Genomic DNA, 55,676 nt, shown 5'->3' on the forward strand with positions numbered 1-55,676 from the left:
GTCGTCGGTGTGCACGAGACGGCGCAGCGACGACAGCCAGTGGCCGGGGGTGAGCGGCATCCGATCGCTCCAGGGGGGAGGGGGTGGAACCCGTCGATCCTATCCGCGGGCGGCTGGGCGCTCGCATGACAGTACGTGCATGACGGGGGCGGTATGCGCGCGCCTTTAGGATGATCCTCGGGCGCGACACCAGCGCCGGCGTCGTGGCATCCCGACGCACGACCCCTCCGGGAGTTCTCCTCATGGCTCTGATCGTCCAGAAGTACGGCGGCTCGTCCGTCGCCGACGCCGAGAGCATCAAGCGGGTCGCCAAGCGCATCGTCGACACGCGTCGCGCCGGCCACGAGGTCGTCGTCGCCGTCAGCGCCATGGGCGACACCACCGACGAGCTCCTCGACCTCGCCGGTCAGGTCGCGCCGATCCCCGCGCCGCGCGAGCTCGACATGCTGCTGTCCAGCGGAGAGCGCATCTCGATGGCGCTGCTGGCCATGGCCATCCACTCGATGGGCTTCGAGGCGCGTTCGTTCACCGGCAGCCAGGCGGGCATGATCACGGATGCCACGCACGGCGCGGCCCGCATCGTCGACGTCACGCCCATCCGACTCCGCGAGGCGCTCGACGAGGGCGCGATCGTCATCGTCGCCGGCTTCCAGGGATTCAACCGCGACACCCGCGACATCACCACGCTCGGTCGCGGCGGATCCGACACGACCGCCGTCGCGCTCGCCGCGGCGCTGAAGGCCGACGTCTGCGAGATCTACAGCGACGTCGACGGCATCTTCACCGCCGACCCGCGCGTCGTGCCTCTCGCGCGCAAGCTCGACCGCGTCGGCAGCGAAGAGATGCTCGAGCTCGCCGCCAACGGCGCGAAGGTCCTCTACATCCGCGCGGTCGAGTACGCGCGGCGCCACGGCGTGCTGATCCACGCCCGGTCCACGTTCAGCCCGAACGAGGGCACCTGGGTGCTCGACCCGTCGAAGAAGTACCCGCTCGTCCCCGAGGGAGCCACCATGGAAGAGCCCATCGTCGCCGGCGTCGCCACCGACCTCAGCCAGGCCAAGATCACCGTCATCGGCGTGCCCGACGTGCCCGGCAAGGCCGCCGACATCTTCAAGATCGTCGCCAAGTCCGGTGCCAACGTCGACATGATCGTGCAGAACGTCTCGGCGGCGGCGACCGGTCGCACCGACATCTCGTTCACGCTGCCCAAGACCGACGCCTCCGTCGCGCTCAAGGCCCTCGCGGGCGAGCAGTCCGAGGTCGGGTTCCAGAGCCTCGTGCACGACGATCAGATCGGCAAGCTCTCGGTCGTCGGCGCGGGCATGCGCACGCACTCGGGCGTCTCGGCGACGCTGTTCGAGGCGCTGAGCCTGGCGGGCGTCAACATCGAGATGATCTCGACCTCCGAGATCCGCATCTCGGTCGTGGTGCGCGGCGTCGACCTCGCCGAGGCCGCCCGCCTCGTGCACACCGCGTACGGTCTCGACGGCGACGCCGAGGCCACGGTCCACGCCGGCACCGGTCGCTGATCCGCCCGGCTCATCCGCGGCGGTCGACGCTCACGACGAGCGGATGCCGCTGGGTCGCGCCGAGATGAACATCGACGCGCGCAGCTCGAGCACGTGCTCGCGCGCGAGAGCCGCCGCGCGCTCGGCATCGCCGGCTTCGACGGCGGCGAGGATCGCAAGGTGCTCGTCGTTACTGCCGCGGAGGTACTCGATCGGGTACGGCACGAAGTAGCCGTAGAGCGCGTCGGCGGTCGTGCGGTGCGTCTCGAGGGCCCAGTCCTGGAGCGCCGCCGCGGCCATCGCGCGGTGGAACCGCACGTCTGCCTCGTGGAACTGCGACCAGTCGTCCGCGGCGGACGCGTCGGCGCTCGCCTGCCGAGCCGCATTCAGGTGGGCGATCGCGGTCGGGTCGTCGCGGTGCCAGGCCGCCTCGGCGGCGAGGGACGACTCGATCAGCGCGCGCTGGGCGATGAGGACCCGCACCGTCGGGGTCTCGCCGCGCAGTCGGACCACGGCCGGGTCGTTCGCCCAGCGCGAGATGTCGGCGTGGGCCGAGACGAACGTGCCGCCGTTGCGGCCGCGGCGCCGCTCGAGCAGTCCCTCCTCGGTCAGGGTCTCGAACACCCGGCGCACGGTCGCCGTGCTGACTCCGAACGCGTCCGCCGCGCGGTGATCCGAGGGCAGGTGGGCACCGGGCGGCAGCAGGCCCAGTTCGATCGCGAGGCACAGTCGGGCGCGGACGGCGTCGGATGCCGAGAGCGGGACGATCGACGAGAGTGCCGGGGCCGCGGCGGCATCGGCACTCTCCGTCGTCATCCGTCGATCATGTCATCCTGCGCGCGGGCGACGGCGATCGCGGCGGTGGGCGTGGCATCCGGTACCTGGATCTCCCCGATACGGCGTCGCCCGCCCCACGCCGCACCGACCACACCCGCGGCCACCGGGAGCAGAGCGAGCACGATCGACAGGGCGACGCTTCCTCCGGTCACCAGCGTGAAGTTCGACAGCACCAGCCAGAGGGAGAGCGCCAGGCCGATCACCGCGGCGATCGGGGCGACCACCGCGCGGCCGATGAGGGCGCGGCGCACCTGCGCATTGCGCGAGAAGAAGACCAGCACGGCCACCGAGGTGAGCAGCATGAGCAGCACCATGCCGACCGTGGCGACCCCGGCCATCGAGCCGAAGACGCCGACCAGGGGTTCGACGTCGAACAGCGCGAACGCACCCACGATGACCGCGGCGGTGATCGTCTGCACCATCGACGAGAACGCGGGCGATTCGTGGCGCCCGTGCACGACGCCGAGGCGCCGGGGGAGTGCGCCGCGACCGGCGAGGGTGAACTGGTAGCGCGCGATGATGTTGTGGAACGACAGCACGCAGGCGAACAGGCTCGTCACTAAAAGCACCTGCGTGATGTCCTGGAAGATCGGGCCGAGGTAGCGACCGGTGAGGTCCATCAGCATGTTCGCGTCGCCCGCCAGCGTCGCCTTCGCGAGAGCGACCGCGCCGTCGGCGCCCGCGCCCGTGATCAGCGCCCAGCACGACACGGCGTAGAAGACGCCGATGATGATGACGGCCAGGTAGGTGGCGCGGGGGATCGTGCGGGCGGGGTCGCGCGCCTCGTCGCGGAAGACGGCCGTCGCCTCGAACCCGATGAACCCGGTGAGCGCGAACAGCACCGAGATGGCGAGGCCGGGGCTGAAGACGTTCTCGGCCGAGAACGTCGACCACGCGATCCCCTCGGCGCCACCGGTCGAGAAGATGACGGCGTCGAGCACGACGACCACGGTGATCTCGGCGACCAGGGCGATCCCCAGCACGCGCGATGACAGTTCGATGTGTCGGTAGCCGAGCACGGCGACGAGGATCAGCGCGACGAAGGCGTAGACGCCCCAGTGCAGGGTCGGCCCCCCGAAGAACGTCACGAGATCTCCGAGCGCCCACCCGAGGAAGCCGTACACGCCGACCTGGATGGCGGTGTAGGCCACGAGGGCGACGAAGGCGGCGGCCAGTCCCGCGCGCGGGCCGAGCCCCGCCGAGGCGTACGAGAAGAACGCTCCGGCATCGCGGACGTAGGGCGTCATCGTGACGAAGCCGACGGCGAAGACGAGCAGCACGAGCGCGGCCAGCAGGAAGCCGACCGGGGCGCCGGCGCCGTTGCCCGAGCCGACCGCGATCGGCACGTTGCCGCCGATGACGGTGAGGGGAGCGGCGGCGGCGATCACCATGAAGACGATCGAGCCGGTGCCGAGTCGACCCGAGAGTCGCTTCACGCCGGGGGGTGTCGGGGGAGTGGGGGTCATGCGGGCGGCCTTTCGTTGCGGGTGACGGGGTCGGGCTGCCGGGGGGCGGTCTGCGGGGAGGGAGCGGAGGCGAGGTCGGGACGCCGGTCGCGCAGGTAGGGGTTCGCGGCGCGGGAGCGCTCGATCGCGGCGGGGTCGACCGTCGCGAGCAGCAGTTCGTCGCGGTCGGGGCCCGCGGCGGCCAGAACGACGCCGTCGGCACCCACGACGCTGCTGCGCCCGACGTAGCTCAGATCGCCCTCCGACCCGACGCGGTTGGCGTAGGCGATCGCGACCTGGCTCTCCCACGCGCGCACGCGGATGAGGTGCTCCGCGATGAAGGCGTAGGGCTCCATCTGCGCCGTCGGCACGAGGATCAGATCGGCGCCGGCCACGGCGAGGGCTCGGACGTTCTCGGGGAACTCCACGTCGTAGCAGATGAGCAGACCGAGGCGAAGGCCCCGCCAGGTGAGGAGGGGACCGAGCGTCTCGCCCGCGACGAAGAGCGAACGGTCGAGGTCGCCGAAGAGATGCGTCTTGTCGTACCGCGCGAGCACCGTGCCCTCGGCGTCGATCACGAGCACGGCGTTCGCGATGCCGTCGGGGCGGCGCAGGCCGGTGCCCACGACGAGGGCGATGCCGGCCCGGACGGCGACCTCGCGCAGGCGGTCGACGAGGTCATCGGTCACGACCTCGCCGAGTCGCGGACCGATGTTGTAGCCGGTCGCGAACATCTCGGGGGTGACCAGGATCTCGGCTCCGCCCTTCCGCGCCTCGCGTGCGGCCCGGGCGATGCGCTCGAGGTTGCGGGGCACGTCGCCGGGCTCTCCGCGGGCCTGCAGAACGGCGATCCGCACGGGGGAGGATCCGTCATAAGTGTTCATCGTGAACACAATATAGAGCGCGCTGTTTCCGCGGTGTAACGGGTTCGCAAAGAGCCGTCTGCGCCTGCCGGTAAGATCATCGAAATCCCGAACGCAAGGACACTCGCATGACCCGCATCTCCGATTCCGGAATCTCCCTCGCCGTCGTCGGCGCCACCGGCCAGGTCGGCACCGTCATGCTCGAGATCCTCGCCGAGCGCTCGTTCCCCATCCGCGAGCTGCGGCTGTTCGCCACCGCTCGCTCCGCCGGCACCTCGATCGACTTCGGCGGTCACTCCGTCGTCGTCGAAGACGTCGCCACGGCCGATCCCGCGGGGGTCGAGGTCGCCCTCTTCTCCGCCGGCGCCACCGGTTCGCGCGCCCACGCGCCGCGCTTCGCCGAGGCGGGCGCGCTCGTCATCGACAACTCCAGCGCCTGGCGCATGGACCCCGAGGTGCCGCTGGTCGTCAGCGAGGTCAACCCGCACGCGATCGACGAGGCCGTCAAGGGCATCGTCGCCAACCCCAACTGCACGACCATGGCCGCCATGCCGGTGCTGAAGGTGCTCGACACCGAGGCGGGCCTCGAGCGCCTCATCGTCAGCACCTACCAGGCCGTCTCGGGGTCCGGCCTCGCCGGTGCCCAGGAGCTCCTGGGCCAGGTCGAGGGAGTGCTCGCGCAGGGCGGTGTCGAGCGTCTCGTGCGCGACGGTTCGGCCCTCGACTTCCCCGCACCCGAGAAGTACGTCGCCCCGATCGCGTTCGACGTCATCCCCTTCGCGGGCAACCTGGTCGACGACGGCCTCAACGAGACCGACGAAGAGAAGAAGCTGCGCAACGAGAGCCGCAAGATCCTCGAGCTGCCCGAGCTGCGCGTCGCCGGCACCTGCGTGCGCGTCCCCGTCTTCACGGGTCACTCGCTCAGCATCAACGCCGAGTTCGCGCGCGACCTCTCGCCCGAGCGCGCCCGCGAGCTGCTCTCCGACGCCCCCGGCGTGCGCCTCGAAGAGGTGCCCACTCCGCTGCAGGCCGCCGGCACCGACCCCAGCTACGTCGGCCGCATCCGCGCCGACCAGTCCGCCCCCGAGGGCAAGGGCCTCGTACTGTTCATCAGCAACGACAACCTGCGCAAGGGCGCGGCGCTGAACGCGGTGCAGATCGCCGAGCTCGTCGCCCAGAAGCGTCTCGCGACCGCCTGAGGACACGGCATCCGGATGCCGGGTGTCAGGTGTCTCGACATCGAACCGACCGATCTCTCGATGTCGAGACACCTCACGGCCCGCACCTAGAATCGACGGGTGACTGAAAACGTCGATGTTCTCCTCATCGGTGGCGGCATCATGTCCGCCACTCTCGGCACGCTGCTCAAAGACCTCCAGCCCGATCTGAAGATCGCGGTGCTGGAGCGCCTCAGCGACGTCGCGCAGGAGAGCTCCAACGCCTGGAACAACGCCGGCACGGGCCACGCGGCGCTGTGCGAGCTCAACTACATGCCCGACAGCAAAGACGGAGCGCTCGACCCGTCGAAGGCCGTCGCGATCAACGAGCAGTTTCAGCAGAGCCGCCAGCTCTGGTCGACGCTCGTGGCCGAGGGCGTGCTCGACGAGCCGTCGACGTTCATCAACGCGACCCCGCACATGACCTTCGTGCGCGGCGAGAAAGACGTGGCGTACCTGCGTCGCCGCTACGAGGTGCTCAAGCAGCAGCCGCTGTTCGCCGGCATCGAGTACAGCGAGGACTCCCGCGTCATCAACCAGTGGGCTCCGCTGCTGATGCAGAAGCGTCGCAAGGGCGAGCCCTTCGCCGCCACCCGCGTGCCCGCCGGCACCGACGTCGACTTCGGCTCGCTCACGCGCCAGCTCTTCGCGAACCTGAGCGAGAAGGGCGTCGAGGTCGCCACCAACCACGACGTCAAGAAGCTCAAAAAGAAGAAGGACGGCACCTGGGAGGTCTCGTACCGCCACGTCATCGGCGGCACCCCGGGCTCCATCAACGCGAAGTTCGTCTTCGTGGGTGCAGGCGGATGGGCGCTGAAGCTGCTCCAGCGCTCGGGTATCCCCGAGATCAAGGGCTACGGCGTCTTCCCGATCGGCGGGCAGTGGTTGAAGACCTCGAACCCCGACATCGTCTCGAAGCACCGCGCCAAGGTCTACTCGCAGGCTTCGGTGGGCGCGCCTCCCATGTCGGTGCCGCACCTCGACACGCGTGTCGTCGACGGGGAGTCGGCTCTGCTGTTCGGACCGTTCGCGACCTTCAGCCCGAAGTTCCTCAAGAACGGCTCGATGCTCGACATCGTCACGCAGGTTCGTCCGCACAACATCGGACCCATGCTCAAGGTCGCCGTCGACAACCCGGGCCTCATCAAGTACCTCGTGAGCGAGCTGCTCAAGACGCACGCGAAGAAGGTCGACAGCCTCCGCGAGTTCATGCCCACCGCGAAGGACGACGACTGGGAGCTGCTCGACGCCGGTCAGCGCGCCCAGGTGATGAAGCGCGATAAGGACAAGGGCGGCGTCCTGCAGTTCGGCACCGAGGTCGTCACCTCGGCCGACCACTCCATCGCCGGTCTCCTCGGCGCCTCGCCGGGCGCCTCGACGGCCGTGTCGATCATGCTCGGCCTGATCAAGACGTGCTTCCCCGAGCGCATGGCCGCGTGGGAGCCGCGTCTGCGCGAGCTCATCCCCAGCTACGGGGAGTCGCTGAACACGCGACCCGACGTCGCCCGTCGAGAGCTGGACGCCACGGCGCAGGCCCTCTCGATCAACCCCTGAGGCGCTCGTGGCGAAGCTGTACTTCCGCTACGGGGCGATGAACTCCGGCAAGTCGACGGCCCTGCTCCAAGCGGCGTACAACTACGAGGAGCGCGGTCAGCGCGTGCTGCTGGCCAAGCCCGAGATCGACACCAAGGGCGCCGACCAGATCGACAGCCGACTCGGTGTGAAGCGTTCGGTCGACTTCCTCGTGGCGCCCGCCGACGACCTGCGCGAGGTGTTCCATGCTGCGGCGGGGCACGCGCCCGTCGCGTGCCTGCTCGTCGATGAGGCGCAGTTCTTCACCCCGGCGCAGGTCGACGACCTGCTGCGCATCGCGGTGCTCGACGGCATCCCCGTGCTCGCGTACGGCATCCGCACCGATTTCCGCACCGAGGCCTTCCCGGGATCGGCCCGTTTGATGGAGATCGCCCACAGCCTCGAAGAGCTCAAGACCATCTGCCGCTGCGGCCGCAAGGCGATCTTCAACGCGCGTCTCGTCGGCGGAAGGTTCGTCTTCGATGGCGACCAGGTCGCGATCGACGAGGGGCAGATCGCGGGCGAAGTCACCTACGAGTCGATGTGCGCGGCCTGCTACCTGCGCGAGTCGGGCGGGCGGCTCGACGGCCGCTGAGGGCCGCCGCGAGCGTGAGCGTGACGATCGGCGTCGGCGTCGACCGATAGCCTGGAGGCATGCGCGTACTCCTGGCCGGCGGTGCCGGTTACATCGGAACCCACACGGCCGTCGCCCTGCTCGAAGCCGGTCATGACGTCGTCCTGCTCGACGACCTGTCGGGGACGCACGCCGTCGCCGCCGAGCGGGTCGAGAAGATCACCGGCAAGCCCGCGCCGCTGATCATCGGCGACGCCGCCGACGAAGCCGTCGTCGCCTCCGCCTTCGACGACCACGGACCGATCGACGCGATCATCCACCTCGCCGCGTTCAAGGCCGTGGGCGAGTCGACGCAGAAGCCCCTCGAGTACTACTCCAACAACCTCGACACCACGTTCGCTCTGCTGCGGGTCGGTATCGCCCGCGGCATCCGGAGCTTCGTCTTCTCGAGCACCGGCACGGTGTACTCCGACCCGGCCGACCTGCCCTTCACCGAGGAGTCGACCACGAGCGTCGACCTCTCGAACGCCTACAGCAAGTCCAAGCGCATGAACGAAGTCGTGCTCGCCGACGTCGCGCGGGTGAACCCCGATCTCAACGTGACGGTGCTGCGCTATTTCAACCCGGTCGGCGCGCACCCGTCGGGTCTCATCGGCGAAGACCCCGCCGGCATCCCCAACAACCTCATGCCGTACGTCTCGCGCGTGGCGATCGGCTCGCTCGACGAGATCGGCGTCTTCGGCTCCGACTACGACACCCCCGACGGCACGGGTCTGCGCGACTACATCCACGTCGTCGACCTCGCCGAGGGTCACGTCGCCGCTCTCGAGCAGGCGCAGCCGGGTCACGCGGTGTTCAACCTCGGCACCGGTCGTCCGGTCAGCGTGCTCGAGCTCATCGCCTCGTTCGAGAAGGCCGTGGGGCACGAACTGCCCAAGAAGATCCTCGACCGCCGCCCGGGGGATGTCGCCGCGACCTACTGCGACCCCACCAAGGCCGGCGAGGTGCTCGGCTGGCGCACGCGACTCGAGATCGACGACGCGTGCCGCGACTACTGGAACTGGCAGACGACGAACCCCGAGGGGTACCGCACGGCCGCCGACGCCTGAACCCCCTGTCGCCGCGCGGACACGCGCGTAGGGTGATGTGGTCGGGCCACACCGTGAGGTCCGCGCAGACGGAGGATGCCATGCCGAACAGCGCTCCACGCGCCTGGCAGGTGGTGCTCGAGCGGATCGAGGGCGACCTCCGCGAGGGCCGGCTCGCCCCCGGCGATCGATTGACGCCCGAACGCGAGCTCGCGACCCAGCTGGGCGTCGGGCGATCGAGCGTGCGCGAAGCGGTACGCGTGCTCGAGGTGCTCGGCGTGGTGCGCACCGCGACGGGATCCGGTCCGACGGCGGGCGCGATGATCGTCACGACCCCGCGCGGGGGCCTCGCCGCCTTCCTGCGCCTGCAGGTCGCCGCCAACGGCTTCCCGCTGGGCGACGTGGTGCGCACGCGCATCGTGCTCGAGTGCGACGTCGCCGAACGCCTCGCCGGCGCGGAGGCCGACCTCACCGACACCGTGGAGGTGCTCGACGCGATGGATGCCGACGCCCTGGCATCCGATGAGTTCCTCGCTCTCGACGCGCGGTTCCATCAGGCCCTCGCCGAGGCGTCGGGCAACGCCGTCGTCTCGGCCATGATGGCCGGACTCCGCAGCTCGATCGAGGCCTACACGCGAGCCGGGGCCTTGCGGCTCGACGACTGGGCGAGCACCGCGCAGCGGCTGCGGCGCGAGCATCGGCGGATCGTCGACGCCGTCGAACGCGGAGACGCCGCCGAGGCGCGGGACTGCATCCGCCGGCACATCGCCGACTACTACACCGAGGTGGCGCAGGCTCTGAGCCCGTCCGACCCCGCCGACGCCGCCGTCGCCGACGCGGCGCGTGTCGCCGTGACCGCCGACAGGTCGTCTACGCCCGTCTGAGCCGTCGACGGGCGTCGCACCCGTCTTGATAAGGAGAACCGTGTCCGATCGCCCCGCGCGCCCGCCGCGTCCGCAGCACGTGCTGTCCGTCGTCTCCCGTGAGCGGCTGAGCCCGCACCTCGTGCGCATCCGTGCGCGCGGTACCGACCTCACCGCGTTCCGCGAGAGCCCGCACACGGACGCCTACGTCAAGATCACCTTCGCCAAGCCCGAGTTGGGTCTCGAGCCGCCGTACGACCTGGCGGCGCTGCGCGAGACGCTGGCCCCCGATGACCTCCCCGTCACGCGCACGTACACGGTGCGGGCGGTCGACGGCGACGAGCTCACGATCGACTTCGTCGTGCACGGCGACGAGGGACTCGCCGGCCCCTGGGCCGCCCGCGCCGAGCCGGGGGAGCGCCTGGTCGTCTCGTCGCCCGGCGGGGGATACGCCCCCGACTCGACAGCGGACTGGCACCTCCTGGCCGGCGACGAGTCGGCCCTGCCGGCGATCGGGGCGGCGCTGGAGGCTCTGGCTCCGGATGCCGTGGGGGCGGCGTTCCTCGAGGTGCAGAGCCCCGACGAGCAGGTGACCCTGCGGGCGCCCGAGGGCATCGCCCTCACCTGGGTGCACCGGGGAGACGCCCCCGCCGGCGCGACGCCGGTGCTCGCGGAGGCCGTTTCGCAGTGGCATCCGCTCCCCGGACGCGGGCAGGTGTTCGCCCACGGGGAGCGCGAGGCGATGAAGGCCCTGCGCGACATCGTGTTCGGGCAGTGGCAGCTCGAGCGGTCGCAGGTGTCGTTGTCGGGGTACTGGGCCTACGGGCGCACCGAAGACCGGTTCCAGGCCGAGAAGCGCGAGCCCATCGGTCAGATCCTCTGACGGGCGAACGCCGCCCGCGCTCGAGCGCGGGTCGGCGTCAGCGCGCGCGGATGGCCCGGCCCTCGGGGCTCAGCTCTCGGCGCGCTCGGGCAGCGTGGGGACGAGCTCGTCGAGGAACGCTGCGGTGTCCTCCCAGCCGTGCACGGCCTGGCACTCGACGCCCATGGCGAGCACGGGGTAGTCGTTGCCGTCGGGGTCGAGGCGGTCGCCGACGAACAGCATGTCGTCGAGAGAGATGCCGGTCGCCTCCGCGAGCTTGCCCATGCCGTAGGCCTTGTCGATCCCGCGGTGGGTGATGTCGACCGAGGTCGACCCGCCCGAGCGCACCTCGAGGTCGGGAATGCGGGCGGCGACGGCCTCGCGCAGGCTGTTCTTCTTCTCGCCCGTGGGGTCCCACGCCATCTTCGCCTCGAGCGGCGCCGACTGGCCGAGAGCCGAGAACGTGATCTGCGAGCCGCGGTCCTCGAGGATGTCGCCCCAGGGCTCGGCCTCCCACAGACCCAGGCGCTCGGCCTCTTCGCGCACTGCGGAGAGGGCGCGCTGCTTCTCGTCGTCGGTGAGCGAGTGGGCGTACACCGTCTCGATGCCCTCGGCGTTCAGGCGGTAGTACTGCGTGCCGCAGGTCGGCATGAGGTGGAAGTGCGACAGGAGCGCGGCGTCGGCCTGCGGCAGACGCTCGACCACCTGGGTGCGGAACTGCTGCAACTGGCCTCCGGAGATGATCGCCACCTCGACGCGGGCCGCGAGGGCGAGCAGGAGCTCGCCGATGCGGGGGTCGATCTGCGACTTCGACGGGGCGAGGGTGTCGTCGAGATCGAACGCGACGAGGCGGGGCGTGGTGTCGGGCACGGGTGCTCCTGGCATCAGGTGGTCGTTGCGCGCACGCCTACAGATGCGGCGCGGGGTCGTGTCGATTCTAGGCGGGAGGCCGCGGATCTCCCGACGGCCCCTCAGGCGAGGCTGCGGGTGACGAGGCGGCGTCCCCCACGGGAAGGCGTTCCGCCGCGGGTGGTTCGATCCCGAAGTGCTCCACGGCGTCGGCTGCAGACAGGAGACGCAGCCGAACGATCCCGGGGAAGCATGAGAGTCCTCTCATGAATGACGGAAAGCGAAAAGAACTTCATAACGAACGTTCAGGTTGTCGTAGGGTAGGCGCGACGCTGAGAGGTGGGTGGGGGCCCGATCGCGGTTCCCGTCCTGCTCGCCGTGCGTCTTCCGACGAGACACGTGAGAGAGACGATGACACGAAACATGAAGCGCTTGGGGTGGGCCGGTGCGTCCGCCGCTCTGGCGCTCACCGCCTCCGGACTCCTGGCCCCGGCTGTCGCCTTCGCCGGTGAGGCGGAGTCCACCGCCCCGACCTCGGGACCCCAGTTCGATTCCACGGCGAAGAAGCTGATGACCGAGAACGACCAGGTCGAGGGCGTCGCGAAAGACGGCTCCGGCAACGTCGTGATCTTCACCTCGACCGACGAGGCCGAGCTCGAGGGCACCGCCAAGGCCTTCGTCGACTCCACCTCGAACGTCGTGGTCAAGAACATCGGCAAGATCTCGGCCCTGGCCGCCACCGACGTCGTCGGCGGTGCGGGCTACGTCTCGCCCATCGACGACACCTCGGGCGCCCTGTGCTCGGTCGGCTTCAGCGGGTGGACCCCCGAGGGCGACCCCGCCGTCATCACCGCCGGCCACTGCAACGCCGACGGCACGCTCACGCAGAGCTTCCTCACCGTCCCCTCCCGCGACGAGGCCGCCGGCGGCACCCAGCCCGCGATCGGTGCTCCGCTCGGAACCCTCGGCTTCTCGCAGTTCGGCGGCCCGGGCAACAGCGAGGGCGCGAACGGAAACGCCTCGTCGGTCGACATCGCGACCATCGACGTGACCAACGTCACGCTCGATCTGCTCCCCGAGATCACCGACTGGTCGACGCCGAGCGATCTGTCGAAGTCGACCACCGACGTGCGCGCGGTGGGCAAGGCCCAGCTCGACAAGCCGGCGTCCAAGTCGGGTCGCACGACGGGGCTCACCAGCGGCACCGTCACGGCCGAGGGCTGGGTGCAGGTGGAAGAAGAGGCGGGCGATGCCCGTTGGGTCTACGGATTCGCGGTCGAGGGTGCCCCCGGCACCGTCCTCAGCGGTGACTCCGGCGGCTCGGTGTTCCAGGGCTCGACCGCCGTGGGCGTCGTCTCGGGTGGAGACCCCACGGGTGCCTTCCTCTGGGCCGCCGACCTCCAGGCCGGACTCGAGCGCACCGGTGGTTACACCGTGGCGCTGAAGATCGACGCTCCCGTTCTCACGACCCCCGCCGACGGCGGATCGGTCGCCGTGGGCGGCACGATCTCGGGCACCGCGCCCGCCGGTTCGACCGTGAAGGTCACCCCCGCCGCGGGCGACGCCTTCGAGGCGACCACCGACGGTTCCGGCAACTGGAGCTTCCCCGCCCCCGACAAGCTGGGCGACTACGACTTCTCGCTGCAGGCCGTCAACGGCTACAACACCTCGGCCAAGGTCGACGCCTCGGTCGTCGTCAAGGCCGAGGCCCCGGTCATCGTCTCGCCCGTCGACGGCTCGATCGTCGAGAACGAGCTCACCGCCATCTCGGGCACCGGCCTCGCCGGCGCCACGGTGACGCTGAGCGGCGACGCCACCGGCACCGCGAAGGTTTCGGCCAGCGGACAGTGGTCGGTCAAGACCGACCTCGGCATCGGCACCTACTCCGTCACCGCCGTTCAGGCGCGTGACGGGCAGACCTCCGCCGAGGCCACCTCGTCGTTCACGGTCGCTCCGTCGGCTCCGACCATCTCGGGCATCCAGGACGGCGCCACCTACAGCGGCGCGGCTGTTCCCACCTCGGTCTCGGGCACCGGTGTCGCCGGTGCGAAGGTCGTCGTGACGATCAACGACGCCAAGGTCGGCGAGACCACTGTCGACGAAGACGGCACCTGGTCGATCGTGCTGCCCGCCGCCCTCGGTGAGGGCTCTTACGCGGTCGTCGCGACCCAGACCGTCGAGGGTGTCTCCAGCACCGCGACGGTCAGCTTCGCCGTCGCAGCCGTTCCGGCGCCGTCGCCCTCCCCGAGCGGCACCCCCGCTCCGGGCGGCAACGGCAACGGTGGATCCGGCAACGGTGGCGCGGGCAACGGCGGTAACGGTGGCGGCCTCGCCGTGACCGGTATGGGCGACGTGGCTCCCTTCGCATGGGGTGCTGCGGCACTCCTGCTCGCGGGCTTCGGTGCCCTCGGCTTCCGCAAGGTGCGCCGCTCGGCCCGCTGAGGTTGATGAGCCAGCGCCCCCGGCGCCTTCCCGTTTCGGAAGGCGTCGGGGGCGCTTTCGTTGTCGCGACCGCGGGTCGGTGCGCGCGACGCGGGGGACGGCGCCGACTCGTCGCGCGATTACGATGAGCTGACGTGCCCGACGGAGCCCGCGAAGGATGCAACGGATGAGAACCCGACGCGCAGCGTGGGCGACCACGATCGTTCTCGTCGTGGCGGCCGTGGTCGTCGCCGCCTTCGTCCTCACGTTCGCAGTGCAGCGGGTGAGTTCGTCGTCGCATCTCGTCCTCGAGAACCCGACGCTCATCTTCTCCGACCCGGGGGCGGTGTCGTTCGCCGTGTCGGGGGCGAGCGCGAGCGTGACGTGGAGCGTGGCCGACGAGGGTGGTCACGAGGTGGTCTCCGGCACCGCCGAGCCCGACGACGGATCCCTCACCATCGACGTCGCGCAGCGGGTGCCGACCGGCTACTACACGGTGACCCTCTCCTCGCCGTCCGATGGAGACGTCACCGCCGCGTTCGGGGTCACCGGCCCCGCCCCCGCGGACGATCGCTACTACAGCGTGCAGACCCTGAGCGCGCACCCGAACAGCGTCTACAGCGTCAACATGGACCGTCTGATCCCGATGCTGAAGGGACTGGGCTTCTCGTCGCGACGCGACTCGGTGTACTGGAGCCAGTTCGAGCTGTCGGCCGGCGAATACTCGACCCCGCCGTCGATCCAGCGCACGCTCGACGAGGATGATCAGAACGACATGTCGCTCGTCTGGACGGCCGGCAGCGGCAATCCCCTGTACGACGGGGGCCGCCTCCCGTCGTCGCCCGAGGCGATCCGCGCGTACGCGAAGTACATCGACGCATTCCTCACCGCGCACCCCCACGTCACCACCGTCGAGATGCTCAACGAGTTCAACGGCACGAACAACAGCGCCTGCGGCGCGACGGCGGCGTGCTATCTCGACATCGCGAAGGTCGTCTATCCGTTCGTGAAGTCGCGGCATCCGGATGTCGTCATCGTCGCGGGGGGACTCGCGGGTGTCAGCCTCGATTGGTGGCGCGACTTCTTCTCGGCGGGGGGAGTCGCCTACGGCGACGCCTTCTCGTACCACCCCTACGGGCTCACGCCGCAGCGCCTGGGCGAGGTCGCCGACGAGATCACGCGGTTGATCAAGAAGAACAATCGAGGTGTCGGCAAGCCGCTGTACATGACGGAAGTCGGGTGGTCGATCTCCACCGAGCAGAAGGGCAACCCCGCGAAGGTCGGGACCGAGGAACAGCAGGCCGACCGGCTCGTCTACAGTTTCATCGCGCCGCAGGCGAGCCCGCAGATCGCTCTCGTCAACTGGTACCAGGCGCTCGATTACGGCCCGACCGAGACGGAGTACAACTTCGGCCTGTTCCGTCAGGCGACGGACAACGTCAAGGGGTTCCAGCCGAAGAAGGCCGCGGTCGCGTTCTACGTCCTGCGGTCACAACTCGACGGCTTCCACTACGTGCGCACGGACACGCTCGCCGGCGACGTGCAGTCGTACGTGTTCTCGAACGACAAGGGGGTCACCACGCGGGTGATGTGGCGCACGACCCGGTCGTCGGCGGACACCTCGACGACGTCGGTGACGCTCCCGGCGACGGGCAAGGCGTACCTGACGGTCACGAGCGTCGACGGGGCGCGCCTGGCCGCGGTCACCGGTACCGCGGCGTCTTCGACGCAGGAGGTCTCGACGTCGCCGATCTTCGTGACCACGAGCGATTCGCCGCCTCCGGCCCGGTGACCCGCGAGCCGACGGAGCGGCGCATCCATCCGCCGGACAGGAAGAAGGCCCCCCGCGATCCCGCGGAGGGCCTTCTGTGTTGTGGTCGGGGTGACAGGATTTGAACCTGCGGCCTCGTCGTCCCGAACGACGCGCGCTACCAAGCTGCGCCACACCCCGTTGCAACTTGAAAAGTCTACCCTGTCGAAGCGGATGCTCCGAACCACGGCAGGACCCGGGCGCGTCATGATCGAGGCCGTTCGTGCGCGATCAGGTGCGCGGAGTGCCTCTTCTCCGCGCGATGCCCCACGCGGCGATCCCCATCGCCAGGACGACGGCCGCGATCCCGCCGGTTCCTCCGATCGCCGCCGCCGACATCCCGGTCGCGGCGAGGGCGGCCGAAGTCGACGCGGGCGGACTCGACGTCACGGGCGGCGGTGTGCTCGCCGCGGGGGTCGGGTCGACCCGCACCGGGGGAGGATCCCCCCACTGCGTCGTCTGCGAGGGGGAGGCGAACCTCTCGACGAAGACGAAGCCGGGAGAGAGGTGCTCCATGGTCTCGGCATCCTGGGCGCCGCGATCGATGCGCCAGACGGCGGTGTACACGCCGGGGCCGGGAAGGGTGTCGCTCTGCACCCGGTAGACGCCGCCTCCCGTGGCCGGATCGGTGCGGAGCTCGAGGTGCGCGACGGGGTCCAGCCCCGCGGGGATCTCGTCGGATTCGGCCAGGAACGAGCTGGTCGCGAACACGTCGGCCGTGGCCGAGATGACGACGAACGAGCCGTCCTCGAGACGCGGCCACGGCTCGTCGCTCTCGACGGCGACCTCGTCGACGAATCGTCCGTCCTGCAGGTGCGCCGAGGTGGAGATGTGCGGCGCGAAGCGCACGGGGCGCGTGGTGGCGTCTTCGGCGGTCAGCTCGAAGGTCGTGGGGCGTGCGGGCCCGGCTGATTGCTGCTGATCGGGGGTGGTGTACGAACGGATCGCGGCGGTCTCGACGGTGAACGTCCCCGTCGCGCGGACCGCATAGGGTCGTCCGTCGTTCGCGGCGGGAACCGGGGCGGAGATCGGGTAGACGATGCCTCCCACGACCCCCGATCGCTCCGCGGCGCCCGTGTCGGCGAACACGGCGTTCTCGAGCCGCAGCGTGCCCGACGCCGTGGGGTCGACGTCGGCGGTCACCGTGCCGCGCGTGGGGTCGTCTGCCTGCGTGGTGAGGGTCAGCGTTCCGCCGACGCGCGGGACCGCCAACGCCTCGGCCTCAGCGAGGTAGGTCAGAGCGAGGTTCTGGACCGAGACGTTGTTCTCGGGGCTGGCCCGCCGCATGATGTGGTCGATGGCGCCGCGCAGATCGTCGCCGGTGTAGCCCCACGAATGCAGGGTGGTGTCGCGGTCGACGATCGCCTTGACCGCCCAGCCGACACTCGCCGCCTGCACCGGGTCGTCGGTCTGACCGTAGGTGCCGACGAGGTGGTTGATCGAGACCAGCTGCTGGGGGCTGAGGCCGTTCACGTCGGAGGATTCGCCGTGGTCGGTCGTGTCACCGGTCGCCACCGGAAGCCCCGGGTGGATGCAGTACGTGTGCACGTCGCCGACGCGCATCGATCCGTGCCAACCCGTGGACGACAACGGCGCCCAGGTGCCGAAACCGGTGCCCTGGTCGGCGGCGTGCGCGGCGGGCGCGAAGCCGACGGCGCCGAGAAGTACGGCGACGGCGGCGGCGAACGCCGCCCGACGGCGCCGTGACGGAGGTGGTGAGTGCTGCATGCGAGTCCCTTCGATTGGAAGAGACTCGATCTTGCGTGAGGGGCGATCGCCGCCGATGCGAGAACGGACCGATCCGTGGAGGGATCGGTCCGTTCTGGTGCTGTGCAGAAGCGGTCAGCGAGGCAGCAGCGTCAGCAGCGTGGCTTCCGGCCGGCACGCGAAGCGCACGGGGGCGTAGATGGAGTGTCCGAGACCCGCGCTGACGTTCAACGGCACCGTTCGCCCGTCGTGCGTCCACTCGCTCAGACCGCGCGCCTGGTCGAGGGGCAGGTCGCAGTTCGACACCAGCGCCTTGCTGCTGAAGGGGATGCGCACCTGTCCGCCGTGGGTGTGCCCGGCCAGAAGCACGTCGGCGCCGAACGAGGTGAAGGCGTCGAGGGTGCGCCGGTAGGGGGCGTGCATCACACCGAGGGTGAGGTCGCCGGCATCCAGTCTCGAGACGACCGGGGGGATGAGCTCGGGCCGATCCCAGTTGCGGTGCGCGTCGTTCACGCCGAAGGCCGTGATCCGCGTGCCCTTCACCTCGAGCGAGACGGCCGTGTCGTCGAGGACCTTCCACCCGAGGTCGGCGGTGAAGAACCGATCGAGGGCATCGATGTCGAGGTGCTTGTGAGCCGGAACGTGCCCGGACGGTCCGAGGAAGTAGCGCAGCGGATTGCGCGGCGCGGGTTCCTGGTAGTCGTTCGAGCCGTGCACGACGAGTCCGGGGACGCCGCGCAGGGAGGCGAAGGCGGTCCGGATGCCGGTGAGCCCATCGCGATGACCGAGATTGTCTCCCGTGTTCACGACGAGGTCGGGCGAAAGGTCGGCCAGGCGCGCCATCCACTCCTGCTTGCGGTGCTGCCAGGGCGCCATGTGCGCGTCGGAAACGTGCAGGACGCGGATCCGTTCCGCGCCCTTCGGAAGCACGCGCAGGGCGTGGTAGCGCACCGTGAACAGGTAGCGCTCGACGCCCATGCCCCAGACGGCCGCCCCGACAGCGGCCGCCCCCGCGACCCCGAGGGGCGCGAGGGCGGCGACGCGGGAGGCGCGGCTCACGGGCAGTCCTTCGCGCTGACGTTCAGCACGACCGGGGTGTCCTTGTTGGCCGCGGTGCCGCCGGCGGGGTTGCTGGCGGTGACTTGGCCGCCATCGGGGGCCTTGTCGCTCTTCTTGCAGTCGCCGATCGAGAAGTTGGTGAAACCGGCGTTCTTGAGATCGTTCTGCGCGGCGTTGATGCTGCGGCCGACCACGTCGGGCACGGTGCCACCCTTGCCGTTGCCGGGGCTCAGGGTGATCTGCGAACCGGCGGGGGCGGAGCCGCCACCGGGGTTCTGCGCGGCCACGCGGTCGCCGCCGAGCTCGGAATCGATCGGGTCTCCGACCGTCACGCGGAAGCCGGCGTTCTGCAACGTCGAGGTCGCGCTGTCGATGCTCTGGCCGACCACGTTCGGGAGGTCGCGCTGCTGCGTGCGCAGCAGGTTGCTCGCGGGGTCGGGGAAGCGGTCGCCGCCGTAGACGTCGTCGGCCGCGCGCTGCACGTCACGTGCCAGTCGGTAGCGCATGTCGCTGAGCTGCAGGCCGTTGGCGAACTTCTGGAAGAGGCTGACGGTGCCGCCGTCCCAGTTGCCGACCCAGACCGCGGTCGTGACGTTGGTCGACGACTCGATCATCCAGGTCTCGTGGGCCTCGTGCGTACCGGTCTTACCGAGCACGGGGGTGCCGTCGCCGGGGTTGGCCTGCGAACCCGTTCCGCCACCCTGCATGACGCCCTGGAGGGCGTACGCGGCGGTCGCCGCGATCTCGGGTGTCAGTGCGGTCTCGCACTGCTGGTCGGGGATGGGGCGCTCGGAGCCGTCGGCCGCGGTCACCTTGTCGATGACCTTCGCGGGGCAGCGCGTGCCGCCGTTGGCGACCGTCGAGAAGGCGCCGGCCATGGCGATCGGCGAGATGTTGTCGCTACCGATGACCTCGTTGGCGTTCGCCATCAAGATCTCCTTGCCGTCGCCCGTCTTCACGCCCATCTTCTTCACGACGTTGGCGATGTCGCAGAGGTCGAGCTCGGCGGCCATGGCGAGGTAGCCCGTGTTCAGCGAGTCGCGCGTGAACATCATCGGCGTTCCCACGTAGCCGCGGCTCTCGTTGAAGTTGTTGATCGTGTACTTCGTGGTGTTGACCCACGGACCCTGGCACGAGTTCTTCATGTTGGGGACGGGCTGCAGGCGACCGTTCAGCGTCTCGTTGAGCGAGTGCCCCTTCTCGAGCCAGTCGATGAGGGTGAACAGCTTGAACGTCGATCCGGCGCTGAAACCGATCGATCCGCCGTTGTCGGAATCGCCGGCGAAGACGATCGAGCTGTACGAGGGGTCGGAGTCGGCGAGGGTCGGGTCCTGCGTGAACTTCGTGTTCTGCGCGAGGGCGAGCAGGCGACCGGTCTTGGCCTCGAGGCTGACGGCGGTGGCACCGAACTTCAGGTTGTCGTAGCGGGCCGGGTCGAGGTTGGTCGGCGCGTTCTCGCTCATGGTCTCTTGAGCGGCGTTCTGCACGTTCCAGTCGAGGGTCGTCTGGATCGTCAGACCGTCCTGACGCAGCGCGTTGACGCGGTCGTCGGTTCCCTCGCCGAACGCGGGGGAGTTCAGGATCGTCGAGACCACGTACTGGCAGAAGTACGGGGCGGCCGAGGCGGCGCAGCCCTGGGTCGTCGGGGTGATCGCCGGGGTGATCGGCTCGATCGCGAACGACACGTACTGCTCGTGGGTGATCTTGCCGTCGGCCTCCATGCGGCTCAGCACGTAGAGCTGGCGGCCCTTGGTCTCGCTGTAGCCGTCGGCGGCGGCGACCAGCTGGTCCTGCGTGATCTCGCCGTTGTCGCGCAGCGTGTACAGCGCCTGGATTGTGCCCTGGTCGACATCGTCGATCGAGCCGTCGGGAGCCTTGTTGTAGGCGGTCTCGCCGTCGCTGATGCTGCCGGTGGGCAGATCGATGCGGAAGCGGTTGGGGTTCTGCACCATGCCGGCGAGGATCGCGGACTGTCCGACGGTCAGGTTCGCGGCGGGGGTGTTGAAGTAGTACCGCGCGGCGGCGTCGATGCCGTACGTGGTTCCGCCGAAGTTGGCGATGTTGAGGTACCCGAGGAGGATCTGATCCTTCGTGTACTCCTTCTCGAGCTGCACCGCGTAGCGCATCTCCTGCAGCTTGCGCTGGTAGCCCGCGGCACCGTCCGACTGGATGGCCTCGAGCGCGCACGCCTGCAGAACTTCGTCGCGGCTCTTGGCTTCGACCGCCGGGGTGCTGTCCGTCGCCTCCACGGCGGGGATCGCACGGGCGTCGCGCTCGCAACGCTGCACGAGCACGTTCTTGACGTACTGCTGGCTGATCGAGGATCCACCCTGCGTCTCGCCGCCCGAGGCGTTGCTGAGCAGTGCACGGGTCGTACCGATGAGGTCGACACCACCGTGCTGGTAGTAGCGGGGGTCCTCGGAGGAGAGGATCGCGTCGTACATGACCGGGTTGACTTGGTCGAAGGTGACCGGGGAGCGGTTCTGGTCGTAGAACTTGGCCAGGACCTGGTCGCCGGCCATCAGCGTCGTCGGCTGCATCAGCTCGTCGGGCTGCAGGTAGCTCGGCATGTTGTCGAAGATCGTGATGGCGCTGGAGGCCGCCGCGCCGGAAACGGCGATGGCGGGCGTCACGGCAGCGGTGACGAGGAGTCCGGCGACCGCGCTCAGGCCGACGAGGCCGACGATGCCGCCGAGGGCACCGCTAGCCGTTCGTTTGTTCTCGGGCATAGGCTTGAGGATAAGCGACGTTGCTGGGCGATGCCTCGAAGGTGAGCCCTGCGCGCGTACGCGTCCGCCCCCGCGCGCAGATGCTGCGCGCTCCGAGCAACCTCCGGGAGCCCGAGATGATCACGTGGGAGTACCTCACCACGCCGCTGCTGATCCACAACACCGCCGCGATCCTCAACAACTGGGGCAAGCAGGGCTGGGAGCTCGTGCAGGTGGTGACCGGCCCCGAGGGTGGACTCGTCGCCTACCTCAAGCGCCCGACGGGCGGAGGCGCAGCGAACGCGGGTCTCGGTGCCGCCGAGACCGCCGCCAAGCAGTTCGAGGGGCAGCAGTGACCGTCTCGGAGCGTCTGGCCGCTCTGGGCGTCGAGGTGCCCGCGGTCGTGCCGCCCGTGGCGTCGTACATCCCGGCGAAGCGCCACGGCGACCTCGTCTACACCTCGGGCCAGCTTCCGATGGTGCAGGGTGCACTCCCCGCCACCGGCAAGGTCGGCGAGACCGACGGGCTCGTCAGCCCCGCGGATGCCAAGACCTACGCCCGTCAGTGCGCGCTGAACGCCATCGCGGCGGCCGCCGCGCTCGTGGGAGGCGTCGACAACCTCACCGGTGTGCTGAAGTTGACCGGCTTCGTGGCATCCGTCCCCGAATTCACCGGGCAGCCCGGCGTCATCAACGGTGCGAGCGAGTTCCTCGGCGAAGTCTTCGGCGAGGCCGGGGCGCACGCGCGCTCCGCGGTGGGAGTGCCGGTGCTCCCGCTCGACAGCCCCGTCGAGGTCGAGGTGGTCTTCTCGGTCGCGTGAGCGGAATTCCGGATGCCGACTCCTCGGCATCCGGATCGAAGGGGGCGTCCCGCGTGTCGGGGCGCCCCCTTCGTCGTGCCGCCGGTCGCCGGTCACGGCGGATTCTGAAGTGGCGGGGAGGATCATTCGTGCTCATGACCACCTCCGTCGTGCCGGGCGCGTCGTCCGCCGCCGCCTCGAACCCCTTCCTGGCCCCCGCCGCCCACCCGCGTCGGCTGGTGCTCACCGCCGTGGCGACCGTGCTCGTGCTCGTCGCTGTCGGCTTCCTCCTGCGGCTCGTGCCGCTCGACGTCGGGCTCTCCCGTGTCGTGCACCGCTCGCACCTCGGTGCCCTCGGTGCGATCGCGGAGGGGTTCTATCGTGCGGTCAAACCGGTCTCGGCGGCGGGGATCATGGTCGTGGCGACGGCGGTCGTCGGCTTCGCCACGCGTCGGTGGCAGGCGGCCCTCGCGTTCGTCGGGACGATCGCGCTCACCTGGGGCTCGGCCGAAGCGATCAAGCTCGTCGTCGAGCGGCCTCGCCCCGGCCTGTCGGAGCAGGTGGTGAACGCCGTCGGGACGACGGCCGACCCGTCGTTCCCGAGCGGCCACGTCGCGTTCGTCGCCGCTTTCGCCGCGGCGCTGATCTGCGTGTCGTGGGCGACCCGCTGGCGCGCCCTGGCGATCGGAGTGGGCGTCGTGCTGGTCGCGGCGATGATGCTGTCGGTGGTGTACATCGGCGTGCACTACGTCGGCGACGCGGTGGCATCCGTCATCTGGGTGGCGGGCATCTTCCCGGCCGTGCGCGCCCTCCTGGCGTTCGTCGTCGCACGGGCGCAGGAAGTGGTCGACGCCCGACGCCGGTGAGCCGGACCCTCCCCGTGCGCGGCATGAGGTTCGATAGCATCGGGCCGAGCCAATAACCGGGGGGAGGGCTCGAATGAACGACGCCGCGCAGATGCTGATCGCGATCGCCGGTCAGTTGGAAAAAGCCAAGGAGCTATCCGACGTCGCGGAGAACCTGTCGGGGGAGCTCGCCGCTCTCACCGGGGTGGGAAGCAGCGAAGATGACGAGGCGACGGTGACGGTCGATCACCAGGGCATCGTGACGGGGGTGACTCTGTCCGCCGGGGTCTCTCGCTCGGATGGTCGCTCGATCGCGGAGGCGATCCTCACTGCGACGGAGCGTGCGATCGACGACGTCAAGCGTCAGGCCGAGCCTTTGCAGGCGGCCATCCTGCAGCCTTACCTCCCCCAGCAGACCGTTGACTTCTCGGCGCAGTTGGACGAGCTTTTCCGTCGTGTTCAAGCGGTCGACGGGATCACAGACGAGGAGAATCGCTGATGACAGATCTCGATGTCCAGGCCGACGCGTTGCACGCGCACGCGTCCGCTCTTCACGGTTCGGCGGAGAGGTTCGACGCGGCGGCGGTTGCGGCGCTGCAAGCGGTCTCTCTCTCGCCCGAGGCTTTCGGGCTGCTGTGCTCTTTCCTCGTACCCGTCGTCGGCACGCAGCAAGCGACCACGGTTGCGGGGCTGGGCGCACTCAAGCTCGCTTTGTCCGCAGAGGCGACCGCCGTCTCAGCAGCGGGGAGCGCCTACGCCCTCCTCGACGACGTGCTCGCCTCCGAGATCGCGAAGGTCATCTGATGTCCCTGCTCGTCGCGCCCACCTATGAGAGCGGAGCGAGCGGGGAAGCCATCCTCGGGGCGATTCCCATCGCGGGAGGAATCGCCGACAGTGTTCGCGACTTCGGTAACGGCAATATCACCTCGGGCGTGATCGACGTCGCCGGATCGGCTCTCGACGTCGTCGGCGTCATCGCGAACCCCATTGCCACGCTCGTATCGTCGTGCGCGGCGTTCCTCCTCGACTACATGAGCCCGCTGCATGAAGAACTCGAACTCCTCACCGGGAGTCCGGAGATGGTGCGTGCGCTCGGCGGGACCTGGGACAACGTGGGGGAGGCGCTCACCGCGATCGCCGACGATCGCGACCGCGCGCTCGCCGGGTTGCGCGAGTCGTGGGAGGGCGCGGCGGCCACCGGCTACGAGACCGTCGCCAACGGCTTGACGACCCTCATGCGCTCGTTGGCCGACGCCGCCCACAGCAACGCCAACGGACTGCGTCTCGCGGCTTCCGTCGTGCAAGTCGTGTACGAGATCGTGAAGGGCATCATCGCTGATCTGGTCGGTCAGCTCATCCAGGCGGTCGTCATCGCCATGGCGACCGTGGGCGTCGGCCTGCCGGCCGTCGTCGCCCAGTGCAGCGCGAAGATCGCCCAACGCGTACCCCAGGTCGCGCGATGGGTGGAGAAGATCCAGGAGGTCATGCGCCGAATACAGGACATCGTCGAGACGTTCACGCAGTTCGGACGCAAGTTCGAGATCAACGCGGGCACCATCAAAGGCACCCTCGACAGAAAGGTCGACGTGTTGGTCAGCGTCCAGTCCGTCGATCTCGTCAACGCCGTGAAGGGCATCAACAGCGGCATCACGAAGTCCACCGAAGCGGGGGCCGAGTCGTGAGCGGCCCCGGCGACTCCTCAGGGGTACCGCAGCCCACGCGGGAGCGCCTCGCCCTGCGTGAGGCGCAGTACGCCGCTGCGCGCGCACGCGGAGAAGAGATCCTGGCCGCTCAGCGGGCGATGGACGCGGCGCGGGGCACAGCCTCGTCCTACCTCGGCGAAGTCACGGCGACGGTGTCGGCCCGGGGCCTTCTGACCGATCTGCAGATCACGCCGCGAGGAGCCGCGCTGGGCCCACAGGTCCTGGGACGGCTCGTCTCGACGACGATCCGCGAGGCGCTGCTCGATCTGGAGGGCAATTTGATCGCTGCGGTCGACGAGACCGGCCACTCCGAGGCTTCTGCTGCACTCGTGGCAGAGGTCACGGGTGGATTGCGGGGCCCTCTGGCAGCCCTGGATGATACGGAAGCTGCGCGCCAGCAGTGACATCGCGCGGTGGCGCGCCGTCGTCTACCGCTCGCCGCCCATCGTGGACGCGACCGTCGGAAGGTGCGAGCCTCCCGACCGCGTGCCCACATACACACCAGTCGGCGTGCCGGGTGGAACGTCCCAGACGTCGATGGCTTGTTGGCGCGACATCGTGACGTGCTTCTGAGCGTCGGGCGCCTCCTGCCATGGCACCTTGCCCTCGAGGCCGTACCCCTTCCAGTCCGGGCGGATGAGGCGCTGGCCGAGGGAGAGTCCGGCACCACCCTCGAGACGACGCGGGAAGACCCCCGTGCCCGCGACCAGGGGATCGGCGCGACCCCATGCGCGTTCGGGGACGGATTCGATCACGCCCGCAAGCGTCGTCGCGACGCTGCGGATGTGGCCTGCGTCGTAGGGCTCGAAGCCGTAGGCGAGCACGACGCCGGCGCGAATGACCACGGCGCTCACGGAAACCATCTCTGCGAGCACATCGAGGGTCTGCGGTGTCAGAAGGTCCTCGGCGAAGGAAGGCACGAATCCCTCGACGGTCCAACGGCCGTCAGCCGTGCGCCCGGGACCCAGCGGCGGAAGTGGGAGCCCGTAGTCCTTCTGCGTCGATGCAGCGTCGACCAGTCTGATTTCGGGGAGAGGCGCAGGCAGATCGATCCACACCGCGTTCGTCTCCCGCCGATCTCCGTGCGGAATGCCGCTGTTCGTCGTGCCGTATTCGTACCCGATCAGGCGGCCCGCGCGACAGCGGTGCCCGGCGACGGACCCCTCGGCGACGTCGATCACCGCAACCGTCCAGATGTCGTTGCGGCGGATGCCGCGCAGAGCTGCCTCGCGCAGCTCGTACGGAGGTGCGGGCTGGCTGGCGAACCAGGCCCACCCGCTGCCCTCCATCTCCGCTCGGAGCTGGGCCCGTTCGCGCAGAGCCTCCTCGCGCTTACGCTTGCCGAAAATCACGGTCGCAGTCTACGTGCGCAACCCATCGCCGCGACCGATTGCGGGTGCAGCCACTCGCGGGAGGAGGGGGAAGGCGGTCAGAATGAACGTGCGAGCGCCGACTCGGCGTCGGCGATCGCCGTCCCGGTCCGTAGGAGCACTTCGGCGCAGCCGTCGAGCAGAGCCTGCATGGCGCGCATCTGCTCTTCCCACCGCGTCCGCGCGAGGGAGTACGCCTCACGCGCCTCGCCCTGCCAACCACTCTCCATGGCAGCGAGCTGTGCGTCCAGCTGATCGAGTTCTGCGCCCATGCGTGACGACGCGCTGCGAAGCGTCTCGACGGTCTGGCTGACGCGGCCAAAATCGATCCGGATGCGATCCGCCATCCTCGTCCCCCTCGAATGTCGATTCCCGACACCACAGTACCTAGCTCGACGGCCGCTCCCCGTGCTTTTCGAACGTTGAAGATCCCGGATGCCATGGATCACGGCATCCGGGATCTTCCTCACTTCACCTGGGCGCTGATGACGCTCATGACGGCGGTGTCGGCGAGGGTCGTGGTGTCGCCGACCTCGCGGCCTTCGGCGACGTCGCGGAGGAGGCGGCGCATGATCTTGCCCGAGCGCGTCTTGGGCAGTTCTCCCACGATGTAGACGTCGCGCGGGCGGGCGATCGGGCCGATCTGCTGGCCGACCCACTTGCGCAGCTCGTCGCCGAGCCCCTCGACGGGGTTCTGCTTGAGGTAGCGGCTCTTGATGATGACGAAGGCGACGACCGCCTGACCCGTGGTCTCGTCGCTCGCGCCGACCACGGCCGCCTCGGCGACGCCCTCGTGACCGACCAGGGCCGACTCGATCTCGGCGGTCGAGAGGCGGTGCCCCGAGACGTTCATGACGTCGTCGACGCGGCCGAGCAGCCACACGTCGCCGTCGTCGTCGAGGCGGGCGCCGTCGCCGGCGAAGTAGTAGCCCTTGTCGGCGAACTTCTCCCAGTACGTCTCGCGGTAGCGGTCGGGGTCGCCCCAGATGCCGCGCAGCATGCTCGGCCAGGGTTCGGTGACCACGAGGAGTCCTCCGCTGCCGTTGCCGACCGGTTCGCCCGCGTCGTCGACGACGGCGATCGAGATGCCGGGCACGGGCACCTGCGCCGAGCCCGGCTTCGTCTCGGTGACGCCCGGCAGCGCGGAGATCATGATGGCGCCGGTCTCGGTCTGCCACCAGGTGTCGACGATCGGCGTCTCGTCGGCGCCGATGATCTCTCGGTACCAGACCCACGCCTCGGGGTTGATGGGCTCACCGACCGAGCCGAGCAGGCGCAGCGACGACAGATCGAACTTCTGCGGCACGTCGCGACCGATCTTCATGAAGGAACGGATCGCCGTCGGCGCGGTGTAGAAGATCGACACCTTGTGCTTCTCGATGAGCTCCCACCAGCGACCCGGGTGCGGGGTGTCGGGGGTGCCTTCGTAGAGGAGCTGTGTGGCGCCGTTGGCGAGGGGACCGTAGGTGACGTAGGTGTGCCCGGTGATCCAGCCGATGTCGGCGGTGCACCAGTACACGTCGGTCTCGGGGTGGACGTCGTGCACCACCCGGTTCGTGAACGCCGCCTGCGTCAGGTATCCGCCCGAGGTGTGCAGGATGCCCTTGGGCTTTCCCGTCGTGCCGGAGGTGTAGAGGATGAACAGCGGGGTCTCGGACGGGAAGGCCTCGGCCTCGTGCTCGCCGGATGCCTGGGGCACGACGTCATGCCACCACAGGTCGCGCTCATCGGTCCACTCGACCTCGTTGCCGCCGCGCTTGACCACGACGACGTGCTCGACCGTCTCTTGGACGCCCGACCCGTTGCGATCGGCCAGGGCCTGGTCGACCGCGGGCTTGAGCGGTGACACCTTTCCCTTGCGCCAGCCGCCGTCGGCCGTGATGACGACCTTCGCCCCCGCGTCGTCGATGCGCGCGCGCAGGCTGTCGGCCGAGAATCCGCCGAAGACGACGGAGTGCACCGCGCCGATGCGGGCGACCGCGAGCATCGACGAGATCGCCTCGGGGATCATCGGCAGGTACAGCGCGACGCGGTCGCCCTTCTCGACGCCGAGATCGGTGAGCACGTTCGCCAGACGCTTCACCTCGTCGGTGAGTTCGGCGTACGTCACGTTGCGGGTGTCTCCCGGCTCGCCCTCCCAACGCAAGGCGATCCGGTCGCCGTTGCCGGCGTCGACGTGGCGGTCGAGGCAGTTGTAGGCGACGTTGAGCTCGCCGTCGGCGAACCACTCGGCGAAGGGCGGATTCGACCAGTCGAGCACCTTCGTGAAGGGCGTGTGCCAATGCAGCTCCCGCGCCTGGTCGGCCCAGAAGCCCTCGCGGTCGGCGGCGGCGCGCTCGTAGAGCGCCCGGTCGCCGATCGCGGCGTCGGCGAATGCGGCCGACGGGGCGAAACGGCGGGTCTCGTTGAGGAGGTGGTCGATCTGGCTGCTCATCGCGGCGCTCCTTCGCGTTCACGGACGCCGGCGCCCATGCGCAGCGTCGTCACGTCGGTCACGCTAGCGACACCCTCCGACACGGGCCACCTCCGATAGTTGGCATCGCGGTGATCGGTCGGCGCAGCAGGGAAACAACTGATATATCGCGTTGCATACGTCTGGAAAGTTGGTGGCGCCCTCCGGCGCGCGTACGCTGTCTACCGCCCGAACATCGCTTCCGGCACCGCGTCGGGGGAGCCCCCCAATTTTCCCCGGCGCGTGGCGGCATCCCTCGCCCCCCACTGTAGGGATGCCGCCCCCTTCATTTTCGGACGGTCCTCCCGCGCGACGAGGCGCGGGGTTCCTCCCCAGATGACTCATCGCTCCGTCTCTCCACCGATCGACCGATCCGGTCAGCGGGCGCGGTCGACCGGTCCCTACGGTCGTCGTCATGTCGATTCCCTCCCTCCCCGCTCCGTCCGTCGTCGACGCGACGGACGCGGATCGCGACGACGCGGCGCTGGCGTTCCTCCGCCCGTTCCTCGACGACCCCACTGTCACCGATCTCTTCGTCAACGGCGAACGGGGCCTCTTCGTCGACCGCGGAGACGGCATCGTCCGCGTGCCGTCGTGGCGGGCCAGCGAGGCGGAGGTGCGACGACTCGCCGTCCGCCTCATCGCGCGCGGAGGGCGGCACCTCGACGACGCCTCTCCCTGCGTCGATGTGAGGTGGGCGCGAGGGGTGCGCGTGCACGCGGTGCTCGCGCCCGTCGCCGCGACCGGGACGTGCATCTCGGTGCGCGTGCCGGTGTGGTCCGCACCCGACATGGCGAGGCTCGAAGGTGCCGGCATGTTCGACGCCGCGCAGAGGGGCCGGCTCGAGGGACTCGTCGCTCGGCGCGACAACCTGCTGATCGTCGGCGCGACGGGGGCCGGGAAGACCACTCTCCTCGCCGCTCTCCTGGGCTGCGTCGCCGACACCGAACGGATCGTGACGATCGAGGAGGTCGCCGAGCTGCGACCAGCGCACCCCCATCACGTCGCTCTCGAAGCGCGCCAGGCCAACATCGAAGGCGTCGGAGGCATCCCCGTGTCGCGTCTCGTGCGCGAGGCGCTGCGCATGAGGCCCGACCGGCTCGTGATCGGCGAGGTGCGCGGCGAAGAGGTGCGCGAGCTGCTGCTCGCGTTGAACACCGGCCACGACGGGGGAGCCGGGACGCTCCATGCCAACAGCCTCGTCGACGTCGCGCCCCGGCTCGAGGCCCTGGGCGCTCTCGCGGGGATGGATGCCGGGGCGGTGGCACGGCAGACGGCGGGGGCGATTGCGGCGATCGTGCACGTGGAGCGTGTCGCCGGGCGCCGCCGTGTCGCGGCATGGGGGCGACCCGCGATTCGCGACGGTCGACTGCTGATCGAGGCGCGGGAGTGGGAGTGACACGGCCCTCCGCCCGTCCGGCCGCGGGCGACGACGACGCGATCGAGACCGTCGCGCGGTTGGCGACGCTCATGGCCGGGGGCGCTGCACCGGCGGCGGCGTGGTCGCACCTCGCAGCCGGAGGCGGTGCCGTCGTGAACGCCGCAGCGGATGCCGCGCGACGCGGCGTCGACGTCGGACCCGTGCTGGTCGCCGCGGGCGGCTCGTGGATCGGGGTCGGGGCGATCTGGAGCGTCGCGGTCGAGACCGGAGCTCCCCTTGCCGAGACGCTGCGCGGGGCCGTCGTGGCGCTGCGCGATGTTTCGGAGGTGTCGGCCGATGTGGCCGTCGCGCTGGCCGAGCCCACCTCGACCGCCCGGCTGCTCGGCTGGTTGCCGGTGCTCGGGGTGCCGATGGGGTACGCGATGGGGTTCGACCCCGTGAGCATCCTCGTCACCGATCCCCTCGGACCGCCGTGCCTGGTCATCGGGGGCCTCCTCATGGTCGGGGCGCGACTCTGGACGAGAGCGCTCGCGCGCCGAGCTCGCCCGGCCGCACGCATTCCGGGTCTGGAGCCCGAGCTGTGGGCCGTCGCGCTGTCGGCGGGAGTGTCGGTCGACCGCGCGAGCGCGCTTATGGGCGGCCTCGCCGACGTCGGGGAGGACGATCAGGCGACAGCGGCCGTGCAGCGGACGCTCGATCTGGCGACCCGGGCGGGTGTCCCCGCCGTCGAGCTGCTCCGCGGCGACGCGTGGCTCGCCCGCCACCGCGCGCGCACCGAGGGGCGAACGGCCGCAGCGCGGCTGTCGACGCGGCTGCTGCTTCCGCTCGCCGTCTGCACCCTCCCCGCGTTCCTCCTCCTCGCCGTCGTTCCGCTGGTGCTCGGCATCGTCCGATCGAACGCCTTCCCCTGACCCGCGATCCCGCGCGACCGCGCCCTCCGCTCGCCGTCGGCCCGCGGAGTCATCCCCTCCCCACCTCTACCCCTGGAGAACGACATGCCTCTCTTCCCTCATCGCGACTCGGGTTCTTCCTTGCTCCCGTTTCCCTCCCTCACGTCGGCGCGGGCGGGTGCGCTCTTCCTCGACGAACGGGGGGCGGCGACGGCCGAGTACGCGGTCGCCACGATGGCGGCAATTGTCGCATTAGGGCATGCTTAGGTCATGACCCCGAAGTCGCAGACCCGCGCCGCGATCTACGCCCGTCAGTCGGTCGCCGCTGACGAGCTCCTCGCCGATCAGATCGCGCGATGCCGCGACCTGGCATCGGCCAAGGGCTTCGACGTCGTCGAGGTCTACAGCGACAACAACGTGAGCGGCTACAAAGCGCGCGAGGCGGGCACCGCCTTCTCCCGGATGCTGGAGGATGCGCGCGCCGGTCGCTTCGACGTGCTCATCGTGCGCAAGCTCGACCGCCTCGGGCGATCCCTCGCGGCCCTCGAGGCATTCGCGGCCGCTCGAGTCGCTGTGGTGACGATCGACGAGAACATCGACCTCACGACGGTCAACGGGCGACTCATGGCGAACCTTCTCACCTCCGTCGCCCGCGCCGAGGTCGAGATCAAGGCCGAGCGACGGGTGAACGCGAACAACGCGCGACGTGCCCGCGAGAGCGGCGGCATCCCGACCTCGGGTCGCGTGCCCTACGGCTACCGATGGGTCCCGACGAAGGACCGCGGCGACGGCGACGCCTACGTCATCGACGGCCCAAAGGGCGAGCCGGGAACGCCGGCCGAACGCGACAATGACCGCGCCGCCGACGTGCGAGAGATCTACAGCGCGTTTCTCGCGGGGGTCGCCCTCGGCTCGATCGCACGCGACCTCAACGCACGAGGGCGACGGACCGTCCCCACCAAGAGTCACCCCGAGGGCGTGCCGTTCACCCCGACAACGCTGCGCCGGATGCTCATGTCTCCCTACTACTGCGCTCGAATGCCGCTCGAGGCCGCGGAGAAGTACGACCAGCGCGCCCTCACCCGCGGCACGACAACGCCGGGGCGCTGGGAGCCAATCGTCAGCGTCGAAGAGTGGGAGGCCGCGAAGGCGCGACTCGAGCACCCCGAGCGCAAGACGTCCCCCGGCCCCTCCCGTCGCTGGCTCCTGTCAGGCATCGCAGTGTGCGGCGTGTGCCGCATGCCGATCCGCGCCGGCGGCGGCGAGAAGGGCGTGCACAGCTACCGGTGCGGCTCAATGGCTCACTTCATGCGACGAGGCGACCCTCTCGACCGCTTCGTCGAACGCGTCATCGTCGCCCGCCTCGCCCGCCCCGACGCCGTCGACCTCCTCGACGATCGCGAGCGCGGCGACGCCGACGCCCTCCGCGCCGAGCGCGAGCGCCTCGCGACCGCGATCCGTCAGGCGGGCGACGACGAAATGGACGGGCTGATTGACCGCGCCGAGCGCGTGCGACTCACGAAGCGCGCGAACGCCCGCGTCGCCGAGATCGACGAAAAGCTGCGCTCGGGCGCCGACGTCGACGCGCTCGCGGGCATCGTGGGCGCGAGCGACGTACGGGCAACATGGGACACGCTGAGCCTCGGGCGCAAGCGTGCGATCCTCGAGGCGCTCGCGACCGTCATCGTCCACTCAGTCGGGCAGGGCAACCGCCGGAATATGAGCGACGAGGCAATGGCGAAGACCGTCGACTTTGAGTGGCACGACTAGCGGAGCCCTCTAGAGATCCCGGTTATTCAACCCCTTGTCCGGGTCATCAATGCCGATGCGCGCAAATTCGTTCGTGTTCCGCTCAAGGCTGTCCTCATTGACGCTGTTCTCGCCTTCCACGAGGCGGAGTTCTTCGCGCGCATTCAGACGGTTCCCGGCCATGATTCGATCGGTTCGCGTTCGCTCCTCGTACTTCCGAGCCTCGACCAGCCTGGGCAGGATCTCCGCCTTCGTGCGAAGAAGCGCGCGACGCTCGACCTTGAGCTGCTCGATGTCCACCTTCGTGCTGCGCTCGATAAATCTGTTCTGACGCCGCTGTCCTGGGGCCGCGAGCAGAACCAGAACCAGGCCGACCGCGGTCACGGCGAACCCGGCGACGGTCATGGCGTCCCCGATTGCTCGGTTCTCCACGAATGCAGGAATGCCGGCTAGCGCCGCGACGGCCAGCCCTAGTCCAAGTACCGACAGGGCGACAGTCATTCGGGTCGTCATGTCGCGATCGTATCGACGTCGCCGGTGCGCGAGTCGCCGCTAGCCTCGGCTGATGATCTCTCGCTTCGCGTCTCCTGGCGACGACTACCTGCGACGGATCGGTGAGCTCGCCTACGCGGTGTCCTCGCTCGAGTGGACCGTCCTCGGCGACCTTTACCGGCTTCGCGCCTGTGTACCGGACAGTCTCACCGCGGGCCACCTCGCAGGGCAGACCACCGGAACGATTGCATCGCGACTGCTCGACGCGTCGAAGCGGATCAGTGAGGCAGAGGTCGCCGCCTTCATCCGTGCCGGCGGCGAGGCCTTGTCCGAGGCGGCGACGCTCCGGAACGCCGTTCTGCACGCCCGCCCCGCGACGATCGACGATGAGCAGCGCCTCTACCGCTGGCGCCTGGGTAGTAAGCCCGAGGCCTTCGCGATCAGCGACGAATGGCTCGATAACACGCTGCTTACCATCGCCAAGCTGTCGCATTCGGTGGACGCCGCTCGTCTTAGCTTCGACGACTATCCGCATCCCGGATAAGACGCTCCCGGCACGCAACTACTCAGTCGGGTACGCCCGGATAGCGACAGCGGGCGCCGTTGCTTACTCGGCGTATCCGAGCGACGTTATGCACGTTCTCAACTACTCAGCCTTGCGCGGCGACGTTGTGGCGCTGCGCCCTCTGCCGCTGGCGACGGAAGTGACCGGCGACCCCTAACTCTGATCGCGTGCGAGACATAGGCGACGGGCCGACTCCGACTCCTCACTCTGTCCAGATTTGCGACTTGGACAGACTTCGCGGCCGACCGGCTGTCCAGGTTGTCCAGGTCGACAGGCGACGGCATTGATCCGCGTCATTCCGCGGGTATTCCGTAGTTCGTCCAAGTTGTCCAGATCGTCCAAGCTGTCCGTCCAGGACAGGCCCCCCTATAGGGGCCTGGGATCTGGACAAGCCGCTGGACACGGCAGGGTGCAGAGAAGAGTGATGACCATTCGCCAAGAACTCAGATACTCAGTGAAACTCCCGGTCAGAGGACTATTTCGTTTGACATATGTCGGACCGGGCCCTACAGTCATAACTGTCAGCTACAACGAAACGCCGCAGGGGAACGTCCCCGGCGGATGACGCTCCCTTCTCGGAAGGACGAGCATGGTAGTTGACACGAAAGCGGAGAGCGCCACCCCGGAGGGGGACGTTGCCTCCCGCATCGCCAGCGCCGCGCCGCCTCTCAGCGATTCGTCGCGTGCTCGCCTCGCTCTTCTCCTTCGCCCCTCGGCGGCGCTGCGATGAGCGGGCAGATCGATCCGCGACAGAGCGCCGCCGGTCGCCGCGGAATGGAGAGCCGATGGGCTGCGCACCGCGAGGCGCGTCTCGCCGCAGGACTTCCCGCCACAGTGCGGGAAGAGCAGGGGCGCAAGCCGGACCGCTTCTCCGACCCTGACGTCGAGGCGGTCTGGCTCGAGCGCGCCGACGCCGCCGACGTCATCCCCGAGGGATCTACCTCCACGCAGCGCCGACGCATCGCCTTTCGCTACGCGCAGGCCGTCACCGCTCAGACCTCGCAGCGCGCGGCCCAGAAGCTCACCACGCCGCCCACGTCGACCGAGGAGCGCCTCGCGTACTACGAGGCTGAGATCGTCCGTCTCACGGCCGCTGAGCGCGTCGCACGCCGCCACGCCGACGAGCACCAGCGTCAGCGCGAGCAGGCCGAGGCGATCGTCGCCGACATCGTCTTTCGCGAGGGTCGCGCATGAGTCTTGTCCCGCGGTCGCGATCTGACGTCGAGGCGGACTTCTCCGTCATCCTCGACGGCATCCGGCGCACGGAAGACCCTGCGCGTATCGAGGCCGCGGCCCACGCGGCGGCGATGCGTGTCCCAAGCGAGTACATCGTCGAGCGTGAGGTCTGCCGACGCATCGTCGATGCGGCGCCCGAGATGGAGGGCGACGAGCTTCGCGCGGCGAAGAAGGCCGCGAAGCGCGGGTATCGACACGGCGCCCTCTCCCGCGCGATCCGCCCCCTCGAGACTCCGAGCAAGTTGCTCGAGGCGCTCGAATACCAGGGGCGGAAGAACCGTGAGCGCGAGCGTCGTCAGATCGCCCGCGAGCTCAATGACGAGGGCAACGATCGACCGCCGGTCGCGAGCGCCATGCTCGACTACGCCGCACTCATGGATCGCCCGCCGCTTCATCCCCTCGTGCCGGACGTGCTCAATCTCGACACCGTCGCGATGCTCTACGCACCGCCCGCCACCTTCAAGACGTTCCTTGCCCTGTGGCTCGCCGCGTGCGTCGCCCTCGGCCACTCATGGGCGGGGCGCCCCGTCGATCAGGGACCGGTCCTCTACATCGCCGCCGAAGGTGTCGCGGGCATCCAGAAGCGCGTCGCGGCTCTGGCCTGGCAACTCAACGGCGGCAAGCCGATCCCCGACTTCTTCATCTACCCCGAGCCGGTCAACCTCACGAGCGATGCCGACGTGGCCGAACTCACCGAGCTCGTCCGCGAGCGTGGCTTCCGCTTCGTCATCCTCGACACGCTCGTCAAGGTCGCAGGCGGCGCCGAGGAGAACGACAACACGGCCATGACTCGGGTGACGAATGCCGCCGAGCAGATCAAGCGCGCCGGCGAGGGCAAGACGAGCGTCCTCCTCGTCCACCACTCCGGCAAGTCCGGCGACTACCGAGGCGCCAGTGCACTCGAGGGCAACGTCGACACCGTCCTCAAGCTGGCCGGCGAGGCGGGGATGCTGACGCTCACGGCCGTCAAGCAGAAGGACGGCACCGACGGCGAGATCGCGCAGCTCCGCGCCGAGCGCATCGAGGAGCACGACACCCTCGTCCTCAAGGCAGTCGCCCCCGGCGAGGGCAGCCCTTCCGGCAAGCAGGCCGCTCGCCTCGAGGAGACCTTGGCGCACTTCACTCGCGCCTACGGATCGACGGGCATCACCCGCTCCGAGTTCGTTCAGAACCTCGTCGAGTGGGAGGTCGGCAGTCGAAGCGCCGCGCAGACCTACGTCGGCGACCTCATCAACGCGGGACGACTCAAGTCCACGCGCAAGGGCCAGGGCACCTGGCTGACCCTCCCCACCGTCAAGACGTTCCCCCTCAACAAAGGAGATGAAGCATGACCACCACCAGCATGAGCATTGAGTCCGTCGGCTACAGCGCCGCCTCGGGCGCCGGATTCACGACGACGCTCGTCGTCCGCGGCACCGGAGTACCTGCGATCGAGAAGGCGCTTGCCGCCTTCGACAAGGCCCTCGACGCCGACGCCGAGATCAAGCGCAAGCTCGCATCGGCCCGCACGATGCTCGAGCGTTTCGACGAGCTCGCCAACGCCGAGGCGATCATCGCGGGCGCCACCGGCGGCAAGGTCGACCCGGCGGAGGTGCGCTCGCGGAAGGTCGCGGCGACTCAGGCCGTCGAGGATCTCGAACTCGAAGCGGCCTCGACGGGCAGCTACCTCACGACCGCTCGCAGTGAGTACATGGCGGCGGTGCGTGAGAACCTCGAGGCGCTGCGCAAGGCCGCACGAGACGAAGCCGCCGATTGCTCGCTGCGCCTGTCGACCGCGCTCGAGATGACCCGCAATGCGTCGGCTCGCCTCGACGCCGTCGTCTCCCTGTTCGCCGGCTCCGCCGAGATCGCAAACGGCATGGCCATTCCGGCGCACGTCGCCCCGAAGACGGCGGCCGACGATCTCAACGACGGCGGCTATCCGAACGTGATCGCGAGCCTCGCCGCTGACGAGCTCGAGCACTCTCTCGGCTGGCTGTCGCGTTGGATCACCCGCGCGGATGAGCAGGCCGCCGAGCGCAAGGCCGCGGCGAAGGAGAAGGCCGCTTGAGCACGTCGGTCGATCGAGACTTCGGCGCACCGGATGACCGGACGTGGACGCTCGCCGAGCTCTTCGACGAGATCACCCGGTGCGCGGTCGACGCGATCGAGCACCGAGACGGGGATACCGTCGCAGTCCTCGGCGTAATGCTCGAGGTCGCCCGCATCCGCTCGACCATGACCGAAGCGGCCGAGGGCACATCGTGAGCGTCGCCTCGACCACGCTCGCGCCGTTCGCTTGCGTCGCGTGTGACCGCGAGATCGCCGCGAAGGCGTTCCATGTCATCCTCACGCCGCACTCTGCGCTTCGCCGTCCGGCGGTGTCGGCGCCCGAGCGAGAGGGCGAAGCGTGCGTGATGGTGTGCGGCAAGTGCCGCGAGCTCCTCGACACTCACGGGCGCATCTTCCCCGAGTGCGAGGCATCCGCCCACTGCGACGTGTACGACCACGCGCAGACCCTCGCCGCTGACCGCAGGGCGGCCGTCGCCTGGCTCACGCTGCACGACCGCATGCTCCCCGCCGCATCACCCGTCATCGAAGGAGAACAGTCATGATCGACCGCAGCACACGACAGCTCAAGGCCCGCGAGGCCGCTCTTCTCGCCGAGCTCCGCTCCCGTCGCAGCAATGACGAGAAGCAGGCCGCGCTCATCGCGGGCGACGACCTCGAGCTCAACGAGGACGTCAGCGAGGCGTCGAGCGACTCCCTGTCCACCTCGGAGCGACAGGCCGCAATGGCGATCGCCCGCACGACCGACTACAGCGGCACCAACTCGGAGCGGCAGGCGCGAGCCGCCCTCGGCGTTGACCCCGGCGTCGAGACAGACCTCGAACGGAAGCGGCGCCGCATCCGCGAAGCGTTCAACCGCTCCTCGGATTGAGCCGTGGGTTGCCGAGTCGATAAGTCGCCCGAGACGGGGGATCTCGTCGTGTGCGACTGCGGCTACGCAGCGGGACCGTTCACTAACTCCGACGAAGCCCGCGACTCCGCGCGCCGCCACCGCAGGGCGCACACGGTCCGTCTGATCCCGAGATGGACCACCTAGAGCCCCGAGCACACCACAACCGAAAGAAGGCAAGCATGCCCGTCACGACCAACGTACAGACCGTCAATCAGCCGCAGCATGCCGTCGACTTCGACGCCGTGAAGCTCGCCGCGGCGAAGGCCGTCAACGCCGGCGCCACGAACTCGAGCGGTGTCTCGATCGAGTCGATCGCTGGGGCTTACACGCAGGCGACCGGCCACACCACGACCGTCCACCTCCTCGTCCGCACCTAGGACGAGCAAACCCTCGGCTTGAGTCGGCCGAGTAGGGCCGCATGCGGCCAGAAGCCCCCGTGGACTAACCCACCGCGGGGGCTTCGCCCCTTCCACGGGAACGCGAAAGGAACACCGATGGTCGACCGGGATGAGCTTGTCGCCCGCGTGCTCATCGAGGAGCGGTGGGCGCACCTCTACGCCCGCGGGAACCGCGTCGAAGCGAGCGACCGATCGGCCCTTCCTATCGCCGAGGGTGGACTCGGTCGCCGGATACACCCGGCCACGCTCAAGGCGCGCGTTCGCTCCTACGACGAGAAGAAAGCGCAGCGCCTCGCGCAGCTCGTCGAGGACGAGCGCGAGCGTCGCCGGGACTTCGCCGAGGCGGCCGTCGCACGCGCAGACGACCGCGTCGCCGCGCTCGCGGGTAGCAGCGACCCCGACGCCTATTCGGCTGCGCTGCGCGCCTACTGGCGAGCCGAGGAGAAAGCCGACCGACAGGCGACAGCGCACGTCCCGCTCGCCCGATGGATGCGTGATGCTGACGAGCAGAGCGTCGCGCTCATTATCGCCGGGGCCCTGATAAGGCTGCCCGGACTCGATCAAAGTGACTCGCAGGCCCTGCGGCTCTCACTCGGCGGTAAAACCCTTGACCCGAGTTAGGCCGCGGACAACATGAGTCTCACGCTCGCGTAGGTCTTGTTTCGCGTGCTCCACGATGCGTCGCATGTCGTCGCTCGGGTCAAGCTTCTGAAGAGTGCGGAAGTACCGCTCCTCCTCCTTCGAGAGTTCGTGCACAGTGTTGCCCCTCTCAATCTGTCTTCGCTTGTGGTTTGAGGATAATACCGATGGCCGCAGACGCGGCGAAGACCAGGCGTTTCTTGGGTGATGCATCGAGCGTTTTGGTATAGGCGACGTCGGGATCAAAGAGGCGGTCGACAGAAACGACGCCGATGAGCTTTGCATCGTTCTGCGGGTCGTACACGGGCACTGCAAGCAACTCGGAGTACTTGCTTGCGATCACGTTGAACTGATCGAGCGAGAATCCATTCCGAGTGGCTTTGGAAACCCGCGCGAACTCCGTCGCTGTCAGTGGCTCCTTGTACCTCGAGGCCACGGCGTGCCAGTCCTTATATACCGGCCTTCGTAGGGACCAGCATTCGCCCACCGCGCCCGTCCGTGCTGTCCAGGAGATCCCCGAGGGCGGAGACGATGCGGACGGCCGGAAGCGGTGCACTCGCTTCAGCCGCTGAACTTTTTCGCCGGAGGAATCACGGACGAACCGAGGGAGCCACGCAGGCTTGTACACCGATCCGCCCAGGTCGTCGAAACGAAGCGAGCCGTCCGCGCAGAGCTCGATGATCATGGACATCATCGCGCTGTCCAGCTTGCCCCTCTTCACGGCGAACCGATCGCGAACGGCATCCCCGATGAGGTTCCCAAGGCTGCCGACGCCTAGCAGAAGGACGGACACAAGCCAGATGGTCGGCTGCAGATTCGGACTCGGCTCGTAGACCTTATAGAAGGTGAGTACCTCGTTAAGCCCTACGAGCGCGACCCATACGATTGCGGCAACACGAGCCCAGAACACCACCCGTTTCCACCACATAGGGCACGATCCTATGGGTTCGACTGGGCCGGGTGAGGCTTCTACGCCTCAATGGGTCAATAGTGGCCGCCGTCGCCTTCGCGGGATTGCTCGTCGTCATCATGCGCAGCGACGAGGTGCGCGGCATCCTCACCGACTTGGTGCGCCGCGCCCTGACGGTGCAATGACGATGCCCTGGTCGCGCAGCGGGTGTACTCGCATCGCGGTAGCGGGCGCGTCGAGAGGTGAGCCCGGCCGACGGCTCGGTGAACGGGGGTCGGTCACGGCCGAGTTCGCCGTCGCCCTGCCCGCCGTACTGGTCGTGCTCGCCCTGGCGGTCGGTGCGCTGAGCACGGCGGCGGCGACCATCCGCGTGCAGCACGCCGCCACCGAGGCGGCACGGCTCCTCGGCCGCGGCGACGAGAGCGGGCTCGCGCGGGTCGCCGAGATCGGGGCCACGGCCACGGTGCAGCGTTCGGACGACCTGGTATGCGTCGAGGCTTCAGCCCCCGTGCCGCTGCACCTTCCTCTCCCTCCCGTCGCCGCCCGGGCGTGCGCCCTGGACGGCGGGCACTGATGGCCGGCGCGACGGCGACGGTGGGGGTGGTCGCCGTCGTGGCGGCGCTGGCCGTCGGCCTCGGCTGCGTCGGCGGGGCCGCGATCGCCGCGTCGCGCCTCGCGGGGACGGCCGATGCGGCCGCGCTCGCCGCGGCGGACGCGGCGAGCGGGGCGGTGACGGGCACCCCGTGCGACGAAGCGGGACGCATCGCCGCGGCCGGCGGAGCGACCCTGCGAGAGTGCGATGTCGCAGGCCTCGTCGCCACCGTCACCGTCGGCGGGGCGTACGGTGGAATCTCCCTCGATGCGCGCTCGCGAGCCGGACCCCCAAGCCGGTGAGCCCGTGAGACCTCCCGGAACCCGAACAGGGAGGCGTGTGTATGGTGTGCATCGAAGAAAGGACCCCAGTGGCAAACGGAAAGAAGCTCGTCATCGTCGAGTCCCCGACGAAGATGAAGTCGATCCAGGGATACCTCGGCGACGACTACGAGGTGCTCAGCTCGGTCGGTCACATCCGCGACCTCGCGTCGAAGAAGGAGATCCCGGTTGACAAGAAGGCGGCGTACGGCAAATACTCCATCGACGTCGAGAACGACTTCGACCCCTTCTACGTGGTCAACGATCGCAAGACGAAGACCGTCGCCGAGCTGAAGCGCGCGCTCAAGACGGCCGACGAAGTCCTGCTCGCCACTGATGGTGACCGCGAAGGCGAAGCCATCGCGTGGCACCTGCTCGAGGTCCTCAAGCCCAAGGTTCCCGTGCGTCGCATGATCTTCCACGAGATCACCAAGGACGCCATCAAAGAAGCGGCCGAACACACGCGTGAGCTCGACGTCTCGCTCGTCGACGCGCAGGAGACCCGCCGCGTCCTCGACCGCCTCTACGGCTGGGACGTCTCGCCGGTCCTGTGGCGAAAGGTAGGCTCGGGTCGCGAGGGCACCGCCCTCAGCGCCGGCCGCGTGCAGTCCGCCGCCACCCGCATGGTCGTCGAGCGCGAGCGCGAGCGCATGGCGTTCGTGTCAGCGTCGTACTGGGACGTCGAAGCGCTCGCCTCGCAGGCGGGGTCGTCGTTCCGCACGCGCCTGAATCGTCTCGACGGCGCTCCCATCGCCCGCGGTGGCGACTACGACGACAACGGACAGCTGAAGAAGGCCGTCGTCGTGCTCGGTGAAGAGCAGGCCCGGTCCCTGGCCGAGGCGATCACCGCCGCCGGTCGCGCGACGGTCGCCAAGGTCGAGGCGAAGCCCGGCACCCGCAGCCCGCGCGCCCCGTTCACCACCTCCACGATGCAGCAGGAGGCCGGTCGCAAGCTCTCGATGAGCGCCAAGCACGCCATGGGCGTCGCGCAGCGGCTCTACGAGAAGGGCTTCATCACCTATATGCGTACCGACTCGGTCGCGCTGTCGGGCCAGGCCATCTCGGCCGCCCGTGCGCAGGCCGTGGCGCTCTACGGTGACAAGGCCGTTCCCGCCAACCCCCGCATGTACAAGAGCAAGTCGAAGAACGCGCAGGAGGCGCACGAGGCGATCCGTCCCTCGGGTGAGACCTTCCGCACGCCGGCGTCGCTCGCTTCGTCGCTCGACCGCGACGAGCAGAAGCTCTACGACCTCATCTGGAAGCGCACCGTCGCCAGCCAGATGGCGGATGCCAAGTACGAGACGACGACCGTCACGCTCACGGTGCAGGCGGGCGCGCAGACGGCCGAGTTCACGGCATCCGGCACCGTCTACACCTTCAAGGGCTTCCTCGAGGCCTACGAGGAAGGCGCCGACGAGAAGCGCAACGACGACGACGCCGACCAGTCGCTGCCCGCGGTGGCCGTCGGCGACGAGCTCGTCGTCAGCGACGTGGAGCCCAAGGGGCACAGCACCTCGCCGAAGCCGCGCTACACCGAGGCGAGCCTGGTGAAGGCCCTCGAAGAGAAGGGGATCGGTCGCCCGTCGACCTTCGCCAGCATCATCGGCGTCATCCTCGACCGCGGATACGTCACCAAGCGGGGTCAGGCGCTCGTGCCGAGCTGGCTCGCGTTCAGCGTCGTGCGACTGCTCGAAGAACACTTCGCCGACCTCGTCGACTACGACTTCACCGCCGCCCTCGAAGACGACCTCGACGCCATCGCCCGCGGCGAGCAGCGCCGCACCGAGTGGCTGAAGTCGTTCTACTTCGGCTCCGACAAGCAGGTGGGCCTGCGTCACATCGTCGACAACCTCGGCGAGATCGACGCGCGCGAGCTCAACTCCACGCGCATCACCGACACCGCGACCCTGCGCTTCGGCAAGTACGGTCCTTACCTCGAGGTCACCGACCCGACGGCCGACGCCGACGCCAAGCCGCGCATCGTCAACATCCCCGAAGACCTCGCTCCCGACGAGCTCACGCCCCAGAAGGCGCAGGAGCTCATCGACGCTCCGGTCGCGGGCGACCGCGTGCTGGGCGAGAACCCCGAGAACGGCAAGCTCGTCGTCGTCAAGGACGGCCGCTTCGGTCCCTACGTGCAAGAGGTCGACGCCGAGGAGCCCGAGGAGGTCGACCAGGCCACGGGTGAGGTCGTCGAGCAGCCGAAGAAGCGCGCGACGAAGAAGGACGCGGCCCCCAAGCCCCGCACTGCCTCGCTGTTCCGCTCGATGTCGGTCGACACGATCGAGCTGGACACCGCCCTGCAGTTGCTCTCGCTGCCGCGCGTCGTGGGCGCCGACCCGACGTCGGGCGAGGAGATCACCGCCCAGAACGGTCGGTTCGGTCCGTATCTGAAGAAGGGCACCGATTCTCGGTCGCTCGACGACGAGAAGCAGATCTTCGACATCACCCTCGAGGAGGCGCTGGCCAAGTACGCCGAGCCCAAGTACGGCGCTCGCCGCGCCTCGAGCGCCTTGAAGGAGTTCGACGCCGACCCGGTCAGCGGCAAGCCGCTCAAGCTGAAGGACGGTCGCTTCGGTCCGTACGTCACCGACGGCGAGACCAACGCCACGGTGCCGCGTGGCGAGAACGCGATGGAGATCACCTTCGAGCGCGCCGTCGAGCTGATCGCTGACAAGCGCGCGAAGGGACCGGCGCCGAAGCGGGCGACTGCGGCACGCAAGGCGCCGGCCGCCAAGACCGCCGCGGCCAAGACCACGGCCGCGAAGACCACGGCCGCGAAGACGACCGCCGCGAAGAAGACCACGGCGACCAAGACGACGGCGGCGAAGACCACCGCGGCGAAGACCACGGCGGCGAAGACCACCGCGGCCAAGACGACGGCGGCGAAGACGACCGCCGCCACGGCGACGACCACGCGCAAGGCGCCGGCGAAGAAGTCGTGACCGGCGACACCACCCGGCCGCTGCAGGTCCCTCGGGCCGCGGCGGCCGGGGGGCCCGGCCTGTTCGTGACGTTCGAGGGCGGCGACGGCGCGGGCAAGACCACGCAGGCGTCGCTGCTCGAGGAGTGGCTCACCGACCAGGGCCGACAGGTCGTGCGCACGCGCGAGCCCGGGGGGACCGAGGTGGGCGTCCGCATCCGCGACATCGTGCTGCATCACCGCGGTCACGTCGCTTCCCGCGCCGAAGCCCTGCTCTACGCCGCCGACCGCGCGCACCACGTCGAGACCCTCGTGCGGCCCGCGATCGCGAGGGGCGGCGTGGTCATCCAAGACCGCTACCTCGACTCCTCCGTCGCCTACCAGGGCGCGGGGCGGGTGCTCGACGCCGACGACGTCCGCGCGCTGTCGCTGTGGGCGGCCGAAGGGCTGCTACCCGACCTCACCGTGCTGCTCGACCTCGATCCCGCGGCGGCGCGAGCGCGCCTCGACGCCGACGACAAGCCGTTCGACCGCCTCGAGGCCGAGAAGAGCGAGTTCCACGCCCGCGTGCGAGAGGGGTTCCTCGCGCTCGCCGCAGACGAGCCGGAGCGCTTCCTGGTGCTCGACGCCGCTCGCCCGGCCGACGAGCTGGCGGCGCGCGTACGCGAGGCCGTCGGCCGGCGACTGGGCTGATCACGGGTCACCAGGGGATGCACAGCCGCGCACCGACGGCGGTGTCCGACCCCCCGGATAGGCTGGGCCCATGTCCGTCGTGATCGAGCCGTCGTCCCGGACCGCCGGTCCGGCGCCCTTCCCGTGGGACGCCGTGTGGGGGCAAGACGAAGCGGTCGCGAGCTTGCGCACCGCGGCATCCGACCCCTCCGCCCTCGCCCACGCGTGGCTCATCACCGGTCCGCCCGGGTCGGGTCGCTCGACCCTCGCCTACGCCTTCGCCGCCGCGCTGATCGCCGACCCCGGCGACGAGCAGGCCCAGCGGCAGGTGCTCGCGCGCACCCATCCCGACCTCACCGCGCTGCGCACCGAGCAGGTCGTGATCCGCATCGACGAGGCCCGCCGTCTCGTCGAGCGCGCCTCGTTCGCCCCCTCGCTCGGGCGACACCGCGTGATCGTCGTCGAAGACGCCGACCGCATGTCGGAGCGCACCTCGAACGTGCTGTTGAAGGCGCTCGAAGAGCCGCCCGAGAAGACCGTCTGGGTGCTGTGCGCACCCAGCGACGCCGACCTGCTGCCGACCATCCGCTCGCGCGTCCGCGTACTGCGACTGGCCGAGCCCAGCGTCGCCGACGTCGCGGCGCTCATCGTCGAACGCACCGGAGTGACCCCCGAGGTCGCAGAGGAGTCCGCCCGGCACGCGCAACGCCACATCGGCATGGCGCAGCGCCTGGCCACCGACGACGACGCCCGCGCCCGGCGGGCCGAGACGCTCGCTGCGGTGCTCGCGGTGCGGGGCATCGGCGACGCCGTCGACGTGGCGAGCCGCATCGTGCGACTGGCGACCGACGACGCCAACGCGCTCACCGCGACCCGCGACGAAGAAGAGCGTCGCTCTCTGCTGCGCATGCTCGGAGTGGCCGAGGGGGTCGCCGTGCCGCCCTCGGTGCGCGGGCAGGTCAACGCGCTCGAAGACGACCAGAAGCGTCGCGCCACGCGCAGCCTGCGCGACGGGATCGACCGCGTGCTCACCGACCTGCAGTCGTTGTTCCGCGACGTGGTGATGATCCAGTACGGCCGCGAGGGCGACCTCGTCAACAGCGAGCGCATCGACGCGCTCCGCGCCCTCGCGAGCGAGTGGTCGCCCGCCCGCACCCTCGGCGTGCTCGACCGCATCTCGGTCACTCGCCGCAACCTCGAGCAGAACGCCGCCCCGGTGCTGGCGTTGGAGAGTCTGATGATCACCGTCGCCAACGGATCGACCCCGTGAGCCTGCGCAGGCGCATCACCGCTGCCGCGGCGGGTCTCGCCGGCCTCGCCCTCGTTCTGAGCGGGTGCCTCTACGCGCAGATCCCGCCCACGGCCCCCGTCGACGGTCCGTCGCTCACGCCTCAGACCGAGGGCATCGACTCCTCGCTGCTGCCGTACTACGGTCAGACGCTCGATTGGCAGCCCTGCGGATCCGCCGGCTTCGACTGCACGAGCGTCACGGCGCCGCGCGACTACGCCGACCCCTCGGCGGGCGAGCTGCAGCTGGCCGTCATCCGCCACCGCGCGACGTCGGGTCAACCTCTCGGGTCGCTCTTGACGAACCCGGGTGGCCCGGGCGTGAGCGGCGTCGACACCGTGCGCGACTCCCTCTCGCTCGTGGCAGACGAGACGCTGACGCGCGACTACGACGTCATTGGGTTCGACCCGCGCGGAGTCGGGCAGTCCGCGCCCGTCACCTGCTACGACGCGGCCGGCATGGACGCCTTCCTGTACGACATCCCGCCCGGTGAGCGGGGGAGCGACGAGCGCAACGCCGCGCTCGAGAAGCGTCAGGCCGACTTCGCCCAGGCGTGCGCCGACAACAGCGACGGCATCCTGCCGTACGTCTCGACTGCGAACGCCGCGCGCGACATGGACCTGCTGCGCGCGGTGCTCGGCGACGAGAAGCTCAACTACCTCGGGTTCTCGTACGGCTCGTTCCTCGGTACCACGTACGCGGGCCTGTTCCCCGAGCGGGTCGGACGCATGGTGCTCGACGGCGGGATCGACCCGAGCCTTCCGTCCAGCGCGAGCGGAATCGCCCAGGCGGTCGGGTTCGAGAACGCCCTCCGCGCCTTCATGGCCGATTGCCTCACCTCGTCGGAGTGCCCGTTCACCGGCTCGGTCGACGACGCGATGAACGACCTGTCGTCCCTGCTGTCCCGCGTCGATGCGCGCCCGCTCACCGCCGGCGACGGGCGACAGCTCGGGGCCGACACGCTCGTAACTTCGATCGTGGCGGCGCTGTACAGCGATCAGAACTGGCCCTACCTGCGGCAGGCGCTCGCCGACGTGCAGAACGGCGACGCCACGGTGGCCTTCCAGCTCGCCGACTTCTACAACGGACGCGTCGACGGCACGTACCAGGACAACACGATGCAGGCGCTGCGCGCCTACAACTGCGTCGACTATCCCGACGAAGGCGACGGAGACGACCCGCAGCTGCTGGCCGAGCTCGAACAGAAGGCTCCCGTCGTCGCTCCGTACTGGATCGGGCCCGACGCGTGCGCCGCCTGGCCCGCGCCGCCGACCGGCGTCCGCGAGAAGATCACGGCGCCGGGCTCCCCGCCCATCGTGGTGCTGGGTACCACCGGTGACCCGGCCACGCCCTACACCGAGGCGCAGGCGCTCGCGGAGCAGCTCTCGCAGGGCGTTCTCGTCACCTACGTGGGCGAGGGACACCTCGCCTACAACAAGGGCAACGACTGCGTGAACTCGGCCGTCGACGATTACCTCGTCGACGGCACCGTCCCCGCGGTGGGACTCCGCTGCGAGTAGCGGCACAGCGTCGCGACCCCCACCCGCCTAGGCTTGTCATGTCACATCTCGAGGAGACCCCTATGACCGCGCCCATCGCCGACCTGGCGAGCTACATCGACCACACGCTGCTCAAGCCCGAGGCCACCCGCGCCGACGTCGAGCGCCTCATCGCCGAGGGCGCCGAGCTCGGAACCTACAGCGTGTGCATCTCGCCGTCGTTCCTGCCCGTCGACCTGCCCGCAGGGCTCAAGCTCGCCGTCGTCTGCGGCTTCCCGAGCGGCAAGCACCACGCCGAAGTCAAGGCCGCCGAGGCCGCCCTCTCGGTCGCGCAGGGCGCTGACGAGATCGACATGGTCATCGACGTGGGTGCGGCCATCGCGGGCTCGTACGACGTGGTCGAGGCCGAGATCCGCGCCGTGCGCACGGCTGCTCCCGCGCCCACCGTGCTGAAGGTCATCATCGAGTCCGCAGCGCTCAGCGACGAGGCCATCGTCGCCGTGTGCGAGGCGGCGGTCGCCGCCGGTGCCGACTTCGTCAAGACCTCCACCGGCTTCCACCCGGCCGGCGGCGCCAGCGTCCACGCGGTCGAGCTCATGAAGCGCACCGTCGGCGATCGCGCCGAGGTCAAGGCCTCCGGCGGCGTGCGCACCCGCGCCGCCGCCGAAGAGATGATCGCGGCGGGGGCCACGCGCCTCGGTCTGTCGTCGAGCCGCGACATCCTCGCTGACCGCTCGGCGACCGGGGACTACTGACCCGCGTACCGCGAGGCCCGCTGGAGCATGTAAGATCGATGATCGTGCACGCGACAGCGCGCACGTGCCGCCTTAGCTCAGACGGCAGAGCGATTCACTCGTAATGAATAGGTCAAGGGTTCGATTCCCTTAGGCGGCTCCGAAGGCCCTCACCCGCTTCCACCGGGTGGGGGCCTTTTTGTATCCCGCGCGACGAGCCGGGGGCCGGTGACGGCGCCCGATAGGCTGAGGGGCGCCTCGTTCCGCGCTCGCGCGACGGCGTCTTTCCGCCCGCTACCCCGCAGGAGCCCCCGTGTCGAATGCCCTCGATGCCGTCATCGAGATCTTCACGTGGGTGGGCCTCGGCGGTGGTCTGCTCCTCGCCTTCGCGGCGGTGTTCCTCTTCCTCGCCGACGGCACGTGGATGCCCGCACGCGCCGTGGTGGAGCACGTCGAGGGTGGGCGCGTCGTGCGGTGGTTCGACGACGACGGCGGGGTCAACGAGGCGCCGCTGTCCGCGCACGACGACGCGAAGGTCGGCGCCGCGGACATGACCGACATCTTCTATCGCCGGGGGAGTGCGCACCGCATGCGTCTGACGAAGTCGTCGCCGCTCGTACGGTTCGTCTCGTTGCTGGCCGCCGGGGTGCTCTCGCTCGGGACCATCGCGTTCGTGATCTCGATCGTGCTGTTGTTCGCGCGCGGGTGATCCATGCCCGGCTCCCGCGCGGCCCGCGAAGGTCGGACTTGACGAACGGACCATATCGCTAGATAAGCTAGCAATATGCCCGACGCTCCCGCGCCCGCCCGCCGCCGTTCACGCCGCCTCGACGATCGATCGACGGCGTCGCGCTGGTTGCGCATCGGCATCCCGAGCCTTCTCGTGCTCCTCTGGGTCGTGGGCGGCTCGATCGGTGGACCGTTCTTCGGCAAGGTCGACCAGGTCGCCACCAACGACCAGTCGTCGTTCCTGCCTCAGTCGGCGGATGCCACCCGGGTCAGCGAGCGCCTGACCGATTTCGTGGGCAGTGACACGATTCCGGCCATCGTCGTTGCCTCGTCCGCCGACGGCAGTGCCCTGACCGATGAGCAGGTGACCGACCTGCAGACGCTCGCCACCGACATCGCGGGTCTCGACGGCGTCAGCGGGGAGGCGTCGCCACCCGTGGTCTCGGACGACGGGCAGGCCGCGCAGATCTTCGTGCCCATCGACAGCTCGGGCGAGGTGCGCGACGTCGTCGAGCAGGTGCGCGAGAAGGTGTCCGCCGAGGTGCCCGCGGGCATCGACGCGTGGGTCACGGGTCCCGCCGGCTTCACCGCCGATCTCGCCAAGGGCTTCCTCGGGATCGACGGGCTGCTGCTCGGTGTCGCGTTGATCGCGGTCTTCGTCATCCTCGTGATCGTCTACCGCTCGCCGCTGCTGCCGGTGCTTGTGCTGCTGACCTCGGTGTTCGCGCTGTGCGTGGCGCTGTTGACCGTCTGGTGGCTCGCCTACGCGGGCATCGTGGTGCTCAACGGCCAGGTGCAGGGCATCCTGTTCATCCTCGTGATCGGTGCCGCGACCGACTACGCGCTGTTATACACGGCGCGCTTCCGCGAGGCGATCGGCGAGGGTCGCAAGAGGTGGGATGCCACGACCCGTGCCTGGCGCGGTGCGTTCGAGCCCATCCTGGCCTCGGGTGGCACGGTCATCGCGGGCCTGCTCTGCCTGCTCCTGTCGGATCTCGCGACGAACCGGGCCCTCGGTCCGATCGCCTCGATCGGCATCGCCTTCGCGGTGCTGTCGGCGCTGACCTTCCTTCCGGCCCTGCTCGCCCTGGTGGGTCGTGCGGCGTTCTGGCCCTTCCTGCCCAAGCCGGGCAGCACCGCCCTGCCCGACGACTTCACGCAGCCCGCCAAGGGCCTGTGGCCGCGGCAGGCGCGTTTCGTCGCGCGTCGGGCCCGCCCCGTCTGGATCGTGTGCACGCTCGTGCTCCTGGCCGCGTGCGTCGGGGTGACGCAGCTGCGCGCCGACGGCGTGCCCGCGAGCGACCTGGTGCTGGGGGCGTCCGAGGCGCGCGACGGTCAGGCCGCGCTCGCCGAGCACTTCCCGGGCGGCTCGGGAAGCCCCGCGTACGTGCTGGTCCCCGAAGCGCAGGCGGCTCAGGCCGTCGAGGTGCTCGATGGAGCGACAGGCGTCGACGCCGTAGCCGTGCTCAGCGGCGACGCGCCCGGCGGCCAGTCGCCGGTGAGCGTCGTGGACGGCGCCCTGCAGACCACGGCGTTCGGGCCTCCCGGCACGCCCGCCCCCGCGCCCACCGTCTCGAACGGCGACGTACTGCTCGCGGCGACGCTCTCGGACACCGCGGATTCGCCCGCCGCCGACGAGGCGGTGCGGCAGCTGCGCGTCGATCTCACCGACCGGCTGGGTGAGGGCACCGCCCTGGTCGGCGGCGTCACGGCCACCGACATCGACTCCATCGACACGTCCATCCGCGACCGTTCGCTGATCATCCCGATCGTCCTCGTGGTGATCCTGCTCATCCTGATGGCGCTGCTGCGCTCGATTGTGGCTCCGCTGCTGCTGATGGGAACCGTGGTGGTGTCGTTCGGCGCCGCCCTCGGCGTCAGTGCGCTGGTCTTCGATGGCCTCTTCGGCTTCCCGGGCGCCGACCCCGCCGTCCCCCTGTACGGCTTCGTCTTCCTCGTCGCGCTCGGGGTGGATTACAACATCTTCCTGATGTCGCGCGTGCGGGAGGAGTCGCTCGCGCACGGCACCCGCGCGGGCATCCTGCGCGGCCTGGTCGCCACCGGCGGCGTCATCACCTCGGCGGGACTCGTGCTGGCCGCCACGTTCGCGGCGCTCGGCGTCATCCCGATCCTCTTCCTCGCGCAGATCGCCTTCATCGTCGCCTTCGGTGTGCTGCTCGACACCTTCGTGGTGCGCTCGTTGCTCGTGCCCGCCCTCGCGTACGACCTCGGTCGACGCATCTGGTGGCCCTCGAAGCTCGGCCGGCAGGAGCGGGCGGATGCCGACGCGCCTAGGCTCGAGGCATGACCCGGGCCCTGTTCATCGTCGACGTCCAGAACGACTTCACCGAGCACGGCGCTTTGGGCGTCGAGGGAGGGGATGCGGTCGCCGAGCGCATCTCGCGCTTCCTCGAGCGTCACGCGGGGGAGTACGCCGTGATCGTCGCCTCGCGCGACTGGCATCATGGCGATGACGACAACGGCGGGCATTTCTCGTCGACCCCCGACTTTGTCGACTCGTGGCCCGTGCACTGCGTCGGTGGCACCCCTGGCGCCGACTACGACGAGTTCTTCGACACCTCGCGGGTCACGCACCACCTCAAGAAGGGGCAGGGCAAGCCCGCCTACTCGCTTTTCGAGGGAGTGTCCGACGAGGGTGAGACCGCCGCGCAGATCCTCGAGGCCCACGGCATCCGCGACATCGATCTGGTGGGGATCGCGACGGACTACTGCGTGCGGGCCTCGACCCTCGACGCGCTGGCGGCCGGTCGGGGGGTGCGGGTGTTCACCGACCTGATCGCGGGGGTGCACCCCGACTCCAGCGCCACCGCTCTCGCCGAGCTCGAGGCAGCCGGTGCGCGGCTGACCCACTCGGCGGAGTGAGCTCGGCTACACGCACCCGGTCGGGTCGTCGTCGTCGGTGCGGGGGATCGAGAGGGTCACCGTGGTGCCCTCGCCGGGTGCGCTGACGAGGCGCAGTCGACCGCCGTGGGCATTGGCCACGCGTTGTACGCTGGCGAGCCCGATACCCTGACCGCCGTCGCCCTTCGCGGCGTAGCGGCCGCGTTCGCCGTCGTTCGTGATCACCGAGAGATCGTCGGGGTGGATGCCGCGGCCGGTGTCGCGCACGCGCACGGCGGCACCCTCGTCGGTCTCGAACACCGAGATCTCGATCTCGTCGTCGGAGTACTTGGCCGCATTCTCGAGCACGTTCGCGATGGCGCGGCGCAGACCCAGGACGTCTCCGCAGACCGGAACGGGGTCCATCTGCGCATAGACGACGCGCTCGGACGCGGCGCCCGGGAGAACGAGTGCGACGGCGCCCCGGGCGACGAGATCCATGGTGGCGCGGTGGCGACCGCGCGTCGACTCCGGGTTGACGTTGGCCATGAGCGCCTCGGCCATCGCGACCATGTGGTCGCTCGCCTCGCCGGCCCGCTGCAGCAGGCGATTGTCGTCGCCGATCTCCTCGCCGATCAGGTCGAGGTAGCCGCGCAGCGCCGTCACGGGGGAGAGCAGGTCGTGGGCGAAGGTGCGCTGCAGGGCGACCCGCTCGTCGGCGGCCTGCTTCTCGCCGGTCAGGTCGCGCACGATCTTGACGAACCCGAGCACCTGGCCCTGGTCGTTGCGGATCGCCGAGATCGTGACGCGGGCCCAGAACTCCGAGCCGTCGCTGCGCAGGCGCCAGCCGGTGTCTTCGACGTGACCGTCGCGCTGCGCGGCGGCCAGCAGTGAGTCGGGCACCCCGCGTCGGCGGTCTTCTTCACGGTAGAAGCGCGAGAAGTGCGATCCGAGGATCTCGTCTTCGCTGTAGCCCTTGATGCGCTCCGCGCCGAGGTTCCAGCCGCGGACGAACCCGCCGCTGTCGAGCTTGACGATCGCGAAGAGGTCGACCTGCTCGTCCCAGTCCTGAGGGATCGAGCGCCGGATGCTCGTCAACGGGTGCGCCGGGTCGACCCCGGGCGCGACGGGCGGAGTCGGGGGTTCTTCGGGCACGCTGCTCATCGGACGGCACGGGCGCGGGTCGGGATACTCGCTGAAGCCATGCATCGATCATGGCCCCCCGGTGGGGCGGACCGACAGCGATTGACATTCGCCGAACCGGTCCGCTCCCGTGTCACGAGACGGTGACGAGGGTGCGCTGCCAGCCGCTCGAGCCGTCGGGGGCGATGGGCGCCTGGTCCTGGATCTGCACGTTGCCTTGCGCGTCGGTGGCCCGGACCGCGATGTAGTGCGTGCCGGCCTCGGCGGTCCAGTCGAACTTCCACTGCACCCATGACTGGGCGTTGATGGGCGTCGAGAGCTGCGTCTGCTGCCACTCGCCGTTGTCGATGCTGACCTCGACCTTTTCGACGCCGATCGGCTGGGCCCAGGCCATTCCGGCCACGACCACGGGTCCGGCGGCGATCGGCGTGCCGATCTTGGGGGTGTCCACGCGCGACGACATCTTGATCGGCGCCTGCGCGGCGTACCCGCGAGGGGTCCAGTACGCCTCGTCCTTGTCGAAGCGGGTCACGGTGAGCTTGGTGACCCACTTCGTCGCCGAGACGTAGCCGTACAGACCCGGAACGACCATGCGCACGGGGAACCCGTGCTCGAAGGGCAGCGGTTCGCCGTTCATGGCCACCGCGAAGATCGCGTCGAGGTTGTCGTCGGTGAGCGAGGAGAGGGGAGTGGATGCCGTGAAGCCGTCCACGCTCTCGGAGAGCACCATGTCGGCATCCGCCTGCACACCCGCCATCCGCAGCACGTCGCGGATCGGCAGCCCCGTCCAGATCGCGTTGCCGACGAGGTCTCCGCCGACCTCGTTCGACACGCAGGTGAGGGTCACGCCGTACTCGTCGAGGCCCATGTTGACGAGGTCGTCGAAGCTGAGCTCGATGGGGTTGTCGACCATTCCCTCGATCGACAGGCGCCACGTGGTGGGGTCGACGTTGGGAACGCTCAGCGCCGTGTCGACGCGGTAGAAGTCGGCGTTGGGGGTGATGATCGGGCTGAGGCCGTCGATCTCCCAGTTGGCGTCCGCGGGGACGGTGACGGTCGACCGCGCGGCCGGCAGACGCAGGGCGTCGCGAGCGGCGGCGACCGACGAGGTCGCCGCGTTCAGCACACGTGCGCCCACTCCGACGACGACGGCGCCGACGGCGGTGAGGCCGGTGAAGAGCAGGAAGTGGCGGCGGTCGGTGCCCGTGGCCTCGACGTTCTGCGCGGTGGCGGCCGCCACCCAGCGACGCAGGCGGACCATGGCCAGCATCAGCACGAGGATGCCGGCGATGGTGCCGGCGACCGGGGGGAGCCAGCTGAGGGCGCCGGCGCCGGTGCGCGTGACGATGGCGGCGGTGGCGAGGATTCCGCCGATGCCGAGCAGCACGACCCCGACGAAGCGGAAGCGGTATTCGAGGACACCGGCGACGGCGGCCGCGACGGCGGCACCGAGTCCGACGCCGGCGAGCAGGGCGATCTTGTCGCTCTCGCCGAACAGGGTGATCGCGAGCTCCTTCAGGGGGCGCGGGACGATGTCGACGATGAACGAGCCGACCGCGAGGATCGGGCTCGCCGAGCGGGCGACCAGTGCCGCAAGGGCCTCGGCGACCGCCAGCAGTGCTGCCGCCGATACGATTCCGGCGAGTGCGGCCCAGATCCAGGCGTGGGGGCGGCGCACCGACGCCTTCCGGTCGGTCTTCGCCGTGGTGTCGGTGGTCATGGCATCCCTCATCTCCGGCCGTCGCGCACGCGTGACGAGGCCTCACACCTCATTCGGAGCGGAAGGGGAAACGGATGCCGTGGGGGTGAGTGCGAAGAGGGCGACGCCCGACGCGATGAGGGCCAGGGCGAGGGCCAGTCCGGCCGTGACCGGCTCGCCGAGCAGGGGGGCCGCCACGACCGCGGTGAGCACGGGGCTGAGCGCGCCGGCCGCCGCGGGGATGCTGCTGCCGAGGTTCTTCACCGCCACGACGTAGCAGGCGGTCGACAGCAGGCCGGTCCCGATGCCCTGCACGAGGGCGTAGCCGCCGAGGGCTCCCAGGTCGATGGAGCCCGAGAACAGGTGCGACGGGGGGCGCCGGTTGCGGCGAGCACCGCGGCACCGAGGAGTGAAGTGAGCGAGACGACGACGATCACCCCGACGGGGTCGAGGCGCGTGCGAGCGAGGCCCACCGTGTACGCCGCCCACACGAACCCCGCGGCCAGCAGCACGGCGATGCCGCCGGGGCCGGCCGATCCGCCGGTGAAGACCGCGCTGGCGGCGACGCCCGCGACGATGGCGGCGAGGGCGAGGGCTCGACGGCGGGGGATGCCGCGCCGGCTGCGCGCGAAGAGCAGGAGGGTGACGAAGAGGGGCACCGTCCCGGGCACCAGCAGGCCGGTCAGGGCGGCGGAGGTGAGGTGGGCGCCCCACGCGAACAGCAGGTAGTGGGGGAGTCCGGCGAGCAAGACCAGCGCGACGATGAGCGCCCGCTCCCGGCGGAGAGCGCGAAGCGTGCGGGGGATCCAGGGCGACAGCACGAGCGCGGGCACCGCGAACCGCACGATCGCGGCATCCCCCATCGTCAGTCCGGCTCCCTCGAGGGCCCGCGCCGACAGGGCGAACGACGACCAGAGCGCGACGACCGCGGCCACGGCCGCGAGGCCGATCACGGTGAAGCGAGCGAGCGCGGGGTGGCGCGGCAGGGCGAACGTGGTCACCCGCTGAGCGTAGGGATTCGCCGGTGGCAGGCGATTGCGAAAGTTGCCCGGGAATCGTTGGTCTTGGCAGAATCTGCCGTATGACGGCTCTCGATGGCATCGACAAGCGGATCCTGCACGATTTGCAGCAGAACGGCCGTCTCACGAACCAGGAGCTGGCCGATCGTGTCGGCCTCTCGCCCTCGCCGTGCCTGCGGCGCGTGCGCCACCTCGAACAGCAGGGGGTCATCGAGGGCTATCGCGCCGTCGTCGCCTCGAAGGTCGTCGGGCTGAGCATCACCGCGTTCGTGCGACTACGCCTGGCGACGCACGAGGGGGCGACGGTGGATGCCGTGGAGCAGCGCCTGCGCGCGATCCCGCACATCGTCGAGGCGCACCTGCTGGCGGGTGACTGGGACTACCTCGTGCGGATCGTCACGCCGAGCTTCGCGGAGTACGAGCGCCTGCTGCGGGAGCACCTGCGCGCGATCCCGTCGCTGGCC

The 55,676-nt window shown here is 69.7% G+C and carries 56 protein-coding genes, 2 tRNA genes and 1 pseudogene (2 of these 59 cut by a window edge); 41 read left to right on the forward strand and 18 right to left on the reverse strand.

The annotated features are described in order from the left end of the window. Window positions 1–60 carry the 5' end (the start) of a threonine/serine exporter ThrE family protein gene (locus FS769_RS09970; protein ID WP_144832962.1) on the reverse strand. 1,341 nt of this gene lie to the left of the window's left edge, so only the first 60 of its 1,401 coding nucleotides appear in the window; the start codon lies at window positions 58–60; its stop codon lies off the left edge, out of view. Window positions 61–242: 182 nt separating this feature from the next. On the opposite strand from FS769_RS09970, the gene FS769_RS09975 reads away from it, so the two are divergent. Further along, complete coding sequence (locus tag FS769_RS09975; protein ID WP_144832964.1) at window positions 243–1,529, forward strand: aspartate kinase; 1,287 nt, start codon at window positions 243–245, stop codon at window positions 1,527–1,529. A 30-nt stretch (window positions 1,530–1,559) separates the two neighbouring features. Here the strand turns inward: FS769_RS09975 and FS769_RS09980 are convergent, their stop codons facing one another. Genes FS769_RS09980 through FS769_RS09990 form a run of 3 tightly spaced genes read right to left on the reverse strand, consistent with a single transcriptional unit; the run spans window position 1,560 to window position 4,674 of the window. Continuing rightward, window positions 1,560–2,324 carry a FadR/GntR family transcriptional regulator gene (locus FS769_RS09980; RefSeq protein WP_144832966.1) on the reverse strand — a complete coding sequence of 255 codons (765 nt, stop codon included), beginning with the start codon at window positions 2,322–2,324 and terminating at the stop codon, window positions 1,560–1,562. Continuing rightward, window positions 2,321–3,811, reverse strand: a complete 1,491-nt coding sequence (locus FS769_RS09985; RefSeq protein WP_144832968.1) for an APC family permease — start codon at window positions 3,809–3,811, stop codon at window positions 2,321–2,323. Before FS769_RS09985 ends, FS769_RS09980 begins: the two co-directional genes overlap by 4 nt. After that, window positions 3,808–4,674: a carbon-nitrogen hydrolase family protein gene (locus FS769_RS09990; RefSeq protein WP_222123923.1), complete on the reverse strand. Its 867-nt coding sequence runs from the start codon at window positions 4,672–4,674 to the stop codon at window positions 3,808–3,810. Before FS769_RS09990 ends, FS769_RS09985 begins: the two co-directional genes overlap by 4 nt. A 107-nt stretch (window positions 4,675–4,781) precedes the next feature. On the opposite strand from FS769_RS09990, the gene FS769_RS09995 reads away from it, so the two are divergent. The 6 genes from FS769_RS09995 to FS769_RS10020 all read left to right on the forward strand — a co-directional run bounded on the left by FS769_RS09995 (window position 4,782) and on the right by FS769_RS10020 (window position 10,850). Continuing rightward, complete coding sequence (locus FS769_RS09995) at window positions 4,782–5,852, forward strand: aspartate-semialdehyde dehydrogenase (RefSeq protein ID WP_144832970.1); 1,071 nt, start codon at window positions 4,782–4,784, stop codon at window positions 5,850–5,852. Between the two features lie 99 nt (window positions 5,853–5,951). Next, window positions 5,952–7,424, forward strand: a complete 1,473-nt coding sequence (locus FS769_RS10000) for a malate:quinone oxidoreductase (RefSeq protein WP_144832972.1) — start codon at window positions 5,952–5,954, stop codon at window positions 7,422–7,424. 7 nt (window positions 7,425–7,431) lie between these two features. Further along, complete coding sequence (locus tag FS769_RS10005) at window positions 7,432–8,037, forward strand: thymidine kinase (protein WP_144832974.1); 606 nt, start codon at window positions 7,432–7,434, stop codon at window positions 8,035–8,037. 59 nt (window positions 8,038–8,096) lie between these two features. Then, the gene (galE, locus tag FS769_RS10010; RefSeq protein WP_144832975.1) at window positions 8,097–9,125 is read left to right on the forward strand and encodes a UDP-glucose 4-epimerase GalE; all 1,029 of its coding nucleotides are present in this window, start codon (window positions 8,097–8,099) and stop codon (window positions 9,123–9,125) included. Window positions 9,126–9,205: 80 nt separating this feature from the next. Then, window positions 9,206–9,988, forward strand: coding sequence for a FadR/GntR family transcriptional regulator (locus FS769_RS10015; protein WP_144832977.1), 783 nt, complete (start codon window positions 9,206–9,208; stop codon window positions 9,986–9,988). A 40-nt stretch (window positions 9,989–10,028) separates the two neighbouring features. After that, entirely contained in the window at window positions 10,029–10,850 is an 822-nt protein-coding gene (locus FS769_RS10020; RefSeq protein WP_144832979.1) for a siderophore-interacting protein, read from the forward strand. A 69-nt stretch (window positions 10,851–10,919) separates the two neighbouring features. Here the strand turns inward: FS769_RS10020 and FS769_RS10025 are convergent, their stop codons facing one another. Then, window positions 10,920–11,714 (reverse strand): HAD-IIB family hydrolase, encoded by a 795-nt coding sequence (locus tag FS769_RS10025; RefSeq protein WP_144832981.1) that lies wholly within the window; start codon window positions 11,712–11,714, stop codon window positions 10,920–10,922. 375 nt (window positions 11,715–12,089) lie between these two features. On the opposite strand from FS769_RS10025, the gene FS769_RS10030 reads away from it, so the two are divergent. Both FS769_RS10030 and FS769_RS10035 read left to right on the forward strand, forming a co-directional pair. Then, complete coding sequence (locus FS769_RS10030; RefSeq protein ID WP_144832983.1) at window positions 12,090–14,120, forward strand: Ig-like domain-containing protein; 2,031 nt, start codon at window positions 12,090–12,092, stop codon at window positions 14,118–14,120. Between the two features lie 166 nt (window positions 14,121–14,286). Beyond that, the gene (locus FS769_RS10035) at window positions 14,287–15,891 is read left to right on the forward strand and encodes a hypothetical protein (protein ID WP_144832985.1); all 1,605 of its coding nucleotides are present in this window, start codon (window positions 14,287–14,289) and stop codon (window positions 15,889–15,891) included. A gap of 82 nt (window positions 15,892–15,973) precedes the next feature. Here the strand turns inward: FS769_RS10035 and FS769_RS10040 are convergent. The 4 genes from FS769_RS10040 to FS769_RS10055 form a co-directional block, all read right to left on the reverse strand. Continuing rightward, a tRNA-Pro gene (locus FS769_RS10040) sits at window positions 15,974–16,050 on the reverse strand. A gap of 90 nt (window positions 16,051–16,140) precedes the next feature. Continuing rightward, window positions 16,141–17,637, reverse strand: coding sequence for a hypothetical protein (locus FS769_RS10045; protein ID WP_144832987.1), 1,497 nt, complete (start codon window positions 17,635–17,637; stop codon window positions 16,141–16,143). Between the two features lie 114 nt (window positions 17,638–17,751). Further along, window positions 17,752–18,675 carry a metallophosphoesterase gene (locus FS769_RS10050; protein WP_222123924.1) on the reverse strand — a complete coding sequence of 308 codons (924 nt, stop codon included), beginning with the start codon at window positions 18,673–18,675 and terminating at the stop codon, window positions 17,752–17,754. Continuing rightward, window positions 18,672–21,404 (reverse strand): transglycosylase domain-containing protein, encoded by a 2,733-nt coding sequence (locus FS769_RS10055; RefSeq protein WP_144832989.1) that lies wholly within the window; start codon window positions 21,402–21,404, stop codon window positions 18,672–18,674. The genes FS769_RS10050 and FS769_RS10055 overlap by 4 nt, the downstream gene beginning before the upstream one ends. 116 nt (window positions 21,405–21,520) lie before the next feature. Between FS769_RS10055 and FS769_RS10060 the strand changes: the two genes are divergently transcribed. From FS769_RS10060 to FS769_RS10090, 7 genes are all read left to right on the forward strand, one after another. Continuing rightward, window positions 21,521–21,739: a hypothetical protein gene (locus FS769_RS10060; RefSeq protein WP_144833146.1), complete on the forward strand. Its 219-nt coding sequence runs from the start codon at window positions 21,521–21,523 to the stop codon at window positions 21,737–21,739. Continuing rightward, window positions 21,736–22,203, forward strand: a complete 468-nt coding sequence (locus tag FS769_RS10065; protein WP_144832991.1) for a RidA family protein — start codon at window positions 21,736–21,738, stop codon at window positions 22,201–22,203. Before FS769_RS10060 ends, FS769_RS10065 begins: the two co-directional genes overlap by 4 nt. Before the next feature lie 134 nt (window positions 22,204–22,337). After that, window positions 22,338–23,048 carry a phosphatase PAP2 family protein gene (locus tag FS769_RS10070; protein ID WP_144832993.1) on the forward strand — a complete coding sequence of 237 codons (711 nt, stop codon included), beginning with the start codon at window positions 22,338–22,340 and terminating at the stop codon, window positions 23,046–23,048. A gap of 73 nt (window positions 23,049–23,121) precedes the next feature. After that, window positions 23,122–23,526, forward strand: coding sequence for a YbaB/EbfC family nucleoid-associated protein (locus FS769_RS10075; protein ID WP_144832995.1), 405 nt, complete (start codon window positions 23,122–23,124; stop codon window positions 23,524–23,526). Then, on the forward strand, window positions 23,526–23,831 hold the full coding sequence (locus FS769_RS10080) for a hypothetical protein (RefSeq protein WP_144832997.1): 306 nt from the start codon (window positions 23,526–23,528) through the stop codon (window positions 23,829–23,831). The genes FS769_RS10075 and FS769_RS10080 overlap by 1 nt, the downstream gene beginning before the upstream one ends. Then, the gene (locus FS769_RS10085; protein ID WP_144832999.1) at window positions 23,831–24,709 is read left to right on the forward strand and encodes a WXG100 family type VII secretion target; all 879 of its coding nucleotides are present in this window, start codon (window positions 23,831–23,833) and stop codon (window positions 24,707–24,709) included. The genes FS769_RS10080 and FS769_RS10085 overlap by 1 nt, the downstream gene beginning before the upstream one ends. Further along, a complete protein-coding gene (locus FS769_RS10090) occupies window positions 24,706–25,134 on the forward strand; it encodes a YbaB/EbfC family nucleoid-associated protein (protein WP_144833001.1) in 429 nt (142 codons plus the stop codon). Before FS769_RS10085 ends, FS769_RS10090 begins: the two co-directional genes overlap by 4 nt. Window positions 25,135–25,158: 24 nt before the next feature. Here FS769_RS10090 and FS769_RS10095 read toward each other — a convergent pair whose 3' ends face one another. From FS769_RS10095 to acs, 3 genes are all read right to left on the reverse strand, one after another. Continuing rightward, window positions 25,159–26,082: a hypothetical protein gene (locus FS769_RS10095; RefSeq protein ID WP_144833003.1), complete on the reverse strand. Its 924-nt coding sequence runs from the start codon at window positions 26,080–26,082 to the stop codon at window positions 25,159–25,161. Window positions 26,083–26,159: 77 nt separating this feature from the next. Beyond that, the gene (locus FS769_RS10100) at window positions 26,160–26,447 is read right to left on the reverse strand and encodes a WXG100 family type VII secretion target (protein ID WP_144833005.1); all 288 of its coding nucleotides are present in this window, start codon (window positions 26,445–26,447) and stop codon (window positions 26,160–26,162) included. 119 nt (window positions 26,448–26,566) lie between these two features. Further along, on the reverse strand, window positions 26,567–28,534 hold the full coding sequence (gene acs / locus FS769_RS10105; protein ID WP_144833007.1) for an acetate--CoA ligase: 1,968 nt from the start codon (window positions 28,532–28,534) through the stop codon (window positions 26,567–26,569). 433 nt (window positions 28,535–28,967) lie between these two features. Between acs and FS769_RS10110 the strand changes: the two genes are divergently transcribed. From FS769_RS10110 to FS769_RS10120, 3 genes are all read left to right on the forward strand, one after another. Beyond that, a complete protein-coding gene (locus FS769_RS10110; RefSeq protein ID WP_144833009.1) occupies window positions 28,968–29,951 on the forward strand; it encodes a TadA family conjugal transfer-associated ATPase in 984 nt (327 codons plus the stop codon). Then, the gene (locus FS769_RS10115) at window positions 29,948–30,844 is read left to right on the forward strand and encodes a type II secretion system F family protein (RefSeq protein WP_230705164.1); all 897 of its coding nucleotides are present in this window, start codon (window positions 29,948–29,950) and stop codon (window positions 30,842–30,844) included. The genes FS769_RS10110 and FS769_RS10115 overlap by 4 nt, the downstream gene beginning before the upstream one ends. A 249-nt stretch (window positions 30,845–31,093) precedes the next feature. After that, the gene (locus tag FS769_RS10120; RefSeq protein WP_144833012.1) at window positions 31,094–32,593 is read left to right on the forward strand and encodes a recombinase family protein; all 1,500 of its coding nucleotides are present in this window, start codon (window positions 31,094–31,096) and stop codon (window positions 32,591–32,593) included. A gap of 9 nt (window positions 32,594–32,602) precedes the next feature. Here FS769_RS10120 and FS769_RS10125 read toward each other — a convergent pair whose 3' ends face one another. Continuing rightward, window positions 32,603–33,085 (reverse strand): hypothetical protein, encoded by a 483-nt coding sequence (locus FS769_RS10125; RefSeq protein ID WP_144833014.1) that lies wholly within the window; start codon window positions 33,083–33,085, stop codon window positions 32,603–32,605. Between the two features lie 52 nt (window positions 33,086–33,137). Here FS769_RS10125 and FS769_RS10130 point away from each other — a divergent pair, with 52 nt between their 5' ends. From FS769_RS10130 to FS769_RS10170, 9 genes are all read left to right on the forward strand, one after another. Then, window positions 33,138–33,608 carry a hypothetical protein gene (locus FS769_RS10130; protein ID WP_144833016.1) on the forward strand — a complete coding sequence of 157 codons (471 nt, stop codon included), beginning with the start codon at window positions 33,138–33,140 and terminating at the stop codon, window positions 33,606–33,608. Window positions 33,609–34,355: 747 nt separating this feature from the next. Further along, window positions 34,356–34,823 carry a hypothetical protein gene (locus tag FS769_RS10135; protein WP_144833017.1) on the forward strand — a complete coding sequence of 156 codons (468 nt, stop codon included), beginning with the start codon at window positions 34,356–34,358 and terminating at the stop codon, window positions 34,821–34,823. Further along, entirely contained in the window at window positions 34,820–36,196 is a 1,377-nt protein-coding gene (locus FS769_RS10140; RefSeq protein WP_144833019.1) for an AAA family ATPase, read from the forward strand. Before FS769_RS10135 ends, FS769_RS10140 begins: the two co-directional genes overlap by 4 nt. Continuing rightward, on the forward strand, window positions 36,193–36,915 hold the full coding sequence (locus FS769_RS10145; RefSeq protein WP_144833020.1) for a hypothetical protein: 723 nt from the start codon (window positions 36,193–36,195) through the stop codon (window positions 36,913–36,915). The genes FS769_RS10140 and FS769_RS10145 overlap by 4 nt, the downstream gene beginning before the upstream one ends. Continuing rightward, a complete protein-coding gene (locus FS769_RS10150; RefSeq protein WP_144833022.1) occupies window positions 36,912–37,112 on the forward strand; it encodes a hypothetical protein in 201 nt (66 codons plus the stop codon). The genes FS769_RS10145 and FS769_RS10150 overlap by 4 nt, the downstream gene beginning before the upstream one ends. After that, window positions 37,109–37,459, forward strand: a complete 351-nt coding sequence (locus FS769_RS10155) for a hypothetical protein (protein WP_144833024.1) — start codon at window positions 37,109–37,111, stop codon at window positions 37,457–37,459. Before FS769_RS10150 ends, FS769_RS10155 begins: the two co-directional genes overlap by 4 nt. Continuing rightward, entirely contained in the window at window positions 37,456–37,785 is a 330-nt protein-coding gene (locus tag FS769_RS10160) for a hypothetical protein (RefSeq protein WP_144833026.1), read from the forward strand. Before FS769_RS10155 ends, FS769_RS10160 begins: the two co-directional genes overlap by 4 nt. 200 nt (window positions 37,786–37,985) lie before the next feature. After that, entirely contained in the window at window positions 37,986–38,183 is a 198-nt protein-coding gene (locus FS769_RS10165) for a hypothetical protein (protein WP_144833028.1), read from the forward strand. A 117-nt stretch (window positions 38,184–38,300) separates the two neighbouring features. Then, window positions 38,301–38,825, forward strand: coding sequence for a hypothetical protein (locus FS769_RS10170; RefSeq protein ID WP_144833030.1), 525 nt, complete (start codon window positions 38,301–38,303; stop codon window positions 38,823–38,825). A 148-nt stretch (window positions 38,826–38,973) separates the two neighbouring features. Here FS769_RS10170 and FS769_RS10175 read toward each other — a convergent pair whose 3' ends face one another. Beyond that, window positions 38,974–39,771, reverse strand: a complete 798-nt coding sequence (locus FS769_RS10175; protein ID WP_144833032.1) for a hypothetical protein — start codon at window positions 39,769–39,771, stop codon at window positions 38,974–38,976. Window positions 39,772–39,833: 62 nt separating this feature from the next. Between FS769_RS10175 and FS769_RS10180 the strand changes: the two are divergent. The 12 genes and pseudogenes from FS769_RS10180 to FS769_RS10235 all read left to right on the forward strand — a co-directional run. Next, window positions 39,834–39,938 (forward strand): annotated as a pseudogene (locus tag FS769_RS10180) (DUF4244 domain-containing protein); the annotation flags it as partial. Beyond that, a complete protein-coding gene (locus FS769_RS10185; RefSeq protein ID WP_260979732.1) occupies window positions 39,935–40,327 on the forward strand; it encodes a TadE family type IV pilus minor pilin in 393 nt (130 codons plus the stop codon). The pseudogene FS769_RS10180 and the gene FS769_RS10185, both read left to right, overlap by 4 nt. Continuing rightward, window positions 40,327–40,647 (forward strand): Rv3654c family TadE-like protein, encoded by a 321-nt coding sequence (locus FS769_RS10190; protein ID WP_144833036.1) that lies wholly within the window; start codon window positions 40,327–40,329, stop codon window positions 40,645–40,647. Before FS769_RS10185 ends, FS769_RS10190 begins: the two co-directional genes overlap by 1 nt. A 68-nt stretch (window positions 40,648–40,715) precedes the next feature. Further along, window positions 40,716–43,610 (forward strand): type I DNA topoisomerase, encoded by a 2,895-nt coding sequence (gene topA / locus FS769_RS10195; protein WP_144833038.1) that lies wholly within the window; start codon window positions 40,716–40,718, stop codon window positions 43,608–43,610. Beyond that, a complete protein-coding gene (tmk, locus tag FS769_RS10200; RefSeq protein WP_186325501.1) occupies window positions 43,607–44,281 on the forward strand; it encodes a dTMP kinase in 675 nt (224 codons plus the stop codon). Before topA ends, tmk begins: the two co-directional genes overlap by 4 nt. Before the next feature lie 70 nt (window positions 44,282–44,351). Continuing rightward, window positions 44,352–45,530 carry a DNA polymerase III subunit delta' gene (locus tag FS769_RS10205; protein WP_186325502.1) on the forward strand — a complete coding sequence of 393 codons (1,179 nt, stop codon included), beginning with the start codon at window positions 44,352–44,354 and terminating at the stop codon, window positions 45,528–45,530. Beyond that, window positions 45,527–47,068 (forward strand): alpha/beta hydrolase, encoded by a 1,542-nt coding sequence (locus FS769_RS10210; RefSeq protein ID WP_260979733.1) that lies wholly within the window; start codon window positions 45,527–45,529, stop codon window positions 47,066–47,068. The genes FS769_RS10205 and FS769_RS10210 overlap by 4 nt, the downstream gene beginning before the upstream one ends. A gap of 38 nt (window positions 47,069–47,106) precedes the next feature. Next, window positions 47,107–47,802, forward strand: coding sequence for a deoxyribose-phosphate aldolase (gene deoC, locus FS769_RS10215; RefSeq protein WP_186325503.1), 696 nt, complete (start codon window positions 47,107–47,109; stop codon window positions 47,800–47,802). Window positions 47,803–47,868: 66 nt separating this feature from the next. Continuing rightward, window positions 47,869–47,941 (forward strand) — tRNA-Thr (locus tag FS769_RS10220). Window positions 47,942–48,094: 153 nt separating this feature from the next. Continuing rightward, complete coding sequence (locus FS769_RS10225; RefSeq protein WP_144833042.1) at window positions 48,095–48,490, forward strand: hypothetical protein; 396 nt, start codon at window positions 48,095–48,097, stop codon at window positions 48,488–48,490. 75 nt (window positions 48,491–48,565) lie between these two features. Beyond that, a complete protein-coding gene (locus FS769_RS10230; RefSeq protein WP_144833044.1) occupies window positions 48,566–50,818 on the forward strand; it encodes an efflux RND transporter permease subunit in 2,253 nt (750 codons plus the stop codon). Next, window positions 50,815–51,393 (forward strand): isochorismatase family protein, encoded by a 579-nt coding sequence (locus FS769_RS10235; protein WP_144833046.1) that lies wholly within the window; start codon window positions 50,815–50,817, stop codon window positions 51,391–51,393. The genes FS769_RS10230 and FS769_RS10235 overlap by 4 nt, the downstream gene beginning before the upstream one ends. 6 nt (window positions 51,394–51,399) lie before the next feature. On the opposite strand, the gene FS769_RS10240 is transcribed toward FS769_RS10235, so the two are convergent. The 4 genes from FS769_RS10240 to FS769_RS10255 all read right to left on the reverse strand — a co-directional run bounded on the left by FS769_RS10240 (window position 51,400) and on the right by FS769_RS10255 (window position 55,194). Then, window positions 51,400–52,506 (reverse strand): PAS domain-containing sensor histidine kinase, encoded by a 1,107-nt coding sequence (locus FS769_RS10240; RefSeq protein WP_260979734.1) that lies wholly within the window; start codon window positions 52,504–52,506, stop codon window positions 51,400–51,402. Between the two features lie 121 nt (window positions 52,507–52,627). Next, complete coding sequence (locus FS769_RS10245; protein WP_144833049.1) at window positions 52,628–54,214, reverse strand: molybdopterin-dependent oxidoreductase; 1,587 nt, start codon at window positions 54,212–54,214, stop codon at window positions 52,628–52,630. Between the two features lie 42 nt (window positions 54,215–54,256). Then, window positions 54,257–54,508: a hypothetical protein gene (locus FS769_RS10250; protein WP_144833051.1), complete on the reverse strand. Its 252-nt coding sequence runs from the start codon at window positions 54,506–54,508 to the stop codon at window positions 54,257–54,259. Continuing rightward, window positions 54,454–55,194, reverse strand: coding sequence for a hypothetical protein (locus tag FS769_RS10255; RefSeq protein ID WP_144833053.1), 741 nt, complete (start codon window positions 55,192–55,194; stop codon window positions 54,454–54,456). Before FS769_RS10255 ends, FS769_RS10250 begins: the two co-directional genes overlap by 55 nt. 80 nt (window positions 55,195–55,274) lie before the next feature. Between FS769_RS10255 and FS769_RS10260 the strand changes: the two genes are divergently transcribed. Next, a protein-coding gene (locus tag FS769_RS10260) for an Lrp/AsnC family transcriptional regulator (RefSeq protein ID WP_144833055.1) crosses the window boundary here: on the forward strand, window positions 55,275–55,676 show its 5' portion. The gene runs 81 nt beyond the window's last position; only the first 402 of its 483 coding nucleotides appear in the window; it begins with the start codon at window positions 55,275–55,277; its stop codon lies beyond the right edge, outside the window.

Source organism: Microbacterium sp. BH-3-3-3 (assembly GCF_007679045.1).
GTDB classification, from domain to species: Bacteria; Actinomycetota; Actinomycetes; order Actinomycetales; family Microbacteriaceae; genus Microbacterium; species Microbacterium algihabitans.

Bases quoted from the DNA above. Each gene is read 5' to 3' on its own strand.
- FS769_RS10060 (WP_144833146.1), top strand. From the start codon at position 21,521: ATGATCACGTGGGAGTACCTCACCACGCCGCTGCTGATCCACAACACC.
- FS769_RS10110 (WP_144833009.1), top strand. From the start codon at position 28,968: ATGTCGATTCCCTCCCTCCCCGCTCCGTCCGTCGTCGACGCGACGGAC.
- FS769_RS10030 (WP_144832983.1), top strand. From the start codon at position 12,090: ATGACACGAAACATGAAGCGCTTGGGGTGGGCCGGTGCGTCCGCCGCT.
- FS769_RS10135 (WP_144833017.1), top strand. From the start codon at position 34,356: ATGAGCGGGCAGATCGATCCGCGACAGAGCGCCGCCGGTCGCCGCGGA.
- FS769_RS10100 (WP_144833005.1), bottom strand. From the start codon at position 26,447: ATGGCGGATCGCATCCGGATCGATTTTGGCCGCGTCAGCCAGACCGTC.
- FS769_RS10015 (WP_144832977.1), top strand. From the start codon at position 9,206: ATGCCGAACAGCGCTCCACGCGCCTGGCAGGTGGTGCTCGAGCGGATC.
- FS769_RS10125 (WP_144833014.1), bottom strand. From the start codon at position 33,085: ATGACGACCCGAATGACTGTCGCCCTGTCGGTACTTGGACTAGGGCTG.
- FS769_RS10230 (WP_144833044.1), top strand. From the start codon at position 48,566: ATGCCCGACGCTCCCGCGCCCGCCCGCCGCCGTTCACGCCGCCTCGAC.
- FS769_RS10085 (WP_144832999.1), top strand. From the start codon at position 23,831: ATGTCCCTGCTCGTCGCGCCCACCTATGAGAGCGGAGCGAGCGGGGAA.
- FS769_RS10245 (WP_144833049.1), bottom strand. From the start codon at position 54,214: ATGACCACCGACACCACGGCGAAGACCGACCGGAAGGCGTCGGTGCGC.
- FS769_RS10025 (WP_144832981.1), bottom strand. From the start codon at position 11,714: ATGCCAGGAGCACCCGTGCCCGACACCACGCCCCGCCTCGTCGCGTTC.
- FS769_RS10120 (WP_144833012.1), top strand. From the start codon at position 31,094: ATGACCCCGAAGTCGCAGACCCGCGCCGCGATCTACGCCCGTCAGTCG.
- FS769_RS09975 (WP_144832964.1), top strand. From the start codon at position 243: ATGGCTCTGATCGTCCAGAAGTACGGCGGCTCGTCCGTCGCCGACGCC.
- FS769_RS10165 (WP_144833028.1), top strand. From the start codon at position 37,986: ATGCCCGTCACGACCAACGTACAGACCGTCAATCAGCCGCAGCATGCC.
- FS769_RS10170 (WP_144833030.1), top strand. From the start codon at position 38,301: ATGGTCGACCGGGATGAGCTTGTCGCCCGCGTGCTCATCGAGGAGCGG.
- galE (WP_144832975.1), top strand. From the start codon at position 8,097: ATGCGCGTACTCCTGGCCGGCGGTGCCGGTTACATCGGAACCCACACG.
- FS769_RS10130 (WP_144833016.1), top strand. From the start codon at position 33,138: ATGATCTCTCGCTTCGCGTCTCCTGGCGACGACTACCTGCGACGGATC.
- FS769_RS10235 (WP_144833046.1), top strand. From the start codon at position 50,815: ATGACCCGGGCCCTGTTCATCGTCGACGTCCAGAACGACTTCACCGAG.
- FS769_RS10185 (WP_260979732.1), top strand. From the start codon at position 39,935: ATGACGATGCCCTGGTCGCGCAGCGGGTGTACTCGCATCGCGGTAGCG.
- FS769_RS10035 (WP_144832985.1), top strand. From the start codon at position 14,287: ATGAGAACCCGACGCGCAGCGTGGGCGACCACGATCGTTCTCGTCGTG.
- FS769_RS10055 (WP_144832989.1), bottom strand. From the start codon at position 21,404: ATGCCCGAGAACAAACGAACGGCTAGCGGTGCCCTCGGCGGCATCGTC.
- FS769_RS09980 (WP_144832966.1), bottom strand. From the start codon at position 2,324: ATGACGACGGAGAGTGCCGATGCCGCCGCGGCCCCGGCACTCTCGTCG.
- FS769_RS10145 (WP_144833020.1), top strand. From the start codon at position 36,193: ATGACCACCACCAGCATGAGCATTGAGTCCGTCGGCTACAGCGCCGCC.
- FS769_RS10070 (WP_144832993.1), top strand. From the start codon at position 22,338: ATGACCACCTCCGTCGTGCCGGGCGCGTCGTCCGCCGCCGCCTCGAAC.
- FS769_RS10205 (WP_186325502.1), top strand. From the start codon at position 44,352: ATGTCCGTCGTGATCGAGCCGTCGTCCCGGACCGCCGGTCCGGCGCCC.
- FS769_RS09990 (WP_222123923.1), bottom strand. From the start codon at position 4,674: ATGAACACTTATGACGGATCCTCCCCCGTGCGGATCGCCGTTCTGCAG.
- FS769_RS10160 (WP_144833026.1), top strand. From the start codon at position 37,456: ATGATCGACCGCAGCACACGACAGCTCAAGGCCCGCGAGGCCGCTCTT.
- FS769_RS10140 (WP_144833019.1), top strand. From the start codon at position 34,820: ATGAGTCTTGTCCCGCGGTCGCGATCTGACGTCGAGGCGGACTTCTCC.
- FS769_RS10075 (WP_144832995.1), top strand. From the start codon at position 23,122: ATGAACGACGCCGCGCAGATGCTGATCGCGATCGCCGGTCAGTTGGAA.
- FS769_RS10175 (WP_144833032.1), bottom strand. From the start codon at position 39,771: ATGTGGTGGAAACGGGTGGTGTTCTGGGCTCGTGTTGCCGCAATCGTA.
- FS769_RS10080 (WP_144832997.1), top strand. From the start codon at position 23,526: ATGACAGATCTCGATGTCCAGGCCGACGCGTTGCACGCGCACGCGTCC.
- FS769_RS10190 (WP_144833036.1), top strand. From the start codon at position 40,327: ATGGCCGGCGCGACGGCGACGGTGGGGGTGGTCGCCGTCGTGGCGGCG.
- acs (WP_144833007.1), bottom strand. From the start codon at position 28,534: ATGAGCAGCCAGATCGACCACCTCCTCAACGAGACCCGCCGTTTCGCC.
- FS769_RS09985 (WP_144832968.1), bottom strand. From the start codon at position 3,811: ATGACCCCCACTCCCCCGACACCCCCCGGCGTGAAGCGACTCTCGGGT.
- FS769_RS10045 (WP_144832987.1), bottom strand. From the start codon at position 17,637: ATGCAGCACTCACCACCTCCGTCACGGCGCCGTCGGGCGGCGTTCGCC.
- deoC (WP_186325503.1), top strand. From the start codon at position 47,107: ATGTCACATCTCGAGGAGACCCCTATGACCGCGCCCATCGCCGACCTG.
- FS769_RS09995 (WP_144832970.1), top strand. From the start codon at position 4,782: ATGACCCGCATCTCCGATTCCGGAATCTCCCTCGCCGTCGTCGGCGCC.